The sequence below is a fragment of the Promicromonospora sp. NPDC052451 genome (assembly GCF_044547525.1).
In the GTDB taxonomy this organism is placed as follows: Bacteria; Actinomycetota; Actinomycetes; order Actinomycetales; family Cellulomonadaceae; genus Promicromonospora.
Window position 1 is genome coordinate 59,299 of the sequence record NZ_JBIUAP010000005.1, and the last position, 57,295, is coordinate 116,593.

Annotated in this window: 48 protein-coding genes; 21 read left to right on the forward strand and 27 right to left on the reverse strand. The window is 73.9% G+C overall.

Annotated features, from left to right (window positions below; translation table 11 throughout):
- Positions 1–147: 147 nt before the first annotated feature.
- Genes purE through ACIG47_RS10205 form a run of 4 tightly spaced genes read right to left on the reverse strand, consistent with a single transcriptional unit; the run spans position 148 to position 4,028 of the window.
- The gene (gene purE / locus ACIG47_RS10190) at positions 148–657 is read right to left on the reverse strand and encodes a 5-(carboxyamino)imidazole ribonucleotide mutase (RefSeq protein ID WP_397430704.1); all 510 of its coding nucleotides are present in this window, start codon (positions 655–657) and stop codon (positions 148–150) included.
- Positions 654–1,973, reverse strand: coding sequence for a 5-(carboxyamino)imidazole ribonucleotide synthase (locus ACIG47_RS10195; RefSeq protein ID WP_397430705.1), 1,320 nt, complete (start codon positions 1,971–1,973; stop codon positions 654–656). Before ACIG47_RS10195 ends, purE begins: the two co-directional genes overlap by 4 nt.
- 11 nt (positions 1,974–1,984) lie before the next feature.
- Complete coding sequence (locus tag ACIG47_RS10200; RefSeq protein ID WP_397418462.1) at positions 1,985–3,340, reverse strand: sensor histidine kinase; 1,356 nt, start codon at positions 3,338–3,340, stop codon at positions 1,985–1,987.
- 4 nt (positions 3,341–3,344) lie between these two features.
- On the reverse strand, positions 3,345–4,028 hold the full coding sequence (locus ACIG47_RS10205; protein WP_026366105.1) for a response regulator transcription factor: 684 nt from the start codon (positions 4,026–4,028) through the stop codon (positions 3,345–3,347).
- A gap of 151 nt (positions 4,029–4,179) precedes the next feature.
- On the opposite strand from ACIG47_RS10205, the gene ACIG47_RS10210 reads away from it, so the two are divergent.
- Positions 4,180–5,901, forward strand: a complete 1,722-nt coding sequence (locus tag ACIG47_RS10210; RefSeq protein WP_397430706.1) for a histidine kinase — start codon at positions 4,180–4,182, stop codon at positions 5,899–5,901.
- Positions 5,898–6,605: a response regulator gene (locus ACIG47_RS10215; protein WP_397430707.1), complete on the forward strand. Its 708-nt coding sequence runs from the start codon at positions 5,898–5,900 to the stop codon at positions 6,603–6,605. The genes ACIG47_RS10210 and ACIG47_RS10215 overlap by 4 nt, the downstream gene beginning before the upstream one ends.
- Before the next feature lie 61 nt (positions 6,606–6,666).
- Here ACIG47_RS10215 and ACIG47_RS10220 read toward each other — a convergent pair whose 3' ends face one another.
- The 3 genes from ACIG47_RS10220 to ACIG47_RS10230 are packed head-to-tail and all read right to left on the reverse strand — an operon-like array spanning position 6,667 to position 12,729.
- A complete protein-coding gene (locus ACIG47_RS10220) occupies positions 6,667–9,270 on the reverse strand; it encodes an FtsX-like permease family protein (protein WP_397430708.1) in 2,604 nt (867 codons plus the stop codon).
- A 7-nt stretch (positions 9,271–9,277) separates the two neighbouring features.
- Entirely contained in the window at positions 9,278–11,914 is a 2,637-nt protein-coding gene (locus ACIG47_RS10225; protein WP_397430709.1) for an FtsX-like permease family protein, read from the reverse strand.
- Entirely contained in the window at positions 11,914–12,729 is an 816-nt protein-coding gene (locus ACIG47_RS10230) for an ABC transporter ATP-binding protein (RefSeq protein WP_397430710.1), read from the reverse strand. The genes ACIG47_RS10225 and ACIG47_RS10230 overlap by 1 nt, the downstream gene beginning before the upstream one ends.
- Positions 12,730–13,155: 426 nt before the next feature.
- Here ACIG47_RS10230 and ACIG47_RS10235 point away from each other — a divergent pair, with 426 nt between their 5' ends.
- Positions 13,156–16,149: an FtsK/SpoIIIE domain-containing protein gene (locus ACIG47_RS10235; protein WP_397430711.1), complete on the forward strand. Its 2,994-nt coding sequence runs from the start codon at positions 13,156–13,158 to the stop codon at positions 16,147–16,149.
- On the opposite strand, the gene ACIG47_RS10240 is transcribed toward ACIG47_RS10235, so the two are convergent.
- Positions 16,097–16,369 carry a hypothetical protein gene (locus ACIG47_RS10240; protein WP_397430712.1) on the reverse strand — a complete coding sequence of 91 codons (273 nt, stop codon included), beginning with the start codon at positions 16,367–16,369 and terminating at the stop codon, positions 16,097–16,099. The genes ACIG47_RS10235 and ACIG47_RS10240 overlap by 53 nt on opposite strands.
- Before the next feature lie 434 nt (positions 16,370–16,803).
- Here ACIG47_RS10240 and ACIG47_RS10245 point away from each other — a divergent pair, with 434 nt between their 5' ends.
- Positions 16,804–17,052: a WhiB family transcriptional regulator gene (locus tag ACIG47_RS10245; protein WP_026365970.1), complete on the forward strand. Its 249-nt coding sequence runs from the start codon at positions 16,804–16,806 to the stop codon at positions 17,050–17,052.
- A 48-nt stretch (positions 17,053–17,100) separates the two neighbouring features.
- Here ACIG47_RS10245 and ACIG47_RS10250 read toward each other — a convergent pair whose 3' ends face one another.
- Positions 17,101–18,597 carry a sensor histidine kinase gene (locus ACIG47_RS10250; RefSeq protein ID WP_397430968.1) on the reverse strand — a complete coding sequence of 499 codons (1,497 nt, stop codon included), beginning with the start codon at positions 18,595–18,597 and terminating at the stop codon, positions 17,101–17,103.
- Positions 18,598–18,736: 139 nt separating this feature from the next.
- Here ACIG47_RS10250 and ACIG47_RS10255 point away from each other — a divergent pair, with 139 nt between their 5' ends.
- The 7 genes from ACIG47_RS10255 (at position 18,737) to ACIG47_RS10285 (ending at position 26,964) form a co-directional block, all read left to right on the forward strand.
- Positions 18,737–19,261 (forward strand): DUF2505 domain-containing protein, encoded by a 525-nt coding sequence (locus ACIG47_RS10255; protein WP_397416913.1) that lies wholly within the window; start codon positions 18,737–18,739, stop codon positions 19,259–19,261.
- Positions 19,262–19,419: 158 nt separating this feature from the next.
- On the forward strand, positions 19,420–20,760 hold the full coding sequence (locus tag ACIG47_RS10260; RefSeq protein ID WP_397430713.1) for an ABC transporter substrate-binding protein: 1,341 nt from the start codon (positions 19,420–19,422) through the stop codon (positions 20,758–20,760).
- Between the two features lie 187 nt (positions 20,761–20,947).
- Positions 20,948–22,267: an ABC transporter substrate-binding protein gene (locus ACIG47_RS10265; protein WP_397430714.1), complete on the forward strand. Its 1,320-nt coding sequence runs from the start codon at positions 20,948–20,950 to the stop codon at positions 22,265–22,267.
- 155 nt (positions 22,268–22,422) lie between these two features.
- The gene (locus ACIG47_RS10270) at positions 22,423–23,439 is read left to right on the forward strand and encodes a carbohydrate ABC transporter permease (RefSeq protein ID WP_397430715.1); all 1,017 of its coding nucleotides are present in this window, start codon (positions 22,423–22,425) and stop codon (positions 23,437–23,439) included.
- Positions 23,436–24,353 carry a carbohydrate ABC transporter permease gene (locus tag ACIG47_RS10275; RefSeq protein WP_397430716.1) on the forward strand — a complete coding sequence of 306 codons (918 nt, stop codon included), beginning with the start codon at positions 23,436–23,438 and terminating at the stop codon, positions 24,351–24,353. Before ACIG47_RS10270 ends, ACIG47_RS10275 begins: the two co-directional genes overlap by 4 nt.
- Before the next feature lie 5 nt (positions 24,354–24,358).
- Positions 24,359–25,942 carry a GH1 family beta-glucosidase gene (locus ACIG47_RS10280; RefSeq protein WP_397430969.1) on the forward strand — a complete coding sequence of 528 codons (1,584 nt, stop codon included), beginning with the start codon at positions 24,359–24,361 and terminating at the stop codon, positions 25,940–25,942.
- Positions 25,943–25,971: 29 nt separating this feature from the next.
- The gene (locus tag ACIG47_RS10285) at positions 25,972–26,964 is read left to right on the forward strand and encodes a LacI family DNA-binding transcriptional regulator (RefSeq protein ID WP_397416924.1); all 993 of its coding nucleotides are present in this window, start codon (positions 25,972–25,974) and stop codon (positions 26,962–26,964) included.
- A 140-nt stretch (positions 26,965–27,104) separates the two neighbouring features.
- Here the strand turns inward: ACIG47_RS10285 and ACIG47_RS10290 are convergent, their stop codons facing one another.
- Positions 27,105–30,629, reverse strand: a complete 3,525-nt coding sequence (locus ACIG47_RS10290) for a bifunctional proline dehydrogenase/L-glutamate gamma-semialdehyde dehydrogenase (protein WP_397430717.1) — start codon at positions 30,627–30,629, stop codon at positions 27,105–27,107.
- A 108-nt stretch (positions 30,630–30,737) separates the two neighbouring features.
- Here ACIG47_RS10290 and ACIG47_RS10295 point away from each other — a divergent pair, with 108 nt between their 5' ends.
- The 4 genes from ACIG47_RS10295 to ACIG47_RS10310 all read left to right on the forward strand — a co-directional run bounded on the left by ACIG47_RS10295 (position 30,738) and on the right by ACIG47_RS10310 (position 34,854).
- Complete coding sequence (locus ACIG47_RS10295; protein WP_397416928.1) at positions 30,738–31,517, forward strand: AraC family transcriptional regulator; 780 nt, start codon at positions 30,738–30,740, stop codon at positions 31,515–31,517.
- A 92-nt stretch (positions 31,518–31,609) separates the two neighbouring features.
- Positions 31,610–32,209, forward strand: a complete 600-nt coding sequence (locus ACIG47_RS10300; protein ID WP_397430718.1) for a biotin transporter BioY — start codon at positions 31,610–31,612, stop codon at positions 32,207–32,209.
- Between the two features lie 237 nt (positions 32,210–32,446).
- Entirely contained in the window at positions 32,447–33,754 is a 1,308-nt protein-coding gene (locus ACIG47_RS10305; protein ID WP_397430719.1) for a Glu/Leu/Phe/Val dehydrogenase, read from the forward strand.
- Between the two features lie 116 nt (positions 33,755–33,870).
- Complete coding sequence (locus tag ACIG47_RS10310; RefSeq protein ID WP_397430720.1) at positions 33,871–34,854, forward strand: putative protein N(5)-glutamine methyltransferase; 984 nt, start codon at positions 33,871–33,873, stop codon at positions 34,852–34,854.
- A gap of 22 nt (positions 34,855–34,876) precedes the next feature.
- Here the strand turns inward: ACIG47_RS10310 and hemQ are convergent, their stop codons facing one another.
- The 3 genes from hemQ to ACIG47_RS10325 form a co-directional block, all read right to left on the reverse strand.
- Positions 34,877–35,626 carry a hydrogen peroxide-dependent heme synthase gene (gene hemQ / locus ACIG47_RS10315; protein WP_397430721.1) on the reverse strand — a complete coding sequence of 250 codons (750 nt, stop codon included), beginning with the start codon at positions 35,624–35,626 and terminating at the stop codon, positions 34,877–34,879.
- A 34-nt stretch (positions 35,627–35,660) separates the two neighbouring features.
- A complete protein-coding gene (locus tag ACIG47_RS10320) occupies positions 35,661–36,815 on the reverse strand; it encodes a ferrochelatase (protein WP_397430722.1) in 1,155 nt (384 codons plus the stop codon).
- Positions 36,816–36,933: 118 nt separating this feature from the next.
- A complete protein-coding gene (locus tag ACIG47_RS10325; protein WP_397416943.1) occupies positions 36,934–37,812 on the reverse strand; it encodes a LysR family transcriptional regulator in 879 nt (292 codons plus the stop codon).
- Positions 37,813–37,884: 72 nt separating this feature from the next.
- On the opposite strand from ACIG47_RS10325, the gene ACIG47_RS10330 reads away from it, so the two are divergent.
- Positions 37,885–39,270, forward strand: coding sequence for an MFS transporter (locus tag ACIG47_RS10330; RefSeq protein ID WP_397430723.1), 1,386 nt, complete (start codon positions 37,885–37,887; stop codon positions 39,268–39,270).
- 460 nt (positions 39,271–39,730) lie between these two features.
- Here ACIG47_RS10330 and ACIG47_RS10335 read toward each other — a convergent pair whose 3' ends face one another.
- On the reverse strand, positions 39,731–40,882 hold the full coding sequence (locus ACIG47_RS10335; RefSeq protein WP_397430725.1) for a glycerate kinase: 1,152 nt from the start codon (positions 40,880–40,882) through the stop codon (positions 39,731–39,733).
- Positions 40,883–40,908: 26 nt separating this feature from the next.
- Positions 40,909–42,027, reverse strand: coding sequence for an alanine dehydrogenase (gene ald / locus ACIG47_RS10340; protein ID WP_397430726.1), 1,119 nt, complete (start codon positions 42,025–42,027; stop codon positions 40,909–40,911).
- An 86-nt stretch (positions 42,028–42,113) separates the two neighbouring features.
- Here ald and ACIG47_RS10345 point away from each other — a divergent pair, with 86 nt between their 5' ends.
- Positions 42,114–43,013, forward strand: a complete 900-nt coding sequence (locus ACIG47_RS10345) for a LysR family transcriptional regulator (protein WP_397430727.1) — start codon at positions 42,114–42,116, stop codon at positions 43,011–43,013.
- Between the two features lie 42 nt (positions 43,014–43,055).
- Here ACIG47_RS10345 and ACIG47_RS10350 read toward each other — a convergent pair whose 3' ends face one another.
- Positions 43,056–43,523 (reverse strand): MarR family winged helix-turn-helix transcriptional regulator, encoded by a 468-nt coding sequence (locus ACIG47_RS10350; protein WP_397416957.1) that lies wholly within the window; start codon positions 43,521–43,523, stop codon positions 43,056–43,058.
- Positions 43,524–43,658: 135 nt separating this feature from the next.
- Positions 43,659–44,420 carry an isoprenyl transferase gene (locus ACIG47_RS10355; RefSeq protein WP_397416959.1) on the reverse strand — a complete coding sequence of 254 codons (762 nt, stop codon included), beginning with the start codon at positions 44,418–44,420 and terminating at the stop codon, positions 43,659–43,661.
- A 299-nt stretch (positions 44,421–44,719) separates the two neighbouring features.
- Between ACIG47_RS10355 and ACIG47_RS10360 the strand changes: the two genes are divergently transcribed.
- Positions 44,720–45,511, forward strand: coding sequence for a hemolysin III family protein (locus ACIG47_RS10360; protein WP_397430728.1), 792 nt, complete (start codon positions 44,720–44,722; stop codon positions 45,509–45,511).
- Positions 45,512–45,517: 6 nt separating this feature from the next.
- On the opposite strand, the gene ACIG47_RS10365 is transcribed toward ACIG47_RS10360, so the two are convergent.
- From ACIG47_RS10365 to mca, 4 genes are all read right to left on the reverse strand, one after another.
- Entirely contained in the window at positions 45,518–46,612 is a 1,095-nt protein-coding gene (locus ACIG47_RS10365) for a nucleoside hydrolase (RefSeq protein ID WP_397430729.1), read from the reverse strand.
- A gap of 85 nt (positions 46,613–46,697) precedes the next feature.
- Complete coding sequence (locus ACIG47_RS10370) at positions 46,698–47,543, reverse strand: carbon-nitrogen hydrolase family protein (RefSeq protein WP_397430730.1); 846 nt, start codon at positions 47,541–47,543, stop codon at positions 46,698–46,700.
- On the reverse strand, positions 47,536–47,949 hold the full coding sequence (locus ACIG47_RS10375; protein WP_397430731.1) for a hypothetical protein: 414 nt from the start codon (positions 47,947–47,949) through the stop codon (positions 47,536–47,538). The genes ACIG47_RS10370 and ACIG47_RS10375 overlap by 8 nt, the downstream gene beginning before the upstream one ends.
- Entirely contained in the window at positions 47,946–48,833 is an 888-nt protein-coding gene (gene mca / locus ACIG47_RS10380; RefSeq protein ID WP_397430970.1) for a mycothiol conjugate amidase Mca, read from the reverse strand. The genes ACIG47_RS10375 and mca overlap by 4 nt, the downstream gene beginning before the upstream one ends.
- A 168-nt stretch (positions 48,834–49,001) precedes the next feature.
- Between mca and ACIG47_RS10385 the strand changes: the two genes are divergently transcribed.
- Positions 49,002–49,520 carry a DUF4307 domain-containing protein gene (locus ACIG47_RS10385; protein ID WP_397430732.1) on the forward strand — a complete coding sequence of 173 codons (519 nt, stop codon included), beginning with the start codon at positions 49,002–49,004 and terminating at the stop codon, positions 49,518–49,520.
- A gap of 203 nt (positions 49,521–49,723) precedes the next feature.
- On the forward strand, positions 49,724–50,206 hold the full coding sequence (gene greA, locus ACIG47_RS10390; RefSeq protein ID WP_119142392.1) for a transcription elongation factor GreA: 483 nt from the start codon (positions 49,724–49,726) through the stop codon (positions 50,204–50,206).
- A 35-nt stretch (positions 50,207–50,241) separates the two neighbouring features.
- Here the strand turns inward: greA and ACIG47_RS10395 are convergent, their stop codons facing one another.
- The 6 genes from ACIG47_RS10395 to ACIG47_RS10420 form a co-directional block, all read right to left on the reverse strand.
- Positions 50,242–51,771, reverse strand: coding sequence for an RNA polymerase sigma factor (locus ACIG47_RS10395; RefSeq protein ID WP_397430733.1), 1,530 nt, complete (start codon positions 51,769–51,771; stop codon positions 50,242–50,244).
- A complete protein-coding gene (locus tag ACIG47_RS10400) occupies positions 51,768–52,136 on the reverse strand; it encodes a YciI family protein (protein WP_397430734.1) in 369 nt (122 codons plus the stop codon). The genes ACIG47_RS10395 and ACIG47_RS10400 overlap by 4 nt, the downstream gene beginning before the upstream one ends.
- Before the next feature lie 106 nt (positions 52,137–52,242).
- Positions 52,243–53,493 (reverse strand): threonine ammonia-lyase, encoded by a 1,251-nt coding sequence (ilvA, locus tag ACIG47_RS10405; RefSeq protein WP_397416978.1) that lies wholly within the window; start codon positions 53,491–53,493, stop codon positions 52,243–52,245.
- Positions 53,494–53,531: 38 nt separating this feature from the next.
- Complete coding sequence (locus tag ACIG47_RS10410) at positions 53,532–54,881, reverse strand: AI-2E family transporter (protein WP_397430735.1); 1,350 nt, start codon at positions 54,879–54,881, stop codon at positions 53,532–53,534.
- A 93-nt stretch (positions 54,882–54,974) separates the two neighbouring features.
- Positions 54,975–55,574, reverse strand: coding sequence for a YdeI family protein (locus ACIG47_RS10415; protein WP_397430736.1), 600 nt, complete (start codon positions 55,572–55,574; stop codon positions 54,975–54,977).
- A 10-nt stretch (positions 55,575–55,584) separates the two neighbouring features.
- Positions 55,585–56,376 carry a metallophosphoesterase family protein gene (locus ACIG47_RS10420; RefSeq protein ID WP_397430737.1) on the reverse strand — a complete coding sequence of 264 codons (792 nt, stop codon included), beginning with the start codon at positions 56,374–56,376 and terminating at the stop codon, positions 55,585–55,587.
- Between the two features lie 168 nt (positions 56,377–56,544).
- On the opposite strand from ACIG47_RS10420, the gene msrA reads away from it, so the two are divergent.
- On the forward strand, positions 56,545–57,231 hold the full coding sequence (gene msrA, locus ACIG47_RS10425) for a peptide-methionine (S)-S-oxide reductase MsrA (RefSeq protein ID WP_397416987.1): 687 nt from the start codon (positions 56,545–56,547) through the stop codon (positions 57,229–57,231).
- The last annotated feature ends 64 nt before the right edge of the window (positions 57,232–57,295 follow it).

Sequence of the window (57,295 nt, forward strand, 5' to 3'; positions counted from 1 at the left end):
GTACGCCGCAGCGGACCGACCTCGCAGACGCAGACGCCGCAGCGGACCGACCTCGCAGACGCAGACGCCGCAGCGGACCGACCTCGCAGACGCAGACGCCGCAGCGGACCGACCTCGCAGACGCAGACGCCGGCGTTCTGACCAGTGTCAGAGCTGGGCGCGGAGGTTGGCGCCCTTGGCGTGCGCCGCCTTGCTCAGGTCCGCCTGGAACGCCTCCATGCGCTCCCGCAGCACCCCCGCCTCGGCGTCCGTGCCCGACGCCAGGATGCGCGCGGCGAGCAGCCCCGCGTTGCGCGCCCCGCCGATCGACACCGTCGCCACCGGAACGCCCGCCGGCATCTGCACGATCGACAGCAGCGAGTCCATGCCGTCGAGGTACTTCAGCGGCACCGGCACCCCGATCACGGGCAGCGGCGTCACCGACGCCAGCATGCCCGGCAGGTGCGCCGCGCCGCCCGCGCCCGCGATGATCGCGCGCAGCCCGCGCCCCGCGGCCTCGCGGCCGTAGTCGATCATCTCGGTGGGCATGCGGTGCGCGGAGACCACGTCGACCTCGACCGGCACGCCGAACTCGCCCAGCACCTCGGCGGCGGCCCGCATGACGGGCCAGTCGGAGTCCGATCCCATGACGATGCCGACCTGCGGGGTGGTGCTCATGCGTTCGCCCTCTCCTCGGTGGTACCTGCGGCCTCGCCGCCGGTGGTCTCGTCCGGCTCGGTGCCGGTCGCGCCGCCCGCCGAGGTGCTGCCCGCGCTCCCCGCGGGCGTCTCGCCGCGCAGCAGCGCGGCGGCCGCCACGGCCCGCTCGCGCACCGACTCCAGGTCGGTGCCGCTCACGTTCACGTGGCCCAGCTTGCGGCCCGGCCGCACGCCCTTGCCGTACAGGTTGACGCGCGCCTCGGGGTACGCGGCGAGCACGCCCGGCAGGGCGTCGGTGAGCTCGTCCAGCGTGGATCCCAGCACGTTGGCCATGACCGTCCAGGTCGCCGTCGGCTCGGTGGCGCCCAGGGGCAAGTCCAGCACGGCGCGCAGGTGCTGCTCGAACTGGCTGGTCACGGCACCGTCGATGGTCCAGTGCCCGCTGTTGTGGGGGCGCATCGCGAGCTCGTTGACCAGCACCGTCGGCGTCCCGTCCGGGCCGGGCACCTCGAACATCTCGACGGCCAGCACGCCGGTCACGTCGAGCCCCTCGGCCACGGTCGTCGCGATCTCCCGGGCGCGGGCGTCCAGCGTGGCGGACAGGCCCGGCGCGGGCGCGATCACCTCGGAGCAGACGCCGTCGCGCTGGATCGACTCCACGACCGGCCAGGCCCGCACCTCGCCCGACGGGCGCCGGGCCACCAGGGCCGCCAGCTCGCGGGTGAAGGGCACCTTCTCCTCGACGAGCAGCTGCGGCCCGCCGTCGGCCACCGCGGCGAACCAGTCGGCGACGTCGTCGGGGGACGTGACCACCCGGACACCCTTGCCGTCGTACCCACCGCGCGAGGTCTTGACGACGGCGCTGCCGCCCACCTCGTCGAGGAAGGCCGCCAGGGCGGCCCGCCCTTCCTCGGGGGACGACGCCGGCAGCGGCGCCCACCGCGGGCACGGCACCCCGAGCTCGGTGAGCCGCTGCCGCATCACGATCTTGTCCTGGGCCTGCACCAGCGCGTGCGGTCCGGGCCGTACGGGCGTCCCGTGCTCGATCAGGTCCGTGAGCAGGGCGTTCGGCACGTGCTCGTGCTCGAACGTCAGCACGGACGCCGCCTGTCCCGTGGCGGGGGCGATGAGCGAGCGGATCGCGGCCTCGTCGGAAGCGATGCCCACGGGCGCGTCGGTGACCACCTGGGCGGCGGAGGACGCCGGGTCCTCCACCAGCACCCGCAGCCGGATGCCGAGCTCCCCGGCGGCCGGCGCCATCATGCGGGCGAGCTGCCCGCCTCCCACGACGGCCACGACGGGCGGCCCGGACTCACGGATCTGTGGTGCACTCACGTCGGTGAAGCCTACCGGCGCCCGCGGCCCTTCTTCTGACCGAGGGTCGAGATCTTCGATCCGACCGGCAGCACCTGGTGCGGGTCGAGGGTCTTGGGCACGCCCGACAGGAACACCGAGAACACCGGGGGCGTGCGCTGCGTGAGCTGGAGGTTGCCGCCGTCGGCCGCGACGAGGTCCCGTGCCAGGGCGAGACCCAGACCCGTGCCGGCACCGGACGTGACGCCACGCTCGAAGATCTTGCCCGCCATGTCCTCGGGCACGCCCTCGCCCTCGTCCGTGACCTCGATGGCCATGGCCCCCCGCTGACCCTCGCGGATCCGCAGCGTGGTGGTGCCGCCGCCGTGCTTGAGCGAGTTCTCCAGCAGGGTGGACAGCACCTGCGCCAGGGCACCCGGGGTGGCCAGGACGCGTGCCCCGCCGGAGTCCTCGACGTTCAGGTGGCGGTCGGCCCGTTCGAACGACTCGCGCCACTCCTCCTCCTGCTGGAGGAACAGCACCGCGACGTCGACGGACTCCGTGGTACCGCCCTGCGCGCGCCGCGACCGGGCGAGCAGGTCGTCGACCACGCCGACCAGCCGCTCGACCTGCTCGAGCGAGATCCGGGCCTCCTCCTGCACCTCGGGCTCGCTGGAGGTGAGCGTGATCTCCTCCAGGCGCATCGTCAGCGCGGTGAGCGGTGTGCGGAGCTGGTGCGAGGCGTCGGAGGTGAACTGCCGTTCCACTGCGAGCCGGGCCGCGAGCCGGTCGGAGCTGCGGGCGAGCTCGGCCGCCACCAGGTCGATCTCCTCGACGCCGGAGGGGTCGAGCCGAGGGCGCACCTGTCCCGCGCCGAGCTGCTCCGCCGAGGCGGCCAGGTACACGAAGGGCTGTGCCAGCCGGTTGGCCTGCCACGCGGCCGTCACGGCACCAGCGGCGAAGGCTCCGACGCTGCCGAACACGACGAGCACCACGACGTTGATCGCCTTGATGTACGCAGGCCAGGCCGACACGGAGATGACCACGCCCATGACGGGCTGCTCCTCGGAGGCGAGCCCCCGGTCGATGGTGGCACCGACCACGGGCTCGCCCGAGACGAGCTGCTCGCCGTTCGGCTGGTTCACCGTCACGTACGCGACGATGTCGTTGGGCTGCGGCTGGACGGCCCGGTCCAGCACGGACTGGTCGACGAAGCCGGCCTCGGCGGCCGAGCGGTTGCGCTCGTAGGAGTTGACGGCAGAGGTCAGCAGGTCCTGCGCCCGGGTCTCGACCCGCTGGACCTCCTGGTCGTAGATGTACCGGGCACCGAAGATCGCGAGCGGGATGCCCAGGAGCAGGACGGCTACCGCCACCGCGGCGATGGTCGCCTGCAGTACGCGGGCGCGCATCTGGCTAGCTCGCCCCGATCTCGAAGCGGAAGCCGAGACCGCGCACCGTGGAGACGTAGCGCGGCGCGTTCGCGTCGTCGCCGAGCTTGCGGCGCAGCCACGACACGTGCATGTCGAGGGTCTTGGTCGATCCGACCGGGTCCGAGCCCCAGACGTCGCGCATGAGGGTGTCCCGGACCACCACGGAGCCGGCGTTCTGCACGAGCACGCGCAGCAGGTCGAACTCCTTGGTGGTCAGGTGCAGCTCGCGGTCGCCCTGGAACGCGCGGTGCGCGGAGACGTCGACGCGGACGTCCTGCGCGTGCAGCTCCTCCTCCTCGCCGGTCTCGCCGTGCGAGCGGCGCAGCAGCGCCCGCACGCGCGCGAGGAGCTCGGCCAGGCGGAACGGCTTGGTGACGTAGTCGTCGGCCCCGGCGTCGAGGCCCACGACGAGGTCGACCTCGTCGGCGCGGGCGGTCAGCACCAGGACGGGCACGGTGAGGCCGTTGGCCCTGATCTCGCGCGCGACATCGAGCCCGTCCATGTCGGGAAGGCCCAGGTCCAGAACGACGATGTCCGCACCGGTCGAGCTCTCGATCGCACCTTTGCCGGTTCCTTGCACGACGACGTCGTAACCCTCACGGGAGAGCGCTCGTGCCAACGGCTCGGCAATGGCCGGGTCGTCCTCGGCTAGGAGTACGTGAGTCATTTCGCCATCGTAGGGCATAACCGACGCTACGGCGCCATCCTGACACCGATGTGATGACCGCCCACCGAATCCTTTCGGCTGAGGTAGCCATGGCGCAAGTGCTACCACGGTATGACGCGCCCGCGCAACGGTTCGACCTACGCTGACCTGCATGGGGTGGTACGAGCGGTGGGCACAGTGGTCGGAACGGTATCGGTTCCTCATGGACCTCGGGCTCACCCTTCTGGCGGCCCTCGTGGCGATACCGGGTGCACTGTCCCTCTACGCCCACCGTTTCGACCCCACGTCGATCGTCGTGGCCTCGCTCCTGGTGCTCGCCCCGCTCCCCTGGTGCCGCACGCGCCCCTTCACCTCGGCCGCCGCCGTCTTCGTCGCCTGCATGGTGCAGCTGTGGGTGTTCGACCTCCCGGTCATCGCCGCCGACGCCGTCGTGGTCGTGTCGGTCTACTGCGTCACGGTCTACGGCTCCCGGCGGGCCTACCTGACGGCCGCCGGCCTGGCCGTGATCGGCGCGGTGGCCCTCGGCCTCTCGGTCGCGGTGGCCCCCGAGAGCCTGTTCCTGACCGTCCCCACGCTGGCGATCCTCGCGGCGTCCTTCGCGTTCGGCCTGGTGCGCCGCTCGCGCCGCACGATGCTCCTGGCCATGCGCGACCGCGCCGAACGCCTGGAGATCGAGCGCGACCAGCAGGCGCAGATCGCGACCGCCGCCGAGCGCGCCCGCATCGCCCGCGAGATGCACGACATCGTGGCCCACTCCCTGTCCGTCATCATCGCCCAGGCCGACGGCGGTCGGTACGCCGCCGTCGCCGACCCCGCGGCCGCGCAGCGCTCGCTGGGCACCATCGCCGAGACAGGGCGGGCCGCGCTGGCGGACATGCGGCGGCTGCTCGGCGTGCTGCGCGACGACCAGCCGAGCACCATGACCCCGCTGGGGCTGGTCGCGCCCGACGACGCGCCGGCCCGGGGTTCCGGCGTGCGCGCGAGCGGGGGGCCGGCGGCCGGCCCGGGCCGCGTCCCGGCAGCCGACCCCGGCGCACGCACTCGTCCCGGCACCTCGGGCGGCACGGCAGCCGGCCGCGCCGAGACCCCTGGCACGGCCGCCCCGCTGCGCCCGCAGCCCGACGCCGCCGACATCGGCCGGCTCGTCGAGCAGGCCCGCGACGACGGCATGCGGGTCTCCTGGGCCCGGGTCGGGGTGGAGCGCCGGCTGCCGCCCGGCGTGGGGCTCACCCTGTACCGCGTCTGCCAGGAGTCGCTCACCAACGTGCGCAAGCACGCCGGCCCCCGGCCCGCCGTCACCGTGCTGGTGCGCTGGGGCGAGGAGGAGGTGGAGCTGCGCGTGGACGACGACGGCCGCGGCCTGGCGGCCGACGGCTCCGCCGCCCCCGACGAGCCCGCGCCCGCCCCGGGGTACGGCCTGCTCGGCATGCGCGAGCGCGCCGAGATGTTCGGTGGCACGCTCTCGGCGGGGCCCCGCCGGGGCGGCGGCTTCTCGGTCCGGTTCGTGGTGCCGATCCCGCGGGCGTCCGTGAGCTCGTTCGACGCGGGAACGGGCGAGGAACCTGGCCGGGACGCGGGGGCGGCCGTCCCCGACTCCCCGGGCGACGCGGCGCCCCGGGACCCGGCACCGGAGCGGCCGGCCCCGGCCGACCCTGCGGACGCCGCGGGCACCGCGGACGCCGCGGACGCCGCGGACGCCGCGGGCTCCCCGGGCACAGCAAGCTCCCCGGGCACCACGGGTTCCCCGGGCACGGCGGACGCCGAGGCCGGCGGCCCCGCCCCCGGCGCTACCGGCGACCCCGGCGACCCGAACGACCACCCGACCCGTGACACCCCCAGCACCGACCTGCACGACACACGAGGAGCACGATGACCCAGCCCACCGGTACCCCCGACGGACCCGTGCGCGTCGCGCTGGTCGACGACCAGCCCCTGGTCCGCGCGGGCCTGCGCATGGTCATCGACTCGCAGCCCGACCTCCAGGTGGTGGTCGAGGCCGACGACGGCCGGGACGCGCTGCGCCTGCTCGGCGCGACGGCGTCCGACGTCGTGCTGATGGACGTACGCATGCCGGGGATGGACGGGCTGTCCGCCACGCGGGCGCTCCTGGCCGACGGCGGCCGCGCCGCCGCGGGCGACCCCCGCGTGGTGGTGCTGACGACGTTCGACCTGGACGAGTACGTGCTCGACGCGATCCGGGCCGGGGCCAGCGGCTTCCTGCTCAAGGACGCCCAGCCGGAGGAGCTGCTCACCGCGATCCGCACGGTGCACCAGGGGGACGCGGTGATCGCGCCGTCGTCCACGAGGCGGCTCATGGAACGCCTGGTCACCACGCTGCCGCCGGAGGAGGCCGCAGGCCAGCAGGAGGCGCTGGCGGGCCTGACGGGCCGCGAGCGCGAGGTCCTGGTGCTCATGGCGCGGGGACGGTCGAACACGGAGATCGCCGCAGACCTGTTCGTGGCCGAGGCGACGGTCAAGACCCACGTGGGCCGCATCCTGGCCAAGCTCGACGCCCGCGACCGCGTCCAAGCCGTGGTCACGGCCTACGAGACCGGCCTGGTCCGCCCCGGTACCTGACGTCCCGAACCAAGCCTCCCGAACCGAGCCTCCCGAGGCGCACCTCCCGGGCGGCCGCCCCTCAGCGGGCCGACAGCGCCGTGACCGGTGCCGTGCGGGTGGCCGCACGGGCCGGGGCCACCGACGCGACCAGGCCTGCCACCAGCGCGGTCACGGCGACCGTGCCGACGGCCGGCCACGGGACCACCAGCGGCACCTCGCCCAGCGTCGACAGCGCGGTCGCGGCGCCCGCCCACCCGTAGACCAGGCCCAGCACGATGCCGAGCACGGCACCCACCCCGGAGATCACCATGCCCTCGATGGCGAGGGTGGCCCGCAGCTGCGCCTTGGACAGACCGATCGCCCGCAGCACGGCGTTCTCCCGCGTGCGCTCCACGACGGACAGCGACAGCGTGTTGGCCACGCCGATCAGCGCGATCACCACGGCCACGGCGAGCAGCCCCACCACGATCCCGAGGATCACGTCGACGATCCGCTGGTAGGAGTCCCGCTCCGCGACGATCCCGGTCACGGACACCGCCTCGCCCGTGGCGGACACCGCCCGCTGCGCCGCCGCGACCACCGCGGCGGCGTCGTGGTCGTCGTCGACGCCGGCCCAGACCTGGTCGGCGGCCCGGCCCGGGGCGAAGGCCGCGAGGTCCTGCGGCGTCAGGTAGGCCCGGTCCGAGAGCGTGCCGGTGTGCACGACGTCCAGCGTCACCGTGCCCGCGCCTCCCCTCAGCGTCAGGGTGTCCCGGCCCTGCAGCCCGTGCGCGGTCGCGACCCGTTCCGGCACCACGACGACACCGAGCCGGAGCCGGGTGGCGTCGCCCGGCGTGTTCAGCACCGACCGCAGTGCCTCCGGGTCGACGGCGGCGACCGGGACGCGCGCCCCGCCGTCGGCCCGCCGGGCGGACAGGGTGGTGACCTCGGCCGTGGACCGCACGCCGTCGACGCCGTCCAGGGCGGTCCGCACCGGCGCGCCCACGCCGAGGGCCGGTGTCAGGCCCGCGACCTGGAGGTCGACCGGGAACCGCGAGTCGAGCTGGTGGTCCATGGTGACGCGGGCGCTCGCGGCGCCCGTCGTCATCATCGAGACCAGGGTGACGCCGACGAGCAGCGCGGTGGAGGTCGCCGCCGTGCGACGCGGGTTGCGCAGCGCGTTGGCCGAGGCCAGGCGCGCCGCGGGCCCGGCGACGTCCACCAGGCGGCCGAGCCCGGCCGCGACCCGCGGCAGCCAGAAGACCGAGCCCGCGACGACGCCCACGAGCGACATGGACCCGCCGAGCACCGCGGCGAACAGCCCGACGTCGATCCGGCCCGACATCCCGAGGGCGACCCCGGCGACCAGCAGCGCCAGCCCGCCCACGCCCGCGATCCCCGCGAACGCCGACCGGGCACGGCCGACCCCGCGGGGGTCGGGCCGGACGTCCGGGGACAGCGCCGCGAGCGGGGCCACCCGGGAGGCGGCCCGCGCGGGCGCCAGCGCCGCCAGGAGGGTGACCAGCAGGCCCACGGCGAGCGGCAGGAGCAGCACGGGCGCGCTCAGCGAGATCGTCCGGGGCAGCGCCACGCCGAGGTCGAAGGCCGGCGCGACCAGCAGACCCGCCTGCACGAACAGGGACCCGGCGACCAGCCCCACGACCGATGCGACGACGCCGACCACCGCCGCCTCCAGCAGCACGGTGCGGTAGACCTGGCCGGTGCTCGCGCCGACGCACCGCAGCAGCGCCAGGGTCCGCGCACGCTGGGCCACCAGCACCTGGAACGTGTTGGCGATGACCAGGCCGGAGACCACGAGGGACACGCCCGCCAGCGCCAGGACGAAGACGAGGAAGATGATGTTCTGACCGTCCGAGATCCCCGCGACCACGTCCTCGGCATAGGCCTCGGGCGTGGTCACGCCGGTCGCCGACGGCACGGCCGCCACGAGCGCGTCCCGCGCGGCCGCGACGGCCGCTGCCCCGGCCGGCTCGGCGAGGGCGACCACCACGGTCCGCAGGCCCGGCACCGTCCCGCCCGCCTCGCTCGCGAGCCTCCGCTCCAGCGCGGCCGGCGAGACGACGGCGACACCGCCGCTCGCCGCGTAGGCCCGCAGCGGGTCCTCGACCAGGCCGGACACCGTCAGCCGCTCGGCACCCGCCCGGCCGCCGTCGTGCTCCGGGCCGTTCTCGTCCATGGCCGGCTTGGCGCCCGGCAGCCAGCGGGTCGAGGAGACCGTGTCACCGACGCCGACGCCGAAGAGCCGCGCGACGTCCACGGGCAGCGCGATGCGGTCGGCCCGGTCGGGCCACGTCCCGCGGGCGAGCACGAGCGGCGAGAGCCGCGGGTCGGACGGCGCCGCCAGCAGCGACTGGTACACCGTCCGCCCGTCGTGGTTGAGCTCCGCGTAGGTACCGCGCAGCCCGTCCGCCGCGGCCACGCCGTCGACCGCCCGCACCGCCTCGACGTCGGCCCGCGTCAGGGTGCCGGCGCTGTCGAAGACGACGAGGTCGGCGTCGGCGTACTGCGCGGCCACCTGCTCGTACGTGGTGCGGGTGACGATCCCGCCCGCCAGCAGCGTGGCGGTCACGAACGCGGTGCCGATGACGACGGCGGTGCCCGCGGCGGCCAGACGGCCCACGCTGCGGCGCATCTGCCCGAGGGCGAGGCGGACGGACGGAGAGTTGGCCGTGCCGGTGGCCATGGTCGGCCTACTCCGCCGCCAGCGCCGCGACGGGGCGGGTACGGACCGCCGCGCGAGCCGGTACCACCGAGGCGATCAAGCCCGCGACGAGAGCGACGCCGAGCATCACCGCCACCTCGGCCCACGGCACCACGACCGGCACCTCGCCGATGCTGCCCAGGGCCGCCGTGGCGCCCGCCCACCCGTAGACCAGGCCCAGCAGGACGCCCAGCACGGCACCCACACCGGCGATGAGCATCCCCTCGACCGCGAGCGTCGCCCGCAGCTGCCCCTTCGACAGCCCGATCGCGCGGAGCATCGCGTTCTCCCGCGTGCGCTCGATCACGGACAGCGACAACGTGTTGGCCACACCGATCAGCGCGATCACCACGGCCACGGCGAGCAGCCCCACCACGACGCCCAGGATCACGTCGATCACCTGCTGGAACGACTGCCGTTCGACGGCGGCGCCGGTCACCTCCACGGGCTCCTCGGTCGCGGCGACGGCGTCCTGCACGTCCGCGAGCGCGTCGACGGGGTCGTTGCCCTCGGCCACGGCCGCCCACAGGGCGTTCGCGCCCACGTCCGGCGTGAACCCGGCGAGGTCGAGCGGCGTCAGGTACGCCTGCCGGGTCCGCAGGTCGCTGCCGACCACGTCGAGGGTCACCTCGCCGGCCGGGCCCGTGAGCGTGATGGTGCCGCGGCCCGCCAGACCGTAGTCCTCGGCCACCTGCTCGGGCAGCAGCAGCGTGCCGCCCCGCAGCGGGGCGACGGCGTCCGGCGTGCTCAGCACCGACGACAACGCCTCGGGGGTCGCGGCGACGACCGGCAGGACGGAGGACCCGGTGTCACCGGCGACGTCGGCGACGAGCGTGGTCACCTCGGCCACGGCGCGCAGGCCGGCCACGCCCTCGACGGCGTCGGTCACGGCACCGGGGAGGACGGCGGGGTTCCCGGCGTCGTCGGTGGACGTGGCCGCGACCTGGAGGTCGACGGGGTACTGCGCGTCGAGCTCGTCGTCCATGGTGACGCGGGCGCTCGCGGCGCCCGTGGTCATCATCGAGACCAGCGTGACGCCGATCAGCAGCGCGGTGGCCGTGGCCGCCGTCCGGCGCGGGTTGCGCTGGGTGTTGGCCGCCGCGAGCCGGGCGGCGGGCCCGGCCGAGGCGACGAGGCGGCCGATGCCGCCGGCGACCCGGGGCAGCCAGAACACCGCACCGACGATGACGCCGATCAGCGACACGGAGCCGCCCAGCACGGCCGCCAGCACGCCGATGTCGGCGCGGCCGGCCGCACCGAGGACCACGCCGCCGGCCAGGACGGCGAGCCCGCCGAACGTGGCGAGCCCGGACACCACCGCCCGGAACCGGCCGGCGCCGCGCAGCGACGGCGCGTCCGACGGTCGCAGCGCGGCGAGCGGGGCAACCTGGGCGGCGGCCCGTGCCGGGGTGAGCGCCGCGACCAGGGTCACGAGCACGCCCACGGCGAGCGGCAGGAGCACGACGGACGCGCTCAGGGTGATGGTCTCCGGCAGCGGCACGCCGAGGTCGAACGACGGCGCGACCAGCAGCCCGGCCTGGACCAGCAGGCTCCCGAGCAGCACCCCGGCCAACGAGGCCAGGACACCGAGGAGCACGGCCTCCAGCAGCACGCTGCGGTAGAGCTGACCGGTGCCGGCCCCGATGCAGCGCAGCAGCGCCAGGGTGCGGGACCGCTGCGCGACCAGCACCTGGAACGTGTTGGCGATGACGAGTCCCGCGACCACGAGGGCCACGCCCGCGAAGGCCAGCACGAACACGAGGAAGACGATGTTCTGGCCGCCCGACATGCCCGCGACGGCGTCCTCGGCGTACTCCTGCGTCGTCATGACGTCGCCGGCCGCCGGCACGGCCGCGGCCAGCGCGTCGCGGGCCGCCTCGAGCGCGGCCCGGTCGCCGGGCTCGTCGAGCGCGACGACGATCGCCGGGTACGCCTCGGTCGCTCCGGGCTCCAGCTCGTCGGCGAGACGCTGGTCCATGGCCGCGGGGGTGATGACGCCCATCCCGCCGCTCAGCGCGTAGGCCTGGTGGGGGTCGTCGACGAGGCCGGAGACCGTCAGCTCCTGCGTGACCTCACGGCTGTCGTGGTACTCGGTGCCGTCCTGCGCGGCGGTCGGCTCGTCGTCGGTGACCCAGCGGGTGGAGGAGACGGTGTCGCCCACGGCGAGGCCGAGGCGTTCGGCGGCGTCCACCGGCAGGGCGATGTCGGCCGGGGCCGCCGGCCACGCGCCGTCCGCGAGCTCCAGCGGCGAGAGCCGCGGGTCGGAGGGCTGGGCCACGAGCGACTGGTAGATCGACCGGCCGCCGTGGTTGAGCTCCGTGAAGGCGGACCGGACCGCGTCGGCCGCCGCGACGCCCGCGACGGCGCGCGCGGCGTCGACGTCGTCAGGCGTGAGGCTGCCGGAGTCGTCGGACACGACGAGGTCGGAGTCGGCGTACTGGGCCGCGACCTGGTCGTAGGTGGTGCCCGTGATGACGTTGCCGACCAGCAGCGTGGCCGCGACGAAGGCGGTGCCGATCGTGATCGCAACCCCCGCGGACATCAGGCGTCCGGTGCTGCGGCGCATCTGGGCGAGGGTGAGGCGTGCGGTGGGGTGGCGGGTGGTGGGTGTGGTGGGGGTGGTCATCACGCGCCCGTTCGGGTGGTGGTGATGGCGGGTTCGAGGGTGCGCAGGGCGTCGAGGCCGGCCATGGCGGATTCGGGGGTGGGGTCGGTGATGTCGCCGGCGATGCGTCCGTCGGCGATCAGGACGACGCGGTCGGCGTAGGCGGCGGCGGAGGGGTCGTGGGTGACCATGATGATGGTGCGGCCCAGCTCGCGCACGGAGCGGCGCAGGAAGGACAGGACCTCGGCGCCGGAGCGGGAGTCGAGGTTGCCGGTGGGTTCGTCGGCGAAGACGACGTCGGGCTGGGCGATCAGGGCGCGGGCGATGGCGACGCGTTGCTGTTGTCCGCCGGAGAGCTCTCCGGGGCGGTGGGTCAGGCGTCCGGTCAGGCCGAGGGTGTCCACGAGGGTGGTCAGCCAGGTGTGGTCGATGCGGCCGCCGGCGAGCTCGACCGGGAGGGTGATGTTCTGTTCGGCGGTGAACATGGGCAGGAGGTTGAACTGCTGGAAGACGAAGCCGATGCGGTCGCGGCGCAGGTGGGTGAGGGCTTTGTCGTTGAGGGTGGTGATGTCGGTGGTGCCGAGGTAGGCGTGTCCGCTGGTGGCGGAGTCGAGTCCGGCCAGCAGGTGCATGAGGGTGGACTTGCCGGATCCGGAGGGGCCCATGATCGCGGTGAAGCGGCCTTGTTCGAAGTCGACGTCCACGCCGTCCAGGGCCTGGACCACGGCCTGGCCACGGCCGTAGGTCTTGGTCAGGGAACGGGCCCGCACGGCACGGGCGGCACCGCCCGGGGCCGGGGCCGGGTGACCGGCCGGGACGTACACAGTGGTGTCCACGTGATTCTCCTCGGTTCGTTCCTGCGGGACGGATCGTCGCTGCGGGGTGCTGCCGGCCGTTCGCGCTCGCCGCGCACGGCCGGCCGCGCCAGCGGACCGCCGGTGGCGGCTCGCGCCGGGTGCGGCGGCCGGGGCACCGTGCCCCGGCCGCCGGCCGGAAGTGGTCCGGCCTTCCCGGGTGGACCCCGGTACGGCCGGCACCACTGAACCTACGGAGACGCCGGCACCGGGTACATCGGGCGTCGGCCTGATCCTTCACCCATCGCGTCATCCCCTGGTCGTACGCCTCGTCGGCCCCGGGTAGGGGCACTCACCCAGGGGTTGTGCCGTAGCGAGCGCGACGAGACCCCTGTGGAAACCGGGGTCGTGCACAGGTCTCCCCACCTCGTCCGGGGCACCGCGACGCACCGCGCGAGGCTGGACGACATGACCCGAACCCTGGCCCCCGCCGACGCCGTGCGGGTGACCGTCCACCCCGGCGAGGACGTGCTGCTGCGTCCCGGCGCCCGGCTGGGCGAGCTGCGCGCAGACCTCGCGGCCCTGACCCGCCGCCCGGAGCTGCGGCACGCCCCGTTGTCCGTCGACGGCGAGCGGCTGGCCGACGACCGGGTCGTGGGCGAGCGTCCGCTGCTGCCCGGTGCGGTCATCAGGGCGGAACGCCCCGGCGCGCCGGAGGCCCCGCCCCCGGCGGGCCCTCTGACCGGCGCCGGCTCACCCTGGCTCGTCGCCCGCGTCACCGGGTCCGACGCCGGGACGGTCACCGGTGCCCCGGGACTGCTCGCCGCGCTGCGTGCCTGGGGGCGAAAGGGCGGTCGGTCCGTGGTGCGCCGGTCGGGCGGTCCCGCCACCTGGCTCACGCCCCGGGCGGACGCCGCGGACCGCGGGGTGCCGTGGCTGTATCCCCTGCTGCCCGTGGTGGCGTCGCTCGGCCTCGCCGCTGCCCTCCGCCAGCCGCTCCTGGCGGCGTTTTCGCTGCTCAGCCTGGTTGTGGCGGTACCCCAGCTCCGCCAGGCCCGACGCCGCGGCGCCGCCCCGCCCGCCGCTCCGGGCCGTCCTGGTCCGCTGCCGGGGCCCGCCGCGCTCCTCGCCTACGCCCACGCCGCACTCCACGTCTCGCCGGGCGCCTGGGCCACGGCCCGGCAGGCCTGGGCCGTGACCTCCCCCGGCGTGGCGCAGCCCACCGGCCCGCTCGACATGGCACCCGGGCCCGGCGCGCACCTCCTGACGGCACCGCACGACGACCCGTGGGAACGACTCCTGCACGACGGCACGGTCGCCGTGCTCGGACCCCCGGACGCCGCACGGGCCGTCGCCCGCGCGCTCGTCGCGCGCCTCGCCGTCCGCGGGGCGCGGGTGCTGCTGCGGGGTCACGCCCCGGGCTGGTCCTGGGTCCGCTGGCTACCACCCGGCGGCCCGCTGGTGCTCGTGACGGACGGCCCGGCCGGGCCCGCCGACGCCGCACCCCGGCCAGGGCCCGCCGACGCCGCATCCCGGCCCGGGCTCGTCGTGTCGGTCGGCACCGTCCCGGCGGGCTGCCGCGCCGTCGTGCGCGTGCTCGACGCCCGCCGGGTCCGGATCACCGGGCCGGACGGCGCGACACGGACCGTGCCTCTCGTGGGGGTCGGCGCCGACTGGGCCGAGCACCTGGCCCGGCTGCTCGCGGGAGCGGCCCGGCTCGGCCGGACCCCTCTGGCGCCGGGCGACGGCCTGCCCGTGGTCGTCCCTCTGGCCGTGGTGCACGGCCTCCCCCGGACGCCGGACCCGAGCGCCCTCGCGAGGCGGTGGGCCGGTGCGCACGGCTGGGCGGTGCCGCTCGGTGTCGGCGCCGACGGTACGACGGTCCGCCTCGACCTGGTCCGGGACGGACCCCACCTGCTCGTCGCGGGCACCACGGGGTCGGGCAAGTCGGAGCTGCTCCAGACGCTCGTGCTCGGCCTCGCGCTGACCCGGCCGCCCGCCGACCTGGCCCTCCTGCTGGTGGACTTCAAGGGCGGCGCGAGCCTCGGGGCGTGTTCCGGCCTGCCGCACGTCGTGGGCCAGGTGACGGACCTCGACCCCGGCCTCGCCGGGCGGGCCCTGGCCGGCCTGCGGGCCGAGCTGCGGCGCCGCGAGCGCATCCTGGCCGCCCACGGTGTGCCCGACGTCGCTGCGCTACCGCGTGGGACGCTCCCCCGCCTCGTGGTGGTGATCGACGAGTTCCGCGCCCTGTCCGACGACCTGCCCGAGTTCCTGCCCGCCCTCCTGCGTGCCGCCGCCCAGGGGCGGTCGCTCGGGGTGCACCTGGTGCTCGCGACCCAGCGACCGGGCGGGGCCGTGGGACCGGACCTCCGGGCCAACGTCAGCGCGCGGGTCGCGCTCCGGGTCACCGACCCGCTGGAGTCGCGTGACGTGCTCGACGACCCGGTCGCGGCCCATCTGCCCGCCACGTTCCCGGGCCGGGCGGTGCTCCGTCTGGGATCGGCGCCGCCCGTGGTGCTGCAGTGCGCGCACGCGGGCGCGGCGGTCCCGCCCGAGATGCCGCTGGTCCGCCGCGCCCCGGCCGGTGCCGGCCGCCCCCTGGCCGGGCCCGACGACCCCGGCAGGCACACGGTCGGGGGCAGCCGCACAGCACCCGGGGCGATCGCGCCGGACTCCGCGACGCTGGTGGTCGACACGGCCCGGCAGGCGGCGGCCACCCTGGGCCAGGGACCGAGCGACCCGCCCTGGCTCCCGGCGCTGCCACGGCGGGCCACCGTCGCCGATCTCCCGCCCCGCAGCCGGCGCGACCGCCATGGCCTCGTGGTCGCCCTCGGGGACGACCCGGACCACCAGCGCCGCACGACGGTGGTCTGGGATCCGGCCGACGGGCACCTGGCGGTGCTCGGCCGGGCACGTTCGGGGCGCACCACGGCGCTCGTCACGGTCGCGCTCGCCGCGCTGGACCGGGGCTGGACGGTGCACGCCGTCACCCGTGACGCCGCAGGTCTCGCCGCGCTGCGCGACCGTCCCGGCTACGGCGGTACCCACGAGCCGGACGATGCCGGGGGCCTGGCGAAGATGCTGTCCGGCGGGTCGCCCGACTCTGCGGGCGCCGCGCGCACCCTCGTCGTCGTGGACGGCGCGGAGGAAGTACGCGGCGCGCTCCCGGCGGCGGCGCTGCGCTCCGGCGCCGCGTTCGCGCTGTCCGCCGACGGCCCGTCGGTGGGCGGCCTGGCGGCCCGCGTGGGGCCGAGGCTCGTGCTGCTGGGCACCGACCGCGCGGCCGACGTCGTGCTGGGCGCACCCGTGCCGCTCGCCGGGACGGGCGGTCCGCCCGGCCGAGCCGCCTGGTGCGGTCGCGCAGGCCCGGTGCTGTGCCAGGTACTCGAGCCCCTGACCGGTCCGCCGGTCAGTCGGCGGAGCCGGTCTCCGACGTCGCCGCGACCACGGACGGCGTCATGAGCAGGACACCGACCGCGACGGCGATCAGCAGGGCGACCCAGCCGCCCGCCACCGCGATGCCGGTGCCGCTCCCGATGGCCGCGACCGACCCGATGATCTGGAAGAGCTGCCAGGTCACGACGGGTCCGCGACCCGAACGCCGGCCGATCAGAAGTGCACGGGCGGACACCACGAGAACCCAGCCGACACCCAGGAGGAACACAACGAGAAAGAGGCTCACTCCCACCGACGTGGAACCACCCGTAAGGAGTTCACCAAGTAACACCACGGCGAATGCCAGGAGGCCGATCACCTCAACGACCACGCCGATCACGAGGGCACGGAGAAACGCCGGAACACGAGGTGCGAAAAAGGCTTTCAGTACGGGCACGACGGACTAGGATACTGGTGGGCGGGCAATTCACAATAGTGTGACGGATACCTCAGGGTTCACGATCGAGAAACTTCGCCGTAACCCCTTGTGCGAGCGTTCACGAGCGTGTGAACCTAGATGCAGCAATCCACACACACCTCGAACAGACCCCCGTCGGTCGCCGCTGGCGCCAGGGATCGGAAAACGATCCACCCCAGAACTGAGCGCCCCACACGCACGACGACGATGCTCCCACGTGGCGAGCCGGACGGCGGGTAGTTCCTTCCAAGGAGTACGTGACCATGGACTGGCGCCACCGCGCAGCATGCCTCGAAGAGGACCCCGAACTGTTCTTCCCGATCGGCAACACGGGCCCCGCCCTGCTGCAGATCGAGGAGGCGAAGGCCGTGTGCCGTCGCTGCGACGTCGTCGACACCTGCCTCAAGTGGGCGATCGAGTCCGGCCAGGACGCCGGCGTCTGGGGCGGTATGAGTGAGGACGAGCGCCGCGCGCTCAAGCGCCGCACCGCCCGCGCCCGCCGCGCCGGCTGACACCCCGCGACGCTCTGTGTGAGCCGCGCCTGAGCACTCCCCCTCCGCTCAGGCGCGGCTCACGTCTTTCCCGGCCCCGTCGGTCGCCCGCAGCACGAGCTGCAGCTCGACCTGCGTACCGCCACCCTCGCGGGCGGACCACTCGATGGTCCCCCCGAGCTCGTTGGTGACGAGCGTCCGCACGATCTGCGTCCCCAGGCCGCTGCCCGGGCCCCGCCCGCCGCTGCCGCCGTTCTGCGGCAGGCCCACGCCGTCGTCCGCGACGATCACACGCAGGTCGGCGTTGTCCCGCTCCACGCCGATCTCGACGGTGCCCGAGGACCGGCCGACGAACCCGTGCTCCACCGCGTTGGTGACCAGCTCCGTGAGCACCAGGGCGAGCGGCGTCGCGTCCTGCGCGGGCACCATGCCGAACGATCCGGTGCGCACCGTGCGCACGGACGTACCCGCCGAGGCCACGTCGGCCGTCAGCCGCAGGGCCCGGCCCACCATGTCGTCGAGCTCGACCTGCTCGTCGAGGGTCTGCGACAGGCTCTCGTGCACCAGGGCGATCGTCGACACGCGCCGCATCGCCTCCTCCAGCGCCTCCTTGGCCGCGGGCACGTCCATGCGCCGCGCCTGGAGCCGCAGCAGCGCGGCCACGGTCTGCAGGTTGTTCTTGACCCGGTGGTGGATCTCACGGATCGTCGCGTCCTTGGTGATGAGCTCCCGCTCGCGACGGCGCAGCTCGGACACGTCGCGGCACAGCAGCACCGCCCCGATGCGCTGCCCGCGGTCGGTCAGCGGCATCGCGCGCAGCGACAACGACACCCCGTGCGCCTCGATGTCGGTGCGCCACGGTGCGCGCCCCATCACCACGAGCGGCAGCGACTCGTCCACGGGCTGGAGCTGTTCCACCAGCTCGGCCGTCACCTCGACGAGCGACTGCCCCACGAGGGGGCCGATCACGCCGAGCCGGTGGAAGCACGACAGGGCGTTCGGGCTCGCGTACAGGACCTCGCCCTCGGAGTTGAGCCGGATCAGGCCGTCACCCACGCGCGGGGCGCCGCGGCGCGAGCCGGTCGCCGCGTTGGGCAGCGGGAACTCGCCGCGGGGAATCATCGCCACGAGGTCGTCGGCGGCCTCGACGTAGTTCAGCTCCAGGCGCGACGGCGTACGGCCCGAGCCGAGGTTGGTCTGCCGCGCGACCACCGCGATCGCCGTGTCCTTGTGGACCACCGGGATCGCCTCCTCGCGCACCGCGTACGCGCCGAACCAGCGCGGTTCGCGGGCGCGCTGCGCCTTGGCCTCGTCCATCGCCCGTGCGAGCTGCGGGCGCTGGCCCTCAGGGGCGAAGGAACCGACGATGTCGTCGTAGTGCACCGTCGCACCCGTCGAGGGGCGGCACTGGGCGATCGCCACGAACCGCCCGTCGTCGGTGGGCAGCCACAGCACCAGGTCCGCGAACGCGAGGTCCGAGACCACCTGCCAGTCGCCGACCAGGAGGTGCAGCCACTCCACGTCTGCTGGTTCGAGGTCGGCGTGCTCAAGGATCAGGTCACTCATCGCGGACACGCACCCCAGCCTATGCCGGAACCGTGCCATGGCCTGCCGAGGGGCAGACGTGTACCCGCCGGGGGCCGTGGGCACCGCGTCGGTTAGAGTTCCACCACCGGCATGCCCCGTCGCCGCGAGGAGGAAGCCCGTGCACCTGACAGTGGACCTGACGTTCCCCGCGAACATCGACGACGTCGCCGCGATGCTCGCCGACGAGACGTTCGTCCGCTGGCGCGCCCAGCGTTCGACCGGATCCGTCAACGGCGTGGTCGAGCAGGCGGACGTCACCGGGACCGCCGCCGCAGGATTCACCGTCGTGGTGCGGCGCACCCTGCCGACCGACATCATCCCCGTGCAGGCCCGCCCCTTCGTCGGCGCGCACCTGGAGATCCGGCAGGCGGAGGCCTGGGAGGCGGCGTCCGACGACCGGCGCACCGGCACGGTGGCCGTCGAGATCCTGGGCGCGCCCGTCCGCGTCACGGCCACGGCGAACCTCACGACGCAGCCCGACGGCGGCACGCGGCTGACCTACGCGGGCGACGTCCGGGCGACGGTGCCGCTGTTCGGTTCGGTGATCGAGGAGGCCGCGGTCTCGGCGGTGCGCACCACGCTCGAGACCGAGGCGGAGGCCGGCCGGGACTGGCTGGCAGGCAGGCGCAGCGGGACGAGCTGACCGCCGGCTCCGGAGGTCCGTGCGGAGGATGCCGGATCGGGGCCCTGCCGTCGCACGGGGACGTTGTGCGAACATTCGTGTCTGATGTGCGCATTTTTGTGCTCTCATATCGCTCTCACAACGTGACACGCATGCGTCCTGACCACTGAGGAGTCCCAGTGCCCAGCAACATCAGATCGGTTCGAGGTCGCACCGCGCGCCGGCGCGCGGCCCTCGCCGCGCTGACGGTCGTCGTCCTGCCCCTCTCGGCCTGCGGCTCGCTCCTGGGGCAGGACCCCGCGGGCGACGGCGGCGCCGACGGTCCGATCACCCTCACGGTGTCGACGTTCAACAACTTCGGGTACACGGACGAGCTCCTCGCCAAGTACACCGAGGAGAACCCGAACGTCACCGTGGAGCACGTGGTGGCGCCGACCTCGGACGAGGCCCGCCTGCAGATGCTCAAGGCCTTCACCACGGGTGACGGCTCCGAGCTCGCCGACGTGGTCGCGGCCGAGGTGGACTGGATGCCCGAGCTCATGGAGCACTCGGACCTCTTCGAGGACCTGACGGACCCCGAGGTCACCAAGCGCTGGGTCGACTGGAAGGTGGCGCAGGCGACCACTCCGGACGGCAAGCTGCTCGGCTACGGCACCGACATCGGCCCGGAGGCCATCTGCTACCGCTCCGACCTGTTCGAGGAGGCCGGCCTGCCGACCGACCGCGAGGAGGTCGCGGAGCTGCTCGGCGGCAAGAACGCGACGTGGGAGCGCTACTTCGAGGTGGGCCGCCAGTTCACGGCGCAGTCCGAGGCGGCCTGGTTCGACGGCACGACCGGCACGTTCCAGGGCATGGTCAACCAGCTCCCCGCGGCGTTCGAGGACCCGGCGACGCAGCTGCCGACCGACCTGGCCATCAACAACGACGTCCGCGTCATCTACGACCAGATCACCGGCGCCATCGCCGACGGTCTCTCGGCCGGCCTGGAGCAGTGGACCCCGGAGTGGACCGCCGGGTTCCAGGAGGACGCCTTCGCGACCATGCTGTGCCCGGGCTGGATGATGGGTCCGATCGAGTCCTACTCCCCGGGCGTGCAGGGCTGGGACGTGGCCAACGTCTTCCCCGGCGGCGGCGGTAACTGGGGTGGCTCCTTCCTCGCCGTCCCGTCGGCCGGCGCGTACCCCGAGGAGGCGAAGAAGCTCGCCGCCTGGCTCACCGCACCCGAGCAGCAGACCACGGCCTTCACGACGGCGGGCGCCTTCCCGTCGCAGATCGCGGCGCAGGACTCCGAGGCCGTCCAGGGCTACGTCAACCCCTTCTTCAACAACGCCCCGGTCGGCAAGATCTTCACGGCGCGGGCCCAGTCCATCGACGGCGCGCCCTACAAGGGCCCGTACTACTTCGCGATCCGCGACGAGCTCAACAACGCGCTGGCCGCCGTCGACGCCGGCAACAACAGCCCGGAGATCGCCTGGAACCAGGCCGTCCAGAGCACCGGGGACATCCGGATCAAGCAGTGACCGAACCAAGGTTCGCCCGTTGCCCGCCTTGACACGACACGGTGGGCGGCGCAACGATCTGTGCCCGTGGGAGCGCTACCACACCTGAGTATGGAAGCGCTCCCAGTACCGGTACGCCGCCGTGCCCGCACGCGACCGCGCCGAGCTCGACCCGTAGCACCCAGACCGCACGACAAGGGAGTCCCCAGTGCTGAGCAGTACCCGACCCATGCGGCGCCCCGTCGCCCGTACCCTCCAGGCGACCGCCGGCGTGGCCGCCGTCGCCCTCGCGCTCACCGCCTGCGGCGGCGGGTCCGACGAGGGGGCCGCCGAGGAGGACGGCCCCATCACCCTGAAGGTCGCGACGTTCAACGACTTCGGCTACACGGACGAGATGCTCGCCGAGTACACGAAGGAGCACCCGAACGTCACGGTCGAGCACGTCAAGGCCGCCACGACCGACGACGCACGCAGCAACATGACCACCAAGCTCGCCGCCGGCGGCGAGGGCCTGGCCGACATCGAGGCCATCGAGGTCGACTGGCTGCCGGAGCTCTCGCAGTACCCCAACCTGTTCACCGACCTGGCCGACCCGGAGCTCGACGGCCGCTGGGTGGACTGGAAGGTGCAGCAGGCCACCACGCCCGACGGCAAGGTGATCGGTTACGGCACCGACATCGGCCCGGAGGCCATCTGCTACCGCTCCGACCTGTTCGAGGAGGCCGGCCTGCCGACCGACCGCGAGGAGGTCGCGGAGCTGCTCGGTGGCGAGGACGCCACGTGGGAGGACTACTTCGAGGTGGGCAAGGACTTCGTCAAGGAGTCCGACGCCGCCTGGTACGACAGCGCCGCCGGCACGTTCCAGGGCATGATCAACCAGCTCCCCGCCGCGTTCGAGGACCCGGAGACGGGCGAGCCCACCGACCTCGCGACGAACACCGACGTCAAGGACATCTACGACGAGATCACCGCGTCGTCCGGCGACCTCTCGGCCGGTCTCGAGCAGTGGGGCGACGACTGGGTCGCCGGCTTCCAGGCCGACGCCTTCGCCACGATGCTCTGCCCGGCCTGGATGACGGGCCCGATCGAGCAGAACTCCGGTGGCATCGAGGGCTGGGACATCGCCGACGTCTTCCCCGGTGGCGGCGGCAACTGGGGCGGTTCGTTCCTCACCGTGCCGGCCTCGGGCGAGCACACCGAGGCAGCCAAGGAGCTCGCCGCGTGGCTGACCGCTCCGGAGCAGCAGACCAAGGCATTCGAGACCTCGGGTACCTTCCCGTCGCAGATCGAGGCGCAGGAGTCCGAGGCCGTCCAGAGCTTCACCAACGAGTTCTTCAACGACGCCCCGGTGGGTCAGATCTTCTCCACCCGTGCGCAGTCGATCGAGGGTGCCCCGTACAAGGGCGCGCACTACTTCGCCATCCGTGACGAGGTCACCAACGCGCTGAACCGCGTGGACCTGACCAAGTCCCAGTCCCCGGAGGAGGCGTGGGACGAGGCCGTCGAGAAGGCCGCGGCCCTCGGCTGACCCGTAGCGACACCGCAGGCCCGGGCGCTGCCGACAGCGCCTGAGCCGCACCGCCGACGTGCCGGGCACACAGGTCACCCGCGTGACCTGGGTGCCCGGCACGTCGCAGGAAGTGACCACCCGACGACGACGCGGCGGAAGACCGGGAAGATGACATGGCTGTCCTGACACCTCAACGATCGGCACCGGGCTCCGGTGCACCGCGGCGCGAGCCGCGCCGGCTCGGCTTCTCCCAGCGGCTCGGCCGCTGGGACGTGAAGCTCTCGCCCTACCTGTACATCTCACCGTTCTTCGTCCTGTTCGCGGTGACCGGCCTGTTCCCGCTCGCGTACACGGCCTACGTGTCGGTCCACGACTGGAGCCTGCTCGGCGGGCAGGGCGACTTCGTGGGCCTGCAGAACTTCTCCGACGTGCTGGCGCAGCCCACGTTCTGGAAGAGCCTGGGCAACACGCTGTCCATCTTCGTGCTGTCGTCGGTGCCCCAGGTGATCGTCGCGATCACGATCGCCGCCCTGCTGGACCAGAACCTGCGCGCCGCGACGTTCTGGCGCATGGGCGTGCTGATCCCCTACGTGGTGGCGCCCGTCGCCGTGTCGATGATCTTCGGGCGCCTGTTCGCCGACCAGTACGGCCTGATCAACTCGATCCTCGGCGTGGTCGGGATGGACCCGGTCGCCTGGCACGGCGACCGGCTCGCCAGCCACCTCGCCATCGCCACGATGGTCAACTACCGCTGGACGGGCTACAACGCGCTGATCTTCCTCGCCGCGATGCAGGCCGTTCCCCGCGACCTCTACGAGGCGGCCGTGATCGACGGCGCCGGCCGCGTGCGCCAGTTCTTCTCCATCACGGTGCCGCAGATCCGCGCCACGATCATCTTCGTCGTCATCACCTCGACCATCGGCGGCCTGCAGATCTTCGACGAGGTCCGCATGTTCGACGTGTACGGCCTCGGCGGCCCGGACCAGAACTGGATGACCACGGTCGTGTACCTCTACGACCTCGCCTGGGGTGACCAGCACAGTCTCGGGCGCGCCTCGGCCGTCGCCTGGCTGCTGTTCCTCCTGATCGTCCTCATCGGCCTCGTCAACTTCCTGGTCACGCGGCGCATCTCGACGTCGGACGCCGCCAGGAAGGCCACCCGCACGAGCAGCACCAGGGGGAACGCATGAGCTCCGTCGCCGTCACCGCCCAGACCGCGGGAGCGGGCGCCGCCAAGGCGGCCGCTCGCCGCCGGGCCCGGAAGGCCGCCGGCGGTCCGAACCGCCGCGCCGGCTGGATCGTCTACACCCTGCTCGGGATCGTGCTGCTCGTCTCGGCCTTCCCGCTGTACTTCACGCTGCTGCTCGGCTCGTCCGACCCGGTCGAGATCTCACGCAACGCGGTGCCGCAGTGGCTCCCCGACCTGTCGCTGTTCACGCAGTTCCGGACCGTCATCGAGTCCACCCAGATCAACTTCTGGAAAGCCCTGGCGAACTCGCTGATCATCGCGATCCTCGTCTCGGTGTCGGTCGTGCTGTTCTCCACCCTGGCCGGGTACTCGTTCGCGAAGCTGCGCTTCCGCGGGCGCGGCCCCCTGCTGGTGTTCGTCATCGCGACGATGGCGGTGCCGACGCAGCTCGGCGTCATCCCCATGTACATCCTCATGACCGACCTCGACTGGATCGGCAAGCTCCAGGCGGTCATCGTGCCGGCCCTGGTCACCGCGTTCGGCGTGTTCTGGATGACGCAGTACCTGTCGGAGTCGCTGCCGTACGAGCTCATCGAGGCGGCCCGTGTGGACGGCGCGTCGATGATCCGCACGTTCTGGAGCATCGCGCTGCCTGCCGCCCGGCCGGCGGCGGCGATGCTGGGCCTGTTCACGTTCGTCCAGCAGTGGACCAACTTCTTCTGGCCGTCGATCGTGCTCAACTCGGAGAACCCGACACTGCCACTCGTCGTAAAGTCGCTGCAGTCGAACTACTTCGTGGACTACTCGTTGGTCATGGGCGGCGTGTTCCTCGTGACGCTGCCGCTGCTGGTGATCTTCGTCTTCGTCGGCAAGCAGCTCGTCGCAGGCATCATGCAGGGAGCCGTGAAGGGATGACCCAGATGACCCGCGAGCTCACCCAGAGCTTCAAGACCGACCCCGCCGCGGTCCGCGTGCCCGCGCCCGGGACCGCCCTGCCGTTCACGCCGAGCGCACCGCGCACCGCGCCGTCGGCCAACGCGTCCGGCACCGTCACCTTCCCCGAGGGCTTCCTCTGGGGGGCGGCCACGGCCGCCTACCAGGTCGAGGGTGCCGCGCACACGGACGGCCGCGAGGACTCCGTCTGGGACGTGTTCGCGAAGGTGCCGGGCGCCGTCCTGAACCAGGACGACGGTGAGGTCGCGTGCGACCAGTACCACCGCTACCCGGCCGACGTGGCGCTCATGAAGGACCTCGGCATCAAGGCCTACCGGTTCTCGACGTCGTGGGCCCGGGTGATCCCGGGCGGGCGCGAGGTGAACCCGGCCGGCCTGGCCTACTACGACCGGCTGGTGGACGAGCTGCTGGGCGCGGGCATCCTGCCCTGGCTCACGCTCTACCACTGGGACCTGCCGCAGGCGATCGAGGCCGAGTCGAACGGCTGGGTGAACCGCGACACCGCCTACCGGTTCCGCGACTACGCCGTGACGATGCACGAGGCGATCGGCGACCGCGTCGACGTGTGGACCACGCTCAACGAGCCGTGGTGCGCCGCGTTCCTCGGCTACACGGGCGGCCAGCACGCGCCGGGCCGCCAGTCCCGCGAGGACGGCCTGGCCGCCGCGCACCACCTCATGCTCGCCCACGGCCTGGCCGTGCAGGCGCTGCGCGAGCGGGCGCCCGACGCGAACCTGGGCATCACCCTCAACTTCGAGGTCGAGGACCCGCTGGACCCGGACGACCCCGCCGACGTCGACGCCGCGCGCCGGCTCGACGGCGGGTTCACCCGCATCTTCGCCGACCCGATCCTGCGCGGCGCCTACCCGGCCGACGTGCTGGAGGACGTGCGTGAGTACGGGCTGGAGCGGCACATCCAGGAGGGCGACCTCGAGATCATCTCGACGCCCATCGACTCCCTGGGCGTGAACTACTACCACGGCAACGCCGTGTCGGCGCGGCCCGCGGAGCACCCGCTGGACGGCGGCGCCCCGGTGACCCGGCCGTCGTCGTCCCCGTTCCCGGGCGGCGACGGCGCGTACACCCACCCGCGCGGTCTGCCCGTGACCGCCCAGAACTGGGAGGTGCAGCCCGAGGGGCTGACCCGGCTGCTGCTGCGCCTGCAGCAGGACTACACCGGCCCGCGCGGCATCGCCCTGTACGTGACGGAGAACGGCAGCGCCTACGAGGACGTCCCCGACGCCGACGGGTTCGTGGACGACCAGCAGCGCCTGGAGTTCGTCGACGTGCACCTGCGCGCCGTCAAGGACGCGATCGACGAGGGTGCCGACGTGCGCGGCTACTTCGGGTGGTCGCTGCTCGACAACTACGAGTGGGCGTGGGGCTACGGCAAGCGCTTCGGGCTCGTGCGTGTCGACTACGAGACGCAGGAGCGCACGGTCAAGGCGTCCGGCCGCTGGTACGGTCAGGTCGCGCGGGCCAACGCCGTTCCGGACCGGCCGGCGCGCCCTGACGACGACGGCGACGACAAGGCGGTTCCCCAGGCGTGACGACCTCAGGCCCACCCACCCTGGATGACGTGGCACAGGCGGCCGGGGTGTCCCGGTCCACTGCGTCGCGCGCCATCAACGGTGGCCTGCGCGTCTCCCCCGAGGCGCAGGCGGCGGTGGACGACGCCGTCGCCCGCCTCGGGTACGCACCGAACCGGGCCGCACGCTCGCTCGTGACCCGGCGGACCGACTCGATCGCCCTCGTGGTGCCCGAGCCGGACCAGCGCATCCTCACCGACCCGTTCCTCTCCGGCACCCTCGCGGGCGTCAGCGAGGGGCTGGCCGGGACAGACCTCCAGCTCGTGCTGCTGCTCGCCCGGCCGGGCGAGCAGCGCGGGCGCGTGGGCCGCTACCTGCGCAGCGGCCATGTGGACGGCGTGATCGTGGCCTCGCACCACCGGGGCGACCACCTCGAGACGGAGCTCGGCCCGGCGGGCCTGCCCGCGGTGTTCGTCGGGCGCCTGTTCGAGCCCGACCCGCAGTTCTCGCGCGGCCTGCGCTACGTGGACGTCGACAACGTCACCGGCGGCCGCCTCGCCACGCAGCGGATGATCGACCGCGGGCGGCGCCGCATCGGCACCATCACCGGACCGCTCGACATGCCCGCCGGTGTGGACCGGATGACCGGCTGGCGGGACGCCCTGCGCGACGCCGGCCTGCCCGACGACGCGATCGTCGAGGGCGACTTCACCGTGGCGGGGGCGGCCGTCGCGGCCGCCCGTCTGCTGGACCAGCACCCCGACCTGGACGGGATCTTCGCGGCGTCCGACCTCATGGCCGAGGCCACGCTGCGGGTGCTCGCCGAGCGCGGCCGGTCCGTGCCCGGCGACGTCTCGGTGGTCGGGTTCGACGACCTCGGCATCGCCGAGACGACGTCACCGCGCCTGACGACGGTGCACAACCCGGTGGTCCAGATGGTCGGGGCGGCGACGAGCATGCTGGTCGACCTGGTCGCGGGCCGTCCGGTCCGCGACGAGCGCCGCATCTTCGCCCCCCGCCTCATCGAGGGCGACTCCGCCTGAGGCCCGGCTGCGGGGACGCCGCGCGCGGCCGCACCTCGCCGCTCCCTGGGATGACCCTGCCCGCTCAGCTCGGTTGCTCTGCGTAGACATCGTCTACACAGAGCAACCGAGCTGCGGGAGAGACACCTTCCTGCGTCCGCCTACGCGGTGCGCTGGTGGCCGTAGCGGTGCATCGTGCGGCTGACCGCCTGCTCGCGGAGCATCGTCAGCAGCTCGCGGCGGCCGCTCGCCAGGACCGGGCCGTCCAGCACCGTGACCGAGCCGAGGCGGCTCGCGGCCGCGTCGCGCAGGCCGGGGGCCTCGCCCGCCACGCGGATGCGGCCGGTCACCACGCCGTCGGCGACGGACTCGGCGAACGCCTCGTCCGTGACCTCCTGCCCGACGACCGTCGCCGGGACGCCCGCCCGCGCGGCCGCGGCGAGCACCCGCTGCACCTCGACGTCCGGCGCGCCCGCGCCGACCCGTATCGTGATGCCCGGCACCGGCCGGTAGCGGAACACGTTCGACTCGACGCCCAGCCCCGAGGGGTCGTGCTCGGCGGAGAACTCGGTGAGCCAGGCACGGGCGTCGTCGGCGCGGGCCCAGGCGAGCCAGCCCGCCGGATCCTCGGTGCGCGACGGCACGTCGGGCGCGTCGGCCCAGCGGCCGAGCTGCGCCACGTAGTTGGGGCCGCCCGCCTTGGCGCCGGAGCCCACCACGGAGGCCTTCCAGCCGCCGAACGACTGGCGCTGCACGATCGCGCCGGTGATGTGCCGGTTCACGTACGCGTTGCCGACCTCGACGCGCTCCAGCCAGTGCTCCACCTCGGCGTCGTCCAGCGAGTGGATGCCACCGGTGAGGCCGAACGACACGGCGTTCTGCAGCGCGAGCGCCTCGTCGAGGGTCCGGGCGGTCATGATGCCCAATACCGGCCCGAAGGCCTCGGTGAGGTGGAAGAACGAGCCGGGGCGGACGCCGTCGCGCACGCCCGGGGTCCACAGGCGGCCCTTGCCGAGCCCGGCCTCATGCGCCACGGCGTCCAGGCGACGCGGCCGCACGAGCCAGCTCTCTCCCTCCTCCAGGGTGGTCAGCGCACGCAGGAGCTTGCCCTGCGCGGGCTCCGTGAGCGGCCCCATCACGGTGGCCAGGTCGGTGGCGGGGCCGACGGCGAGCGACGACACGGCGTCGACGAGCTGGCGGCGGAACCGCTCCCCCGTGGCGGTGCGCGGGTCGCCCACCGAGCCGACGAGGATCACCAGGGACGCCGCGGAGCACTTCTGCCCGGCGTGCCCGAAGGCGGAGCGCACCACGTCGGCGACGGCCAGGTCGAGGTCGGCCGACGGCGTCACGACGATCGCGTTCTTGCCCGACGTCTCCGCCAGCACCGGCAGCTCCGGGCGCCAGGACGCGAACATCTCCGCGGTCTCGATCGCGCCGGTCAGGATCACGCGGGACACGCCGTCGTGCGTCACGAGGCGGCGGCCGAGGTCACCGTCGGGCACGCGGACGAACTGCGCGACGGCGCGCGCGAGCGCCGGGTCGAGCCCGATCTCGGGGGCCACCTCGTCCAGGGCCGCGTGCACGGCCTCGACCGCGATCTCCAGGCAGCGCGGCGTGGGCGGGGCGGGCTTGGCGATGACGGAGGAGCCGGAGGCCAGGCCGGCGAGCACGCCGCCGATCGGGATGGCGACCGGGAAGTTCCAGGGCGGGGTGACCAGGGTGACGCCGTCGGGCGTGTACCGGGCGCCCGGCCAGGCCTCCGACGACGGGTCGAGGGCCTCGGCCGCCTGCGCGTAGTAGGCGGCGAAGTCGACGGCCTCGCTGACCTCCGGGTCCGCCTCGGCCACCGTCTTGCCGGCCTCGTGCACCATCGCGGCGACCAGGTCGGTGCGCGCGGCCTCCAGGTGCTGGGCCGCTGCGCGCAGCACGCGGGCCCGGTCCGCAGGGGCCACGTCGGCCCAGGCGGCGCCGGCCCGGCGGGCGACGGCGACGACGTCGTCCACCTGGGCGGGCGTCGCGAGCGGCTCGGCGAGGGCGGGCACGTAGCCCGAGCGGGTGCTCGTGACCTGCTGGGCCCAGGCACGGTTCGCGGCGACGGCGGGGTCGGTGTCGGCCGCGTTGCGGAACGGCCCGGTGGGCACCGCGGGCTCGGGGCGCGGACGGCGGCGCGGGGCGACGTCGTCCGGCGAGTAGTGCACGCCGTGCTCCACGGAGGCGCGGAAGGCGGCCTCCTGCCGGTCCATCGGCGGTGTCGGCGCGGCTGCGGCGGGCGCGAACGCGGCGTGCAGGAAGTTCTGCTCGGCCGCGTTCTCCTCCAGGCGGCGCACCAGGTAGGAGATGGCGACGTCGAAGTCCTCGTCACGCACGACCGGCGTGTAGAGCACCACGCGGCCGCCGTCCTTGGCCACCTCGTCGCGGACGGCGGCGGCCTCGGTGGGCGCCATGCCCTGGAGCATCTCGATGTCGAGCGCCTCGGAGACGCCGCGGGCGCGGCCCAGCAGGATCGCGAGCGCCACGTGGAACAGGTTGTGCGACGCCGCGCCGATGCGGACGGCGTGCGCGCGCTCGGGGCGCAGGGCGTGGTCGAGCATGCGCACGTAGTTGGCGTCGACGTCGGGCTTGGTGGCGTACGGCGCCTGCGCCCAGTCGTGCAGGGCGGCCTCGACGTGCTCCATCGCGAGGTTGGCGCCCTTGACGATGCGGACCTTGATGCGGGCGCCGCCGTTCGCGACGCGCTTCGCGGCGAACTCGGTGAGGCCGTCCAGCGCGCCCAGGGCGTCGGGGAGGTAGGCCTGGAGCACGATGCCCGCCTCCAGGTCGCGGAACTCCTCACGGCCCAGGATGTCGGTGAACACCGCGGTGGTCAGGGCGAGGTCGCGGTACTCCTCCATGTCGAGGTTGAGGAACACGCCGTGGTCGCGCGCGGAGCGGTACAGCGGCAGGAGCTGCTCGACCACGCGGTCGCGGGAGCCGTCGAGGTCCCACGTGACGAGCTGCGCGGCGACGCTGGAGACCTTGATGGAGACGTAGTCGACGTCGGGCCGCTCCACCAGGGCGATCGTGCGGGCCAGGCGGGCCGCGGCCTCGTCCTTGCCGAGCACGGCCTCGCCCAGCAGGTTCACGTTGAGGGTGTAGCCCTCGGCCCGGGTGCGGGCCAGGTGCGCGGTGAGACCGGAGCCGGCGTCGGCCACGAGGTGGCCCACGAGCTGCCGTAGGCGGGCGCGGGCGGCCGGCACGACGATGCCCGGAAGCACCGGGGCCGCCAGCGCGCCGGCCCGGAACAGCGCACGGTCGCTCGCGCTGAGGAACGAGGCGCTGCCGGCCTTCGCGCCGAGACGGGCCAGGGCCTTGGCGGCGACGTGGACGTCCTGCGGGCGGGCGACGTCGTCGACGAAGCCGACGGCGAGCTCCAGGCCTGCGGGGTCGGAGACGAGCGCGCCCAGGGCGGCGGAGGCGCGGGCCACGGCCTTGTCGGTCTTGGAGCTCGTCGCGGCCCCGGCGGTACCTCCCGTGGCGGTGCCGATCCAGGTCCGGGCGAGGGCGACGGCGTCCTCGACGAGGGTGTCGGCGGCGGGCTTCGCGGGGGGCTCGGTCGGAGCCTGCGGGGCGGCGCTGTCCGGTGCGCCTGCGCCCCCGGTCGGGACGTCGGCAGGTGCGGCGCTCTCGCGCCGGGCAGAGGTCTTCATGTCTCCAGGGTGCACCCGGTGCCCGCCGGATGTATTGGCGGGATCACTCGCGATCCGCACCGGTTTTGGCCAAGGCGGGCGGCGTACGCCGCGTAGCATCGGAACCCGATGAGCAACACGCCGAACGGCGCGGCGCGGCCTGAGGCGAAGGCCCTGCTGACAGCGCTGAACCCCGCGATGGTCGCCCTGATGGACGAGCTGTCCGGCGTCATGTTCTGCGCCAAGGACGCAGACGGCCGGTACGTGGTCGTCAACCAGGTGTTCGTGGGCCGCACGCGGGAGCGGTCGCGCCGGGACGTGATCGGCAAGCGCGCCGTCGACCTGTTCGTGCCCGAGCTCGCCGAGCGCTACGAGAGCCAGGACGAGCTGGTCCGCACCACCGACAAGCCGCTGCGGGGCGAGCTGGAGCTGATCCGGCACGTGGGCGGGGCGCCCGGCTGGTTCCTCACCTCCAAGCTGCCCCTGCACGACGAGTCCGGCGCGTACGTGGGGCTCGTGTCGGTGTCGCAGGACCTGCGCTCCGGCGACGCCGACGACGCGACGATCCAGGCCATGGCGCGCCTGCGCGGGCAGGTCGAGGACCTGCTGGAGCACGGCGAGGTGCCCTCCGTGGCAGACCTGGCCGTGCTCGCCGGGTGCGCCCCCGCCTCCCTGGACCGCCGGGTGCGCCGGGTGTTCGGGCTCTCGCCCCGGCAGCTCGTGCTGCGGCTGCGTGTCGACCGCGCGGCCCACCTGCTCACGACCACCACCGTGCCCCTGGCCGAGGTGGCCGCCGCCGCGGGCTTCTACGACCAGCCGTCCTTCACGCGCACGTTCGCGCGGCTAACCGGCGAGACGCCGTCGTCGTTCCGGAGCCGGTCGCGGCGCTCGCCGGGTGCCCGGGCGTAGCCCGGCTGTACGACCCGCACAACTCGGGCCACCCGTTACTGGCCGCGACGACGGCTGCCCTGTCCTTGCCCGACCGCTTACTGTCGTTGACCATGACGACCCTCGCGTTCCCCCTGGTCCCGCGCTCCAACCCGCGCCGCGTGCTGGCCGACCTCCTGCCGGGCACTGTCGCACGCGACATCGCCCTCGTCGTGGGCGTCGCCGCCCTCACCGCCTTGGCGGCACAGCTCCGCGTGCCGATCCCGGGCCTGCCCGTGCCGGTCACCGGCCAGACGTTCGCCGTGCTGCTCGGCGCGGCCGCGATCGGCCCCGTACGCGGCGCTCTGGCCCAGGCGCTGTACCTGGCGCTCGGCGTGGTCGGACTGCCCGTCTTCACCGGCGGGGCGTCCGGCGTCGAGGTGGTGCTGGGTGCCTCGGGCGGGTACATCGTCGGCTTCGTCGTGGCGAGCTTCGTCGTGGGCGCGCTGGCCCGCCGGGGCCTGGACCGCGGCGTGCTGGGCACCATCCTCGCCTTCGCCGCCGGCACCGCGGTGATCTACGCGGTCGGCGTGCCGTGGCTGGCGGTCTCGACGGGCATGTCGCCGGTCGACGCGGTCATGGCCGGCGCCGTCGTGTTCCTCGTGGGCGACGCGATCAAGGCCGTGCTGGCCGGCGTGCTGCTCCCGGGTGCCTGGCGGCTCACCGAGCGCTGAGCACCGGCACCGAACCGGGCCTCCGCACACCCCCGCGGAGGCCCGGACCCGGGCCGCGAACCGGCCCGCCCCGCCCCGGCGATCACCGCTCACCGGAAGTTCTCCGGTCGCACACACCGCCGTCGGGCAATCACCCGCATCGAAGCGATACGGTTGATGACGAGGCGCAAACCCCGCGCCGCGCAACCCGCGTCCTGCTCGCACAGCGCAGGCGCCGTTCTCCCCCGGAGGACCTACGTGACGACGACAACGACGTCCACCCCCGCAGCATCGCCCGCCTTCTCCCCGTCCGACTCGCCCGAGGAGGGGTCCGCCCTCGCGACCGCGCACGCGCAGCTCGCCACGGCGGCCGAGATCCTCGGCTACGACGAGGGCCTGCACCGCATGCTTGCCACCCCGCGTCGCGAGATCCACGTGTCGGTGCCGCTGCGCCGCGACACCGGTGAGACCGTGCTGTTCCACGGCTTCCGCGTGCAGCACAACGTGAGCCTGGGCCCGGGCAAGGGCGGCCTGCGCTACCACCCCTCCGTCGACGTCGACGAGGTGCGGGCGCTGGCCATGTGGATGACCTGGAAGTGTGCGGTGGTCAACCTGCCGTACGGCGGCGCCAAGGGCGGCGTCGCCATCGACCCCCGCGGCTACTCGCAGGCCGAGCTGGAGCGTGTGACCCGGCGGTACACCTCCGAGATCATGCCGATGATCGGCCCCGACACCGACATCATGGCCCCGGACATGGGCACCGACGCCCAGACCATGGCATGGGTGATGGACACCTACTCGGTCAACCGCGGCTACACCATCCCCGCCGTCGTGACCGGCAAGCCGCTGGCCGTCGGCGGCTCGCTGGGCCGCGGCACCGCCACGTCGGCGGGCATCGTGCACGTCACGGGCGCCGCGCTCGCCGAGGCGGGCGTGCCCCTGACCGAGGTGTCCGTCGCCATCCAGGGCTTCGGCAAGGTGGGTTCGCACGCCGCCGAGATCTTCGCGGCGCGCGGCTCCCGCGTGGTCGCCGTGAGCGACCAGTACGGCGGTGTCCGGGCCGACGACGGCCTCGACGTCCCCCGCCTGATGGACCACGTGCGGCGCACGGGCTCCGTGGTCGGCTTCGACGGCGCGGACCCGGTGTCCAACACGGAGCTGCTCGCGCTCGACGTCGACGTGCTGGTGCCCGCCGCCATCGAGGGCGTGCTGGACGAGACCACGGCCGGCGACGTCAAGGCCCGCTGGGTGGTCGAGGGCGCCAACGGCCCCACGACCGCGGCCGGCGACGCCCTGCTCGCGAAGAACGACGTGACCGTGGTCCCGGACGTGCTCGCGAACGCGGGCGGCGTGGTGGTCTCCTACTTCGAGTGGGTCCAGGCCAACCAGACCTACTGGTGGACCGAGCAGGAGATCGCCGACAAGCTGGAGCACCGCATGACCACCGCGTACGCGGAGGTGTCCGCCCTGGCCAAGCGCGAGAGCCTGTCCCTGCGTGACGCCGCGCTCGTGATCGGCGTCAAGCGGGTGGCGGAGGCGCACCAGATCCGGGGCCTGTACCCCTGACGGTCAAGTCGCCACGACTTCGGTCCCTTGCCCCGAGATCGGTCCGTTAATGGACCGATCTCGGGGCAAGGGACCGATCTCGTTCCGGCCAGCCGATGTCGCCTACTCTCAGGGGCATGGAGCACCTTGTCGCGCGTCTGCGCGCCGCGGGCTGTGTCTTCGCCGAGGACGAGGCCCGCATCCTGACCGAGGCCGCCGGCGGTGACGCCGCGCGCCTCGACGAGCTGACCGCAGCCCGGGTCGGCGGGCTCCCGCTGGAGCACCTGGTGGGCTGGGCCGAGCTCGACGGCCGCCGCTGGACCGTGGCCCCCGGGGTGTTCGTGCCCCGGCAGCGCTCCGAGCTGCTGGTCCGCGAGGCGGCCCGCCGCGCGATGCCGGACCGGACCCCGGCGGCCCGCGCGACCGCGTCGGACACGCACACCCCGCCCGAGCCGGACGCGCCGGGCCCTGAGACGGCCGGCCCGGTCCTCGTCGTCGACCTCTGCTGCGGCTGCGGCGCGCTCGGCGGGGCGGTCGCCGCCCGGCTCCTCGCCGCGGGGCACGACGTCGAGCTGCACGCCGCCGACGTGGACCCGGCCGCCACGGCCTGCGCGCACGAGAACCTGGCGGCGCTGACGGCCGAGTCCTCCGCGGCGCGGGCCGCAGGGACGGGCCTGCCGCCGCGCGCAGGCCACCCGCCGGTCACCGACCGGACCGGGCCGGACGGGGCCGACGGGCGGCAACCCGGCAGGCTCCGCGCCCACACCTGCACGGGGGACCTCGCCGAGCCCCTCCCGGCGTCGGTCCGGGGCAGCGCCGACGTCGTCGTCGCGAACGCGCCCTACGTCCCGTCCGCGGCCATCGCGATGATGCCGCCCGAGGCCCGCGACCACGAGCCGCGCGCCGCGCTCGACGGCGGGGACGACGGGCTGGCGCTCCTGCGACGCGTGATCGACCTGGCGCCGGGACTGCTGCGCCCGGGCGGGCACCTGCTCGTCGAGACGGGCTCCGGCCAGGTGAGCGCCGCCGTCGGGCACATGGCGGCGGCCGGGCTGACGGTGACCGTCCTGGAGGACGACGACCTGGGCGCGACGGCCCTGGCCGCGACCCTGCCGGGCTAGCCGCTCACCCGGCGGGCGGCGGTCAGCTCAGGGGCTGCCGGTCCGCCCAGTCCGCGAGGGTGGTGCGCGGCCCCGTGAAGAACGGCACCTCCTCGCGCACGTGCCGGCGGGCCTCGGTGGCACGCAGGTCACGCATCAGGTCGACGATGCGGTGCAGCTCGTCGGCCTCGAACGCGAGGATCCACTCGTAGTCGCCGAGCGCGAACGCCGAGACGGTGTTGGCCCGCACGTCCTTGTAGCCCGCGGCCGCCATGCCGTGGTCGCGCAGCATGGTGCGGCGCTCGTCCTCGGGCAGCAGGTACCAGTCGTAGGACCGCACGAACGGATAGACGCACAGGTAGTCGCGCGGCGTCTCACCGGCGAGGAATGCCGGCACGTGGCCGCGGTTGAACTCGGCCGGTCGGTGCAGGGCGGCGACCGACCACACCGGCTCCAGCGAGCGGCCCAGCTCGGACGCGCGCAGTCGCTGGTAGGCGCCCTGCACGGACTCGATCGAGGGGCCGTGGGTCCAGAGCATGAGGTCCGCGTCCGAGCGCAGGCCGCCTACGTCGTACCAGCCGCGGGTCACCAGGTCGCCCGACGTCGCCGCCGGGTCGAAGCCGCCACCCACCGCAGCCTCCGCCTCGGCCACGACGGCCTTGCGCTCGGCGTCGTCCGCGGGGAGCGTCTCGGTGACGGAGAAGACGGAGAACATCGTGTACCGGATGCCCTCGTTGATGGCGGTGGTGTCGATCTCGTGCCCGGTGTCCCCGTGCACGTGTGCGTCGTTCATGTCGTACCTCTCGCTCGCGGCCGTCGCTCGGGCCTCAGGAGTACAGATCGGTGCTGCACAGCGCCGGGACGCCGCTCGGCTCGCCGTCGCGCCGCAGGCAGCAGCCCGGCGCGCAGACCGAGCGGAAGGCCGGCAGGGCGCCGACCGTGGCCTCCTCGACCTCCTCGCCGCGCGCGATCGCCGCCCGCTCCAGCAGCAGGTCGACCAGGCCGGCGACGAAGGGCTCGCGCGTACCCACGGTGCCGGCCCGCACGGCGGTCATGCCGAGGTCCTTCGCCGTGGCCAGGGCCTCCGTGTCGAGGTCGTAGGCGACCTCCATGTGGTCGGAGACGAACCCGATCGGGGAGAGCACCACGTCGCGCACGCCCTGGCCGGACAGAGCCTCCAGGTGGTCGTTGACGTCGGGCTCCAGCCACGGCTGGCTGGGCGGGCCCGAGCGCGAGCAGTACGCGAGGTCCCAGGGCACCTGGTGCCCGACGCGCTCGGCCACCTGGGCCGCGACCACCCGTGCGAGGTCCAGGTGCTGCTCGGAGTAGGTGGCGTGGGAGATCCGCGACGCGGCCTCCATGGTGTCCGGGATCGAGTGCGTGACGAAGACGAGCCGCGCGTCCGCACCGGAGCCACCCTGCGCCGCGAGCTCGGCGTACGCCTCGACGACGGCGTCGACGTTGGCCTGCGCGAATCCCGGGTGGTTGAAGTAGGAGCGGATCTTGTCGAACTGCACGCCCGTCGACCCGTCGGGGCCCAGCTGGCCACGCTTGTCGAGCGTGACCGCGAGGTCCTCACGGTACTGGCGGCAGCCGGAGTACGAGGAGAACGCGCTGGTCACGAGCGCGACGGCGCGCTCAGCGCCCAGCTTCTCCAGCTCGTCGACCGCGTCGTTGGTGTACGGCTCCCAGTTGCGGTTGCCCCAGACGACCGGGATGTCGATGCCCCGGCTGGCGAGCTCGGCCTCGAGCGCCGCCTTCAGCGCGAGGTTCTGCTCGTTGATGGGGCTCTTGCCGCCGAACCCGTAGTAGTGCTCGCCCACCTCCTCGAGCCGCTCGTCCGGGATGCCCTTGCCCGCGGTGACGTTGCGGAGGAACGGCACCACGTCCTCGGGCTGGTTCGGGCCACCGAAGGAGTAGAGCAGCAGGGCGTCGTACGGCGCGGCGACGTGCGCCGCGGACTGGGGGGTGTTGGCGGGCATGCGGACATCTTTCCACCGTCCGGCGGTCCGGCACGCCCGCAGAGGGACGAACGGGACGTGACATCGAAGCGACATGCTGTCAGAACACCAGGTCACGCATTCCCGCGGGACGACCGGGCTAGGACCGGGCGTGCACGTTCCCCGTGCGGAGCCGGTCGCGCAAGCCCGGCAGCGCGTCCAGCAGCACTGCCGGGGCAGGGCTCCGCGTCACCATCGACAGCGTGACGCGCCCCCGGGTCGGTGCGGGCACCGTCCGGTCGCCCGGCGCGGCGTACCAGCGCGCCACCATGTCCGGGACGACGACGGCGCACCGCCGTTCCCGCGCCGTCCGCACCGCGGCCTCCGCCGTCGCGCCGGGCCGGGCGTGCGCGCCGAGCTCGGTGAGCCGGCGGTGCAGGGCGTCCCCGCTCAGGTCGAGCGGACAGTAGACGACCGTCTGCCCGGCGTACGGCCGGCGGCCCGGGCCGGGTTCGGGGGCGCCGTCGGGCAGGAGCGTCACCAGGTCGTGGCGCCCCACCTCGGTGACCACCAGGCCGCGGGCGATGGGCACCTGCTTCGCGATGCCGGTGAAGGCGGCGTCGAGCGTGCCGCGTTCCACCCACTCCAGCAGCCTCGGGCCGTGGTCCACCACGGGCTGCACCACGGCGTCGTCGAGCAGCACGTCCAGCGCCGCGAACAGCGTGCCCGCGATGCTGGGGAACGCGCCCACGGAGACGGTGCGCGACTGGGCGGCCGACAGGGTGCGCTCGACGATGGCCGCGAGGTGGTCGAGCACGTGCGCGGCCTGGTCGCTGAACTCGCGCCCCGCGGCCGTCAGCCGGGCGCCGGTCGTGTCCCGCTCGAACAGCGTGACCCCCACGCGCCGTTCCAGCGCGGCGAGCCGCTGGCTCGCCGAGGGCTGACTCACCAGCAGCTCGCGGGCCGCCGCGCCGAGGGACCCGTGCCGCGCGACGGCGTCGACCAGGCGGAGGTCCTCGACCGTGGGGTATGAGGTCATAGCACCAGCCTATGCCTGCTCATGCGGGGCAGCCGTCTACCGGCCCGCGACGTGCACCCGCACGATGGCAGGGTGCGTCATCCTCACCTCGTCACGCTGACCGCCACGACCTTCGTCACCTGGACCGGTCAGCGCATCACCGCCGTCGCCCTGCCCCTGGTCGCGCTCGACCAGACGGGCGACGCCTGGACCACCGGCCTCGTCGGCGGCTTCGCCGGGCTGCCGCTGCTCACCTCCGCCTGGTGGGGACGGCGCCTGCGACCGCACCTCACGTCGGGCCGGGCGCTGGCCGTCCTGCTCGTCGTCCAGGCGCTCGGGCTCGCCCTGGTGCCCGTCGCGGCGGCCACCGTGGGCGTCGGCGCAGTGGTGCTGTGTGCGTCCGGCCTGGTCACCGGGGCCGCCTCGGCATTGCTCGCACCAGCGCAGCGCGCCCTGACCGCCGACCTGGCGGAGCTGCCCGGGATCCCGCCCGGCGTCGGCCCCAAGGCGCTGGCCTGGCAGGACCTGGCGCATCGCGCGTCCATGATCTTCGCGCCCGCCCTCGGTGCGTGGCTGCTGGTCGTCTGGGGCACCGAGCCGCTGCTGTGGTGCGAGGCGGCGGCGGTCGCACTGGCCGCCGCGGTGATGCTCACGGTCCCGGCCGCGCGGACGGCTGGTGCCGTGCAGGACGATGTGGTGCAGGACGATGTGGTGCTCGACGACGGCGGGCGGGCAGATGCCGGGCGGGCAGATGCCGGGCGGGCAGATGTCGCGCCGGCCGGGGAGGCCGCCGGGACAGAGGGCGGCGCGGGAGTCGGTGACGGGCGCACGGCCGGCAGCGACGACGGCTCCTCGGTGCGCGCCCTGCTGCGCGCCCACCCGGACCTGGCCGTCGGCCTGGGACTGGCGGGAGTCGGCGGCGTCACGTGGTTCGGCTTCACGCTGGGCCTGGCCCTGCTCGGTGCGGAGCTCGGCCGCCCGGGCGAGCTGATCGCAGCCGGGATGGCGGGTTACGGCACCGCCACCGTCGGGGCGTCGTTCGTCGCGCCGCTCGTGGTGGACCGGGTGCCGCGCATCCCGGCGATCGTGATCTCCTGGGTGGTGTTCGGCCTCGCGTACCTTGCGCTGCCGGTCGCCGCGCCCGACCTGGCCGCCGTCGGCCTGGTGTCCGCTGTCGGCGGTATCACGATGCCGTTCGGGATCGCGGCCCTCAACGCGCTCATCGTCGACCGGACCACCGGCGCGGAGCGCCGCACGGCGTTCACGGCCGAGACCGTGCTGCACGCCGGCGGCGCGTCGGCCGGGCTGCTGGCCGGCGGCGCACTGATCGGCGCGTTCGGGGCCGGCCCGGTGCTGGTGGTCACCGGCCTGATGCAGGTGGTCGCCGCGCTCGGCGCCGTCGTGTGGCTCCGGACCCGGCGTGACACGGCCGACCCCGACCGGAACCGACCTGCCTCGCCGGTCCGTCAGCCGAGCTGACCGGCGTCCTGCCACCCGGACATCGGCGGGCCGTCCAGGTCGGCAGGCTGTCCAGGTCCGGCAGGCTGTCCAGGTCCGGCAGGCTGTGCAGGTCGCCAGGCAGTCCAGGTCCGGCGGGCTGTCCAGGTCCGGCGGGCTGTCCAGGTCGCCAGGCTGTCCAGGTCGCAGTCTGCCCCCAGGTCGGCAGTCTCCTTGCCGAGGTCGGCAGTTTGCCTCGAGGTCGGTACAGGCCTGTGCCGACCTCGAGGCAAACTGCCGACCTGACGAACAAGTGACCGACCTCGGCGCGCAGCACCGGGCGCCGAGGCCCCGAGCTCAGCCGCAGCCCCGCAGCCCCGCAGCCCCGCAGCACAGGAGCACAGGAGCACAGGAGCCTCGGAGCCTCGGAGCCTCGGAGCCTCGGAGCCCAACCGCAGCCCAGACAAAGCCAGCCAGAAATCACCCAGAGCCCAGCCGGAGATCAGCGCCGCGCCGCGCCAACCAGGCTCGTGACAGCCGCCGCGACGTCCCGCAACCGCGTGGCGGTGCGGGCGATGAGGTCGTCCAGCTCGACCGGCCCCGGCGCGATCGAGAACGCGGCGGCGATCCCGGCGGCGCGGGCCTGTGCCTCCGGCAGCAGCACCTGACCGGCCACGACGACCACCGGCGGGCGGGTCGGTGATGCGGCGGCGAGGCGGGCCACGCCGTCGGCCACCTTGCCGCGCACCGACTGCGAGTCGAACGAGCCCTCGCCCGTGATCACGAGGTCGGCGTGGGCCAGCGCGGCCGGCAGGCCGACGGTCTCGGCGACGAGCACGGCGCCCGGAGTGGTCTCGGCGCCGAGCACCGCGACGAGGCCGGCCGGGACGCCGCCGGCGGCACCCGCGCCGGGCACCTCGGCCACGGCCTGCCCGGTCTCGCGCTCCAGCACCCCGGACCAGTGCCGCAGGGCGTCGTCGAGGAAGTCCACGACGCCGTCCCGCGCCCCCTTCTGCGGCCCGAACACGTGCGCGGCACCGTGCTCGCCGACCAGCGGGTTGGTGACGTCGACGGCGAGCCGCCAGCGCACCTCGCGGGCCCGCGGGTGCAGCCCGGTGAGGTCCAGGGACGCGACGGACGCGAGTCCCTCGCCGCCGTCGGGCACCTGGCGACCGTCGGCGTCGAGGAGACGGGCGCCGAGGCCGGTCAGGATGCCCGCCCCGCCGTCCGTCGACGCGGACCCGCCCAGGCACAGCAGGATCTCGCCGACCCCGGCGTCCAGTGCGGCGCGGGCGACGTCGCCGGTACCACGTGTGCTCGCGTGCAGCGGCTGGAGCGGCACGTCCGAGACGCGCGGCAGGCCGCTGGCCTCGGCGAGCTCGACGACGGCGGTGCGTCCGTCGGGCGACACGGCCCACCGGGCCGACGCGGGGCGGCCGATGGCGTCGACCGTCTCGACGGTCAGCGGCTGCCCGCCCCAGACGGCGAGCAGCGCGGCGAGCGTCCCCTCACCGCCGTCGGCCATGGGCAGGCGGGTGACGACGGCGTCCGGGGCCACGTCCAGCACACCGTCGGTGACGGCGGACGCGACCTCGGACGCGGACAGACTCCCTTTGAACGAGTCGGGGCAGACGACGACGCGCAGCGGCTCCACGCGCCGATCGTAGGCGGTCCGGGCGATCAGCCGGCGAGGATTTCGGTCAGCGGGACGGCGGCGACGCCGAGCGCGTCGGCGACGCCCTGGTTGGCGACCTGCCCGGCGTGGGTGTTCAGGCCCCGGGCCAGCGCCGCGTCGGCGCGCAGCGCGTCCCGCCAGCCCCGGTCGGCGAGCGCGGCCACGTACGGCAGGGTCGCGTTGGTCAGCGCTCGGGTCGACGTCGCGGGCACGGCACCCGGCATGTTCGCCACGCAGTAGTAGAGGGTGTCGTGGACGGCGAAGGTCGGGGCGTCGTGGGTGGTGGGGCGCGAGTGCTCGAAGCAGCCGCCCTGGTCGATGGCCACGTCGACGAGCACCGCACCGGGCCGCATCGCCTTGACCATGGCGTCCGTGACGAGGCGGGGGGCCGCCGCGCCGGGCACCAGGACGGACCCGATGACCAGGTCCGCGGACTCGACCTGCTCCGCCACGTCGTAGGTGGTGGAGGCGCGCGTGGTCACTGCTCCGCCGAACCGCACCTCGAGCCGGCGCAGCGCGGGCAGGGAGACGTCCAGGACGGTGACGTCGGCGCCCATCCCGAGCGCGTTGGCCGCGGCGTGCTCGCCGGCCACGCCGCCGCCGATCACCACCACCTTGGCCTTCGGTGTGCCGGCGACACCGCCCATCAGCACCCCCGTGCCGCCCTGCGGGCGCATCAGGTGGTAGGCGCCGACCTGCGCGGACAGCCGCCCGGCGACCTCGCTCATGGGGCTCAGCAGCGGCAGCGAACCGTCCGCGAGCTGCACCGTCTCGTAGGCGACGGCAGTGGTCCCCGCCGCCAGGAGCGCCTCGGCGCACGGCGCGGAGGCAGCCAAGTGCAGGTAGGTGAAGAGGGTCAGGTCCGGCCGCATGAAGCCGTACTCGGGCTCGATCGGCTCCTTGACCTTGACCAGCAGCTCGGCCTCTCCCCAGACCTCGTCGGCCGTGTCCACCAGGCGCGCGCCCGCGAGCCGGTAGGCGTCGTCGGTGAACCCTGAACCCCGTCCCGCGCCGGCCTGCACGAGCACGGCGTGGCCGCGACGGGCCAGCTCGTGCGCGCCGGCGGGCGTGACCGCCACGCGGTACTCGTTGTTCTTGGTCTCCGTGGGAACGCCGATGTTCATAGGGCGACGGTAGGCATCCGGTCGTGTGCGGGTCCAGGACACATTCCCGAATAGAATGTTCGGCGCCTCTGCACAAAGATGGGGCCATGCTCAACCCCTGGCGGCTCCGGCTCCTGCACCAGCTCCACCTGCTCGGCACCGTGCGCGCGGTGGCCGAGGCGACCCACATGAGTCCCTCGAGCGTGTCCCAGCAGCTCGCGACGCTGGAGACCGAGACGAAGGCCCAGCTCTTCGAGCGCACGGGACGGCGCATCCGGCTGACCCCGGCCGGCGTCACCCTCGCGGGCCACGCGTCCGACATCCTCGACCGGATCGCCACCGCCGAGGCCGACCTCGCGGGCCTGTACTCCGAGGCCACGGGCGTGGTGCGGGTGGCCGCCTTCACGAGCGCCTTCCACGACATCGTGGTGCCCGCCGTGACGGACCTCGCCACCGCGCACCCCCGGATCTCGGTGCGGCTCACCGAGGCCGAGCCCGTGGTCAGCCGGCCCGCCGTGCAGCGCGGCGAGGTGGACGTCGCCGTGTGCGCCGACTTCCCGGACGCCCCCGTCCCGCCGGACGCCGAGCTCGCGCGCCTGCCGCTCACCGGTGACCGCGTGGTGCTCGTGACGGCGCGCGACACCCCGGCGGGCCAGCGCTCCGGCCGCGTCGACCTGGCCTCCCTCGCCGACGAGCCGTGGGCGTTCGAGCATCCCGGCGCGCACCTCGCCGACCTGGCGGAGCGCCTCTGCCGCCGGGCGGGCTTCACCCCCACGACGGTGGCCCGTTTCGAGAGTCACGGGACGCTGCTGAACCACGTCGAGGCGGGGCTGTCGATCACGCTGCTGCCGCTGCTCGCCGTGCACGACCGTTACGCGGTGCGCACGCTGGACCTCGTCGACCCGCCCCGCCGGGACATCCATCTCGTGACCCGGCGCCCCACCCTCGACCGGGCTGCGGTCCGGGCCGTGGTGGAGGCGATCCGGCACCGTGCCCGTTCGGCCTGAAGAGCATCTGCGCAGGTCAGCCGGGTTGTGACGGCGCCCGGGTCAGAAATCCTCGATGTCCGCCTGGGCAGCGCGCAGGGCTTCGGTCAGCTCCCGGAGCCGGACCAGGTCGGCGGCGTCCATCGCCGGGGTCACGTAGTGCGCGATGGACCGCACGTGGCGCCGGCCGAGCTCCTTCTGGGTGGCCGAGCCCTCCTCCGTCAGGCTCACCAGCACACCCCGGCCGTCCTCGGGCGCGGGGTGCCGACGCACCAGCCCGCGCTTCTCCAGCCGTTCCACCATGCGCGACAGCGAGGACTGCGCCATGAGGATGTTCTCGTTGAGCTCCCGCAGCCGGAGCGTCTCGCCCGGTGCGAGGGCGAGCGTGAACAGCACGTCGTACTCGCGCATGCTCAGGTCGCCCCAGATGTCGTCGGCCAGGAGCCGGCGCATCACCGTCACCTGGGCCCGGAACAACGACTCCCACGCCTCGGCAGCCTCGCGCGCCGACGGCACACGACGTTCGGTCATCAACGCGCACTCCGTCTCATTCACGGCACGCTACCTGACTGAACTTTCACTTACCTACCTGGGTCAGTGGTGGCGAATTTCACCATATGGATCGATGCGTCGGAGCAGGTCCGCAGCCCCGCCCGACGAGGGGGTTCAGCGGCCGAGCCGGCGCTCGCGCAGCGAGAAGTCCCGCAGCGCCCGGAGGAAGTCCACCCGGCGGAACGCGGGCCAGTACGCCTCGCAGAAGTAGAACTCGCTGTGCTGGCTCTGCCACATGAGGAACCCGCCGATGCGCTGCTCCCCCGAGGTCCGGATGACCAGCTCGGGATCCGGCTGACCCTTGGTGTACAGGTGCTCGGCGATGTGCTCGACGTCGATGGACTCGGCGAGGTCGGCCAGCGTCGCCCCGTCCTTCGCCCGCTCCCGGAGGTACGAGCGGACGGCGTCGGCGATCTCGGTGCGACCGCCGTACCCGATCGCCACGTTGACCTGGAGGCCCTTGACGCCCGCGGTGCGGTCGGCCGCCGCACGCAGGGCCGCGGCCAGGCGGGCGGGGAGCAGGTCGAGCCGGCCGATGACCCGCAGCCGCCAGCGGCCGGACTCCGCGAGGTCCGAGACGGCGTCCTCGATGATGTCGAGCAGGTTGCTCAGCTCGTCGGCGGACCGGCTGAGGTTGTCCGTGGAGAGCATCCACAGGGTGACGACCTCGATGCCCAGCGACTCGGCCCAGCCGAGGAACTCGGTGATCTTGTCGGCACCGCGCCGGTGCCCGGTGGCCGCGGTCTCGCCGAACGAACGCGCCCAGCGGCGGTTGCCGTCGAGCATCACGCCGATGTGCCGGGGCAGCGTCGCACCGTGCAGGGCAGACGCCAGACGTCGCTCGTAGAGGCGGTACAGCGGGCTGGGCAGACGCACGGATACCTCAGTGGGGTCGGGCCGCGGGTGCCGCGTGACGCGGTCCGCACGGCAGCTCTGGCCCGGGTCGGTCCACCCGGTGGGACGTGGACAAAGGTACCCCTCCGACGTGCGCGTTCCCGCGCGTCGCCGCCGCTCCGAGGCCCTGGACGGGCGACTCGCGCCAACCCGGCGCAGGATCTTCACAAGGCCCCTGTCCCGCCTGCCGACCCCTAACCTACGCTAGAGTAAGTTACGCGACCGTAGGTAGCGTCCCGGCACCACGGGGGACGCCGGTCGCCGAGGATCAAGGAGGCCACGTGGTAGCTCAAGCAGACGGGCCGGACCGTCAGGCCGGCCGCCTGGAGGAGGTCACCGGCAAGGTCTCGGAGACGCTCGACGGCGTCCGCGACAAGGCCGGCGACGTCGTGCAGGTCATCTCCACCTCCGTCTCCTCCACGGTCGAGAAGGTCGAGCGCAAGATCAAGCCACGGCTCCGTGGCTGGATCCACGCGGGCACGTTCCCGTTCGCCCTCGCCGCCAGCATCGTGCTCATCGCGCTCGCCCCCACGACGGCGGGCAAGGTCTCGGCGTCGGTGTTCGGCCTGAGCGCCTGCCTCCTGTTCGGTGTCTCGGCGGTGTACCACCGCGGCAACTGGTCGCCCCGGACCGACGCGGTGCTCCGGCGCCTCGACCACACCAACATCTTCCTGATCATCGCCGGCACGTACACACCGCTCGCCGTGCTGCTCCTGCCGCCCGGCCAGGGCACGGTGCTGCTCACGCTCGTCTGGAGCGGCGCGCTGCTCGGACTGCTCGCGCGGGTCTTCTGGCTCAACGCGCCCCGCTGGGTCTACGTCCCGGTCTACCTCGCGCTCGGCTGGGTGGCCGTGGCGTACATGGGCCAGTTCTGGGCCATCGGCGGCCCGGCGGTGGTCTGGCTGATCCTGGCGGGCGGGATCGCCTACACGCTCGGCGCGATCGTCTACGGCACCAAGAAGCCCGACCCCAGCCCGGCCTGGTTCGGCTTCCACGAGATCTTCCACGTGTTCACCGTGCTCGGGTTCGCCTGCCACGTGGTCGCGATCTACCTCGCCAACCTGGCCATCTGACCCGGGTCACCGCCCGTTCAGCCCGGCGAGGAACAGGTCCTCGAACAGGGCGCCGTCCGCGGTCGTGCTCACGCGCTGGGGCGTGCCCGTCGGCACGTCCACCGTGCGGCCCGCCGACGGACCGTCCAGCACCACGTCGACAGGCCGGATCCGGTGGTCCACGCCCTGCCCCGTCACGAGCGAGACGGCGGCCAGGGTGTCCCACCAGTACATGATTCCCTGGCCGATCAGCTCGGGCAGGCCCGGCTGGGTGACGATCGCGTGCACCGTGCGGGCCTCGTAGGTCGTGGCCCCTGAGCCCAGGCGCTCCACGTAGGCGGGGGTGATGGGCGCGTGGTTCGTGGCGTCCAGGGCCACCATGCTCACCCGGGCGCGCGGGACGCCCGCGAGCACGCGGTCGGCCGCCGGCGGATCGATCCACATGTTCACCTCCTGGGTGTTGTCGAACCCCTCGGTGGTCGAGCCGAACAGGTTGCCGCCCACGTCGAAGGCGCCGCCCATGACGACGACGCGACCGAGGCGGTCGTGGAGCGTCCGCGGGCTCATCCGGTCCAGCGCCGCAGCCACGTTGCTCAGCGGCCCCGTGGCCAGGACGGTCACCGGGCGGCGGGAGGCGCGCACCGTGCCGGCGATGAGCTCGGCGGCCGGCACCGCGCCCGGCTCGTCGGGCACGCCCGCGTCGCCCAGGGCCCCGCTCAGCACCTGCTCGAACAGCGCGCGTGCCTCGGGCGGCGGCTCGTTGACCCACTGCTCGGACCCGTCCGCGACCGGCACGTGCGACAGACCGCAGTTCGCCAGGATGGTCCGGGCGTGCGTGAGCGACCGGCCCGGGGTGCCCACGCCGTTGTTCACCACGGTGACGGCTCGCAGGTCGATCAGGCCGCGCTTGTCGGCCTGGCAGAGGTACAGGAGCGTCGCCGCGTCGTCGAAGTCCAGGTCGGAGTCGTAGACGACCGGGACGGGGCCGTACCCCGCCGGTTCCGCGGCTCGCACGCCGTCCTGCGCGGCGGCGGGCGTCAGCGCCGCCCCGGCCAGGCCGAGGGCGAGCGCTCCCGACGCGAGTGCCCGCACTCCTCGCACGTGCTTCCGGACGACCACCATGACCCGCTCCCTCCGCTACCGGACGGAGTCATGGTGCTCGCCCGCGGCGCCCGTGCCCATGACATTCGACGCTGGCCGAAAGCGCTCACGTGCCGGCCGGGACCACCGTGTAGCGGCGGTTGGCCAGCGAGGGGTTGGTGGCCCGGACGGCCGCGAGCGGCGCGGGGTCGAGGTCGACGGTCCGGTACGCCTGCTCCTCACCCATCTCCAGCCCGACGACGCCGTCCGGCCCCACCAGGAGCGTGCGGCCGACGACGCCCTTGCCGGTCATGCCGACGCCGATCACCACCGCGGTGTTCTCGATCGCCCGTGCCCGCAGCAGGGTGTGCCAGTGGTCGGCCTTGAGCGGACCCGCCACCCACGCCGCCGGGTACACCAGGACGTCCGCGCCGGCATCGACCAGCCGGCGAGCGGACTCGGGGAACCGCAGGTCGTAGCAGGTCAGCACGCCGAACGTGAGGCCGCCCAGGCGCAGCGTGACGGGATCCGCGTCGGCGGGGCCCGCCTCTAGCCGCTCCGACTCCCGGTAGCCGAAGGCGTCGTAGAGGTGCACCTTGCGGTACACCCCGGCGAGCTCCCCCGATCCGTCGACGACGACGAGGGCGTTGGCCGCGCGGACGCCGTCGGACCCGGGGAGCGTGACGCCCGCGACCACCGCGATGCCGTGCCTGCGCGCGCGGTCCCGCAGCAACGTCACGAACGGCCCGTCGAGCGGCTCCGCGTGCTCCGGGCCCACACCGCGCGGGTCGTACGCGGAGGCGTACTCCGGCAGCACCAGGAGGTTCGACCCGGCGCGAGCCGCCACCCCGAAGGCGTCGAGCACGGTCTGGCGGTTGGCGCCGTGGTCGTCCGAGACGGCGATCTGGGCCACCGTCACCCGGACCACGCCGTCCGGGCCGACCGCGCCCGCCGGGTCGCCCCCGTCAGGCACCCGAACCGCCGCTGTCCCCCGAGCCGCCGCCGCTGTCCCCGCCGGACGACCCGCCACCGGACGGCGGATCGGACGGGGAGCCGGCCGGCACCTCGGAGGGTTCCCCGCCCTCGCCCGTGGAGCCGCCGGGCTCGCGCGCGTCGTCGTCGGACCGGCGGAAGCTGATGACCTCCGGCTGGGGCACGGGAAGACCCTGCTGCTTCGCGTTGTGGCCCGCCCGGCGCAGGTGCTTGCTCATGTTCAGGAACAGCAGCACGCAGGCCAGCGCCAGCGCGAAGGTGACGACGAAGCCGACGAGACCCGGCGAGACCTGCCACTCCTCCAGGCCGGGACGCAGGTTGTTCTCGGTCGGGTTCGGTGACGGCTCGGTCGCGAACGCGAGGGCAGCCACGGCGACCGGGCTCATGCGGGGACCTCCGACCGGACGCCCTCGAACAGGTCACGCTCGTACTCGCCCGGTGCCCGCTCGGGGAGCGGCACGCGGGACTCCGCCAGCTCGTACTCGTCCCACGGCCAGACGTCGACCTCGATGTCCCGCGGCACGGCGAAGAAGAACCCGTTCGGGTCGATCTGCGAGGCGTGCGCCGTCAGTGCGGCGTCCCGGTTCGGGAAGTAGTCGGCCACCGGCACCAGCGTGGTGACCTGGCGCTCGGGGATCTCCCGGGCGTCACGCGACTCGACCCACTCGCCGAACGGCGACTCCAGGCCGGCCCCCTGGACGGCCTCGTGCACCGCGCGGATGCGCGCCATCGAGAAGCCGTGGTTGTAGTAGAGCTTGAGCGGTTCCCAGGGTTCGCCCGTGCCCGGGTAGCGGTCCGGGTCGCCGGCCGCGTGGAACGCCTCGAACGAGATCTCGTGGCACTTGATGTGGTCGGGGTGGGGGTACCCGCCCGACGGGTCGTACGTCGTGATGACGTGCGGCCGGAACTCGCGCACGGCCTGGACCAGCGGCGCCGCCGCCTCCTCGAGCGGCACCAGCGCGAAGCATCCCTCGGGCAGCGGGGGCAGCGGGTCGCCCTCGGGCAGGCCCGAGTCCACGAAGCCGAGCCACTGCTGGCGCACGCCCAGCGCCTCGGCGGCACGGGCCATCTCCAGCCGGCGCACGGCGCGGCGCCCCTCGATCGACTCGAACTCGTGCCCCGGCGGCACCTCGAACGACGCGTTCAGGATGTCGCCCCGTTCGCCCCCGGTGCACGTCACGACGAGGACCTCCACCCCCTCTGCGGCGTAGCGGGCCGTCGCGGCGGCGCCCTTGCTCGACTCGTCGTCCGGGTGCGCGTGCACCGCCATCAGACGGAGCGGCTCGCGCTCGGGTACGGACACTGGGTCCTCCTGTGTGGGATGCGTCGGGGACATTCGCTCTGGGGCGGTCGCTCTGGGACGATCGACCCATGGACCATGATGGTCCACGGACAATCTTGCTACGAACCACCGACACCCCGATCCGAGCGAGCCGCGATGACCGACCCAGAACCCGCCGCCCCGTCGTCCGCCACGCCTCCGCGGCCGCCGGCGCAGACCCCGGACCTCGCGGAGCGCTACGGCCGCTCCCGGCCCGGACCGCGGCGGGCGGACCTGCCCCGCGACGAGGACCCGTGGGACGAGAGCGACGACGTCCGCCCGCGCCCGAAGCTCTCGGTGGGCGCCCGGATCGCCGTGGGGGCCGCCCTGGCGGCGGGAGTCGCGATCGCCGCATGGTTCACCATCGTGGACACCCAGCGCGATCCCGTGACCTTCACGGACGTCGGTTTCTCGGTCACCAGCGCCGAGGAGGTGGACGTGACGTTCGACGTCAGCATGCCGCCCGGGACCGAGGCCGTGTGCACCGTCACCGCGCTGAGCAAGAACTTCGCGGAGGTCGGCGCGATCGACGTCGAGGTGGGCCCGGACGACGCACGGACCACGCGGCACACCGTGACCATCGCCACCACGGAGCTCGCGACCACCGGCGTCGTCGACCACTGCACTGTGCGCTGAGGGCACCCGGCCGCGTCACGGGGCGACGTCCGCTCAGAGCGGAAACGGGGAGTGCCTGGGCAAGGCTTTCCCGAAAATTGGTATTCTCGTCGTTTCACACGCTGTGTTGACCGGCTGACGCGCGTGCCCGTTCCGCTCCGTCGGCCGGGACCTGCGCGCTGCCGTGAACCGCTCGACCGAGCAACGACGAAAGGAGAGCCCCCGTGGCCGAAGCTTCTGTCACCTGGCTCACCCAGGAGGCGCACGACAAGCTCAAGGCGGAGCTGGAGCATCTCTCCGGTCCCTACCGGGCGGAGATCACCGAGCGCATCGCCGCTGCCCGCGACGAGGGCGACCTCAAGGAGAACGGCGGCTACCACGCCGCGCGCGAGGAGCAGGCCAAGAACGAGGCGCGCATCCTGGAGCTCACCGAGAAGCTCCGGAACGTGCAGGTCGGCACCCCGGCGGACGACGGCAAGGTGGAGCCGGGCATGGTCGTGACGGCGCTGGTCGCCGGCGACGAGATGAACTTCCTCTTCGGCTCGCGCGAGATGGCCGGGTCCACGGACCTCGACGTCTACTCGCCGACGTCGCCGCTGGGCGCCGCGATCGACGGCAAGTCGATCGGTGCGAAGACCAGCTACACGGCACCCAACGGGCGCGACATCCCCGTGGAGATCACGGGCGCGAAGCCCTTCCAGGGCTGACCCTCGCCGAGCCCGACGGACGCCCGACGGACCTGTCAGACGTACGGATCACCGCGGTGACCCGTGCGACCGGCAGGTCCGTCGGCGTCTGACAGGTCGGCGAGGCGGGCGCGCAGCAGGCGCCGGTCGCCCTCCCGGTCGACCTGGTCGAGCGCCCGGCGGTACTCCGCGACGGCCTCGTGCGGTCGGCCCGCGCGCCGCAGGAGGTCGGCCCGCACCGCCGGGAAGAGGTGATAGGCCGCGAGCTCGGGCGCGGAGGAGAGCGCGTCCAGCTCGGCAAGACCGGCCTCGGGTCCGCGCAGCATCCCCACGGCGACCGCGCGGTTGAGCGCCACCACCGGTGACCCGGTCATGCCGAGCAGCACGTCGTAGAGCGCGGTGATCTCGGCCCAGTCCGTCCCGTCGGCCGTCGTCGCCCGTGCGTGCAGGGCGGCGATCGCCGCCTGCACCTGGTACGGCCCCGGGCGCCGGGCCGCGAGCGCGTCGTCGAGCACGGCCAGGCCCTCGGTGATCTCGTCCCGGCGCCACAGCGAGCGGTCCTGCTCGTCGAGCGTGCGCGGCACCGGTCCGGACGCCGCGTCCCGGCCCGGCCCCAGCCGTGCCGCACGCCGCGCGTGCTGGAGCAGCAGGAGCGCCAGCAGGCCGCGCGCCTCCGGCTCGTCGGGCAGCAGGCGGGCGACGAGCCGGGCGACGCGGATCGCGTCGTCGGCCAGGGCCCGGCGGGCGGCGGTCCCCGCGACGGCGACGGCGACGGTGTCGGCATCGGCATCGGCATCGGCATCGGTGTCGGTGTCGGTGTCGGTGTCGGTGTCAGCGTCGGTGTCAGCGTCGGTGTCAGCGTCGGTGTCGGCGACGGTGGCAGCCGGCCCCGGCGCGACGCCGTCACCAGGATCCACGGCGTCCGGCTCGGCCCAGGCGTCGTACCCCTGCGTGAACAGCACGTACAGCACGGCGAGCACCGCGGAGACGCGTTCGTGCAGCAGCTCGGGCGGCGGTACGCGGAACGCGATCCCGGCCGTCCGGATCTTGCGCTTGGCGCGGGTCAGGCGCTGGGCCATCGTGGTCTCCGGCACGAGGAAGGCCCGCGCCACCTGCGCCGTCGTCATGCCGGTCAGGGACCGCAGGGTGAGCGCCACCCGGCCCTCCAGGGGCAGTGCCGGGTGGCAGCACGTGAAGACGAGCCGCAGCAGGTCGCCGTCGGGGTCCTCCAGTGTGCTGCCCGCCCAGCCGTCGCCCGCGTCCGCCGTGTCCGCCGCCTCGGCCACCGGGTCGGCCGCCTCTCCGCCGAGCCGCTCGGTCAGGCGCGCGGCCGTCGCCACCTTCTGCGCCTCGACCGCGCGACGCCGCAGGCGGTCGACCGCGCGCCGCCGGGCCGTGGTGGTGAGCCAGGCGCCGGGGCGCGCGGGCACGCCGTCGCGCTGCCAGGTGCGCAGCGCGACGGCGAAGGCCTCCTGGGTGCAGTCCTCCGCGAGGTCGAGGTCACCCGTGCTGCGGGCGACGGCCGCCAGCACCCGCCCCCACTCGTCACGGAAGGCCGCGTCGACGGCCTGCCCGACGTCGGTCACGCCCCGGCCGGGCTGCCGTCGGCGTCGCCGTCGAGCCCGAGCGGCCAGAAGGGGCGCAGCTCGATCGCGCCCGTGTACGCCATCGGGTGGGCGGCGGCGATCCGGATCGCCTCGTCGAGGTCGGGGGCGTCGAGCACGTCGAAGCCCGCGATCACTTCCTTGGTCTCGGAGAACGGGCCGTCGGTGACGACCACCTCCCCGGCGCGGACCTGGACGCCCACGGCGTCCGCGGGCGGCCGGAGCCGGTCGCCCAGCACCGCGTGACCGGTGCCGTAGGTGTCCCGGACCCAGTCCTCGATCTCGGGCACGTCGCCCGGCTCCGCCGGAGTGTCCGGGGTGGACAGGACGAGCATGAGGTAACGCATGGCGTACTCCCTTCCGGGGTGTCCCCCGGTGTCATGGTCGCGCGGCCGGACGACCGCGTCACCCTCACGACGAACGGGAGGGCGCCGGCACGACACCCGGCCTCGTTCAGCGGGCGACCACCTCGTAGCCCTCGGACTCCAGGCGCTCCACGACGGCGGTCCGGTGGTCGGCGCCCTTGGTCTCGAGCTGCAGGTTGACCCACACCTCCGAGACGGAGAGCGCCACGTCGGTGCGCGTGTGGTCGACCGCCACGATGTTCGCGCCCGCGGCCGCGATGGTGTCCACGAGCCCGGCCAGGGCGCCCGGCTTGTCCGCGAGCCGTACCTGCAGCTTGAGGTACCGCCCGGCCGCGACGAGGCCGTGCTGCACCACCCGGAGCAGCACCAGCGGGTCGATGTTGCCGCCCGACAGGACCGCCACGACCGGTCCTTCGAACGCACCCGGCCCGGCGGCCATGATCGCCGCGACGCCCGCCGCACCGGCGGGCTCGACCATCAGCTTGGAGCGCTCGAGCACGGCCAGCAGCGCGCGGGAGAGCTGGTCCTCGGTGACGGTCCGGACGTCGACGCCCTGCTTCTGCACGATCCCGAAGGGCACGTCGCCCGGCAGGCCGACGGCGATGCCGTCGGCCATGGTGGCGCCCAGCGCCCCCGCCAGCGGCTTGCCCGCCTGCAGCGATCCCGGGTACGCCGCGGCCGACGCCGCCTGCACGCCCACCACCTTCACGTGCGGGGCGGCCTCGGCCAGCACGGCCGCGATGCCCGCCACCAGCCCTCCGCCGCCCAGCGGCACGACGACGGTGGCGACGTCCGGGACCTGCTCCAGGATCTCCAGGGCGACGGTGCCCTGTCCCGCCACGACGTCCACGTGGTCGAAGGGGTGGATGAGCACGCGGCCGGACCGCGCGGCCTCGACGCGTGCGGCGGCCAGCGCCTCGTCCACGGACGAGCCCACCATGCGCACCTCCGCCCCGTAGCCGCGGGTGGCGGCGACCTTGGGCAGTGCGGCGTCGACCGGCATGTAGACGACGGTGTCGATGCCGAGCATGCCCGCGGCGACCGCCACGCCCTGGGCATGGTTGCCGGCGGAGGCCGCCACGACGCCACGTTCCCGCTCGGCGGCCGACAGCCGTGCGAGCCGCACGTAGGCGCCCCGCACCTTGAACGAGCCCGCGCGCTGCAGGTTCTCGCACTTGAGCAGCACCTTCGTCCCGGCGATGGCGGACAGCGCGCGGCTCTCGGTGACGGGTGTACGGGTGATGACGCCGTCGAGCATCTCGGCGGCAGCGCGGGCGTCGGCGGCGGTCACCGTGAGGTGGCCGCCGTAGGACTCCAGGTCGAACGGATCCAGTGGCACAGCGGGCATGGTGCCCGACTGCGCCGCCAGATGCACGTTCAGCGGGCCGGATCACCCTTCGTCGGCCCGCGCCCGGTGTCCGTGGCGGCACCCGCGCCGCTCCCGTCCGCACCCGCGAGGTCCGTCACGGCATCGTCCGTGACGACGCCACCATTGCCCGCGCCGTCCGCGACGTCAGGTGCGCCGGGCGTCTCCGCCGTCGACGCCCGGCGCAGGCGGAGCGGGATCGGCGCCGCGTCGGCCGCGCGCCACCGGATCGGCAGGGCGTCCTCGTCCCCCAGCTCGGGGAACTTGTCGTGCCCGTTCAGGTACAGGATCACGGTGTTCAGCACGGCCGCGAGCGGCACGGCGAACAGGGCGCCGACGATGCCGGCCGCGTACGATCCGGCGGCCACCGCGAGGATGACGGCGACCGGGTGGAGGGAGACGGCGTGCCCCATGAGGAACGGCTGGAGGGCGTGCGACTCGATCTGCTGCACGAGCAGCACCACGCCGAGCATGATGAGCGCGGCGACCCAGCCGTTCGAGACCAGCACCACGACCACGGCGATGGCACCCGTGACGATCGCACCGACCACGGGCACGAACGAGCCGACGAACACGAGGATGCCGATGGGCAGGGCCAGCGACGGGACGAAGAACACGGCGCCGATCCCGATGCCGACGGCATCCACCGCGGCGACGAGGATCTGCGTGCGCGTGTAGGCGGCCAGCGTGACGGCGCCGCGGCGGCCCGCCTGGTTGACCCGCTCGCGGGCCGACTTCGGCAGCAGGCCGACGACCCAGCCCCAGATGCCCCGGGGGTCGTGCAGGAAGAAGAAGGTGCAGAACAGCGCGATGAGCGCGCCCACGAGCACGCTGCCCGCCGTCGCGGCCGCGCCCAGGGCACCGCTGACGATGGCGCTCTGCTGGGCCTCGAGCTGGTCGAGGATGTCCTGGCTGTAGCTCTCGAGCTCGTTCTCCAGGCCGAAGGTGGCCGAGAGCTGCGACCAGAGCTCGTTGAAGCCGGTGACCGCCTGGGTCCTCAGGTCGGCGAACCCGTTCGCGATGGACTGGCCGGCCAGGGTGATCAGGCCCGCCACCACGACGATGAGGCCGACCAGCGAGATCCCGGCGGACAACCCGCGCGGGACGCGGAGCCGCTCGTTCAGCAGGCGCCGCACGGGGGTCAGCATGATGGTCAGGAGCAGCGCGACGGCCACAGGCACCACGATCGTCTTGAGCAGCGCGAGGAGCCACAGCGCCGCGGCGACGAACGCCCCGATGAGCAGCATGCGCCACGACCAGGCGGCGGCGGCACGGATGGCCGGCGGGACCGGCCCCGTCTCGTCGGTGGTGGGCGCGGTGGTCTGGTCCGACGTCACGCTGGTCTCCTCGCTCTGCGACACGATCAAACCCTAGGGGAGCACATCGGCGGCCCGGCGGCCTGCCCACGCGCCGCACGGAAGGTGCACCGCGCGATCACGATCCCGACAGATCTCTCAGGCCTCCAGCCTGCGCTTCTGCGGGTGCACGGTCTCCCCGCGCTCCAGCATGGCCACGAACTTCGCGATGTTCCGGGCGCGGGTCTCTGGTCTCTTGACCCCCGTGACCCGGAACAGGATGGCGAAGCGGTTCTGCGCCGTGAGGATGCCGAACATCTCGGCGGCGCGCGGGCTGGCCGCGAGCGCCTCGGCGAGATCGGGCGGCACCTCGAAGTTCTTGTTCACCTCGTACGCGGACTCCCAGCGGCCGTCGGCCCGGGCCCGGTCGATCTCCTGCTGGCCGCGCGGCCGCATGCGCCCCTCGGCGACGAGGCGTTCCGCGATCCGCACGTTGCGTGCCGACCAGCGGCTGCGTGCGCGGCGCGGGCAGTATCGCTGCAGACTGGTGGTGTCGTCCCGGCCCAGGGCCTGGGCGTCGATCCAGCCGCTGCACAGCGCCTCCTCGAGCGCGGCGTCGCGGGTCAGGCTCGTCGGTGCGTCCTTGCCCTTGCGCGCGAGGACCAGCCAGACGCCGTTCGACGACGCCTCGTGCTCGTCGAGCCAGGCGCGCCACGCCTCGGTGTCGGGGATCAGGAGCTCAGGGTCGGTACTGGCCATGGGCAGGACGCTACGCCGAGCCACTGACACTGCCGGCGCGCCCCCGCCCGTCGCGGGGCGCGAACGCCCGCAGCGCGTCGGCGTCGCTGTTGACCGAGGCCACGTACTCCCGTGCCCAGTCCTCCGCCGCGGGATACGCGCTGCCGGCGACGACGGCGGCCACCGCGGCCTCGACGTCCACCGGGGTGTGCCGCAGCTCGACCTGGCCGGCGCGCAGGAGCGCCCACGACCCGCCCGCGCGTCCGTACGGCATGCCGACGCTGCCGGGGTTGAGGCACAGGCGCCGGTCGACGAGCCGGACGAACGGCATGTGGGTGTGCCCCATGACCACGGTGGTCACGGACGGGTCGAGGCCGCCGAGCACCTCGGCCCAGCGGTCCAGGGAGGAGTCGACGAGCACCACCTCGTCGTCGTCGCGCGGGGTGCCGTGGCAGAACACGACGCGACCGAACCCCTCGACCGTCAGCTCGGCGGGGTGCGGCAGCCCGGCGAGCAGGTCGACGTCGGCGGGCCGGAGCCGGGCGGCCGCCCACGGGGCGACGGGGTCCGGGACGGCGGTCGTGCCGCCGCGCGCCAGCGTGACCAGCTCACGGTCGGCGTTCCCGCGCACCAGCAGGGCGCGGTCGCCGAGGGAGCGCAGCCGGTCCAGCACCTCGACGGGCTGCGGCCCGGCGGCGTGGTCGCCGGTGACGACGACGCGGTCGGCGCCGGCGACGTCGGGCTCCGCGAGGACGGCGTCGAGCACGGGGAGCACGCCGTGCACGTCGGAGAGGACCGCCACGGTCCGGACCGGTTCGCTCATGGTCCGACCATGCCGGGCGCAGCCGCCGGGGGCCAGCGGATCTGCCGACCGCAGACGCGCGGATGCGTCATGCTGACGTCAGGTTCGCCACGGAACACCGGTGCGGTGGTCCGTGTTGTGATGGACAAACGTGCTGCGCACGAATCAGACCCAAAGGATGTGTGTTCGATGACTTTCCTGAACTCCCTCTTCGGCCCCGGCTCCGGTTCGAGCAAGACCACGATGGTGGCCCCCGAGGACGCCCTGCCGGGCCGTTCCGCGCCGGTGCTGCAGGCCCCGCGCCCGCACACCGTGCTCGGGTCGTCGGTCACCGGTCCCTGGGCTCCCGGCACGCGCGTGCTCTACCTCGCGATGGGCTGCTTCTGGGGCGCCGAGGAGATCTACTGGCAGGTCCCCGGCGTGGTGAGCACCGCCGTCGGCTACATGGGCGGGACCACGCCCAACCCGACCTACGAGGAGGTCTGCACGGCACGGACCGGTCACACCGAGACCGCCCTGGTGGCGTACGACCCGACGAAGGTCAGCGAGGCCGAGCTGCTCAAGATCTTCTGGGAGCGGCACGACCCGACGCAGGGCTTCCGCCAGGGCAACGACGTGGGCACGCAGTACCGCTCGGCGATCTACTGGACCACGCCGGAGCAGGCCGAGGCCGCGCAGGAGACGGCGAAGCGCTACGCCGAGGTGCTGAGCGCCCAGGGGTACGACGCCATCACCACGGAGATCGCACCGGCCGCCGAGGCCGGCCCGTTCTACTACGCCGAGGACTACCACCAGCAGTACCTGTCCGACGCGAAGAACCCGAACGGCTACCGCTGCCACGCCACCACGGGTGTCCCGTTCCCGGACGCCGCCTGACCCGTCCGGCCCGCCCCGGGGCCGGCACCGTGGCCACGCATCCCGTCCGGGGTGCGTGGCCACG

What these genes read in the sequence shown, in the direction of transcription:
- purE (WP_397430704.1), bottom strand. Translation starts at nt 657, where the DNA reads ATGAGCACCACCCCGCAGGTCGGCATCGTCATGGGATCGGACTCCGAC.
- ACIG47_RS10200 (WP_397418462.1), bottom strand. Translation starts at nt 3,340, where the DNA reads ATGCGCGCCCGCGTACTGCAGGCGACCATCGCCGCGGTGGCGGTAGCC.
- ACIG47_RS10205 (WP_026366105.1), bottom strand. Translation starts at nt 4,028, where the DNA reads ATGACTCACGTACTCCTAGCCGAGGACGACCCGGCCATTGCCGAGCCG.
- ACIG47_RS10210 (WP_397430706.1), top strand. Translation starts at nt 4,180, where the DNA reads ATGGGGTGGTACGAGCGGTGGGCACAGTGGTCGGAACGGTATCGGTTC.
- ACIG47_RS10215 (WP_397430707.1), top strand. Translation starts at nt 5,898, where the DNA reads ATGACCCAGCCCACCGGTACCCCCGACGGACCCGTGCGCGTCGCGCTG.
- ACIG47_RS10220 (WP_397430708.1), bottom strand. Translation starts at nt 9,270, where the DNA reads ATGGCCACCGGCACGGCCAACTCTCCGTCCGTCCGCCTCGCCCTCGGG.
- ACIG47_RS10225 (WP_397430709.1), bottom strand. Translation starts at nt 11,914, where the DNA reads ATGACCACCCCCACCACACCCACCACCCGCCACCCCACCGCACGCCTC.
- ACIG47_RS10235 (WP_397430711.1), top strand. Translation starts at nt 13,156, where the DNA reads ATGACCCGAACCCTGGCCCCCGCCGACGCCGTGCGGGTGACCGTCCAC.
- ACIG47_RS10245 (WP_026365970.1), top strand. Translation starts at nt 16,804, where the DNA reads ATGGACTGGCGCCACCGCGCAGCATGCCTCGAAGAGGACCCCGAACTG.
- ACIG47_RS10250 (WP_397430968.1), bottom strand. Translation starts at nt 18,597, where the DNA reads ATGAGTGACCTGATCCTTGAGCACGCCGACCTCGAACCAGCAGACGTG.
- ACIG47_RS10270 (WP_397430715.1), top strand. Translation starts at nt 22,423, where the DNA reads ATGGCTGTCCTGACACCTCAACGATCGGCACCGGGCTCCGGTGCACCG.
- ACIG47_RS10275 (WP_397430716.1), top strand. Translation starts at nt 23,436, where the DNA reads ATGAGCTCCGTCGCCGTCACCGCCCAGACCGCGGGAGCGGGCGCCGCC.
- ACIG47_RS10280 (WP_397430969.1), top strand. Translation starts at nt 24,359, where the DNA reads ATGACCCGCGAGCTCACCCAGAGCTTCAAGACCGACCCCGCCGCGGTC.
- ACIG47_RS10290 (WP_397430717.1), bottom strand. Translation starts at nt 30,629, where the DNA reads ATGAAGACCTCTGCCCGGCGCGAGAGCGCCGCACCTGCCGACGTCCCG.
- ACIG47_RS10295 (WP_397416928.1), top strand. Translation starts at nt 30,738, where the DNA reads ATGAGCAACACGCCGAACGGCGCGGCGCGGCCTGAGGCGAAGGCCCTG.
- ACIG47_RS10300 (WP_397430718.1), top strand. Translation starts at nt 31,610, where the DNA reads ATGACGACCCTCGCGTTCCCCCTGGTCCCGCGCTCCAACCCGCGCCGC.
- ACIG47_RS10310 (WP_397430720.1), top strand. Translation starts at nt 33,871, where the DNA reads ATGGAGCACCTTGTCGCGCGTCTGCGCGCCGCGGGCTGTGTCTTCGCC.
- hemQ (WP_397430721.1), bottom strand. Translation starts at nt 35,626, where the DNA reads ATGAACGACGCACACGTGCACGGGGACACCGGGCACGAGATCGACACC.
- ACIG47_RS10320 (WP_397430722.1), bottom strand. Translation starts at nt 36,815, where the DNA reads ATGCCCGCCAACACCCCCCAGTCCGCGGCGCACGTCGCCGCGCCGTAC.
- ACIG47_RS10325 (WP_397416943.1), bottom strand. Translation starts at nt 37,812, where the DNA reads ATGACCTCATACCCCACGGTCGAGGACCTCCGCCTGGTCGACGCCGTC.
- ald (WP_397430726.1), bottom strand. Translation starts at nt 42,027, where the DNA reads ATGAACATCGGCGTTCCCACGGAGACCAAGAACAACGAGTACCGCGTG.
- ACIG47_RS10345 (WP_397430727.1), top strand. Translation starts at nt 42,114, where the DNA reads ATGCTCAACCCCTGGCGGCTCCGGCTCCTGCACCAGCTCCACCTGCTC.
- ACIG47_RS10350 (WP_397416957.1), bottom strand. Translation starts at nt 43,523, where the DNA reads ATGACCGAACGTCGTGTGCCGTCGGCGCGCGAGGCTGCCGAGGCGTGG.
- ACIG47_RS10365 (WP_397430729.1), bottom strand. Translation starts at nt 46,612, where the DNA reads ATGGTGGTCGTCCGGAAGCACGTGCGAGGAGTGCGGGCACTCGCGTCG.
- ACIG47_RS10375 (WP_397430731.1), bottom strand. Translation starts at nt 47,949, where the DNA reads ATGAGCCCGGTCGCCGTGGCTGCCCTCGCGTTCGCGACCGAGCCGTCA.
- mca (WP_397430970.1), bottom strand. Translation starts at nt 48,833, where the DNA reads ATGGCGGTGCACGCGCACCCGGACGACGAGTCGAGCAAGGGCGCCGCC.
- ACIG47_RS10385 (WP_397430732.1), top strand. Translation starts at nt 49,002, where the DNA reads ATGACCGACCCAGAACCCGCCGCCCCGTCGTCCGCCACGCCTCCGCGG.
- ACIG47_RS10400 (WP_397430734.1), bottom strand. Translation starts at nt 52,136, where the DNA reads ATGCGTTACCTCATGCTCGTCCTGTCCACCCCGGACACTCCGGCGGAG.
- ACIG47_RS10415 (WP_397430736.1), bottom strand. Translation starts at nt 55,574, where the DNA reads ATGGCCAGTACCGACCCTGAGCTCCTGATCCCCGACACCGAGGCGTGG.
- ACIG47_RS10420 (WP_397430737.1), bottom strand. Translation starts at nt 56,376, where the DNA reads ATGAGCGAACCGGTCCGGACCGTGGCGGTCCTCTCCGACGTGCACGGC.
- msrA (WP_397416987.1), top strand. Translation starts at nt 56,545, where the DNA reads ATGACTTTCCTGAACTCCCTCTTCGGCCCCGGCTCCGGTTCGAGCAAG.